This is a genomic window from Hyphomicrobium sp., assembly GCF_035548195.1.
Classification (GTDB): Bacteria; Pseudomonadota; Alphaproteobacteria; order Rhizobiales; family Hyphomicrobiaceae; genus Hyphomicrobium_B.
Genome location: NZ_DASZTY010000007.1, coordinates 114454 through 172124, shown reverse-complemented (window position 1 = coordinate 172124; position 57671 = coordinate 114454). Strand labels below are relative to the sequence as shown.

The following is a 57671-nucleotide window of genomic DNA, read 5'->3' as shown; positions in this document are numbered from 1 at the left end:
GCGAGCAGCCCTAGCGTCCCGCAATTGATCGTCGGCACGCCGTATTGCAGCCGCGCGTGCTTCGGCTTCCGTACCGGCGCGTGCCGCCGCTCCAGGTGCAGCCGGGGGGGCCGGTGGCTGCGCTGCCGGTGCAGGAGAAGGCGGCGGAGGAGCCGGCGATGCCATTTCACCCATAGGCGCGCCGCCCCCCGCGGGATCCTCCGCGGCCGGAGCGCCGGAACGCTCTGCTGGCGCGGCCGATTGCGGAGCCTCGGCCGTTTCGGGAGCGGCTCCGCCGGCGGGCTCCGACGACTGTTCTTGGCGGGATCGATCGGAGTCGGCAGAGGATTCGCGTTCGCGGGAAGACGACTCTCGGTGGCGCGAATGCTTGTGCGTTTCGCCTCCGCCGTTTCCTGCTCTATCTCCCGGCCGAGCGGTTTCGGGAGGCGTCGCTTCTGGCATAGCAGACGGTGCCGGAGCAGCCTCGCCTACTTCGGTTTGATCAGGGGCTTTGGCGAGCTTTGGCGCCTGGGTACACGCTGCCAGCCATCCACATGCAGCCACAACGGCTATCAGATACCGTCGGCGCGGCCGATGCTTAGCGAGCGAAAACATCGCATCCCCCTCCTGCTACGTCTCGTTCCCTGCCCTTGAAGAATGTTAGGGGCCTGGCTCGCCAGGAGCAACACAGTCCGTCCACTGTCGAACAGCCACAGTTGAGAGCGACGAATCCACGACTTGCGGCCGGGACCATTCCTGTCCATGGTCTAGCCTTTGAAAGATAAGGATAACCCGGCAAATCATGGCGACCGCCACGCTTCCCGCCCATCGCATTTCGGTTTCGGACTATGTCGCCGGGATCACAGCCGGAGATCGCGCTTTGCTCGCGCGCGCCATCACTCTTGTCGAAAGTACAAATCCGGATCATGGGCGGCTGGCGCAGCTCGTGTTGCAGGAGCTTCTTCCCAGAACAGGCAAGGCCGTGCGTCTCGGCATCACAGGCGTTCCGGGTGTCGGCAAATCGACGACGATCGATCAGTTTGGCATGAACCTGCTTGCGGAAGGCCATCTCGTGGCGGTGCTGGCGATCGATCCGACATCGAAGCGCTCGGGCGGATCGATCCTCGGTGACAAGACACGCATGAATGCGCTCGCGCAGGAGAAGAACGCCTTCATCCGGCCATCACCGTCATCGGGAACGCTCGGAGGTGTTACGCGGCGGACGCGCGAGACGATGGCGCTCGTTGAAGCGGCCGGGTTCGATGTAATCATCGTCGAAACGGTTGGCGTCGGGCAGTCCGAGGTTGCCGTCGCGGATATGGTCGATTTCTTTTTGGTGCTCTTGCTCGCGGGCGGCGGCGACGATCTTCAGGGCATCAAGAAGGGCATCATTGAGCTGGCTGACATGATCGCCATCAACAAGGCGGACGGCGATAACGTCAAACGCGCTGAACGCGCAGCCGCCGACTACAAGCATGCGCTACAGATATTTACACCACACGGCGCGACGTGGTTTCCCCCCGTGCTGACGATCTCGGGCCGAGACAATCGCGGTTTGAAAGAGCTTTGGGCGAAAGTGCTGGAGCATCGCGAGACGATGACGGCGACGGGCGAATTCCAGGCGCGGCGTCAATCGCAAGCCGTATCCTGGATGCGCGACATGCTTGAAGACCGGCTCATGGCGGCGTTGAGCGCCAATCCGAAGGTCGCGGCGGAATTACCGGGAATCGAGTCTGCCGTGCGCGAGGGTACATTGTTGCCGACATTAGCCGTTGAGCGACTGATCGGCATGATGGGCTTGGCTTCGAAGGCGGAGTAGCCGCCGTAGATCGGCGACACCATCCGTTTTCTGACGGCGAACGAGCGCTGGCCTCCTTTCCCCACTTCCGACCCCTGCCCGCTGGGGAGGGGAGCTGGCGCTGCAAAGTTTTTCGTCGGCCTGATGTAAACAACGCTGTCGTTCCGAGTTGCGCGAGAGGTGCTTGGCTCGCACGTGCAGCGGCCTATATTGGCATCATGCCGCTGTGGACCGATCCACGCCCGACTGTTTTGCTGACCGGCTTCGGACCGTTTCCGGGCGTCCCCAAAAATGTCTCGGGATCGCTCGTCAAATGGCTTGCTTTCCGAGCGCGCGTTGCGCTGCCTCACGTCCGGTTTGTCGCTGCCATCCTGCCGACGGAATGGATGCGTGCTCCGCGCGAACTTACGGCGCTTTATGACCGGCACGATCCTGTGCTGGCGTTGCACTTTGGCGTCGCGTCCGATATGCGCGGCTTTCGCATCGAGACCGAAGCGCGGAATGTTTGCCGCCCGTCGCCCGATGCTGCCGGCGCTCTACCACCGCTGGCGTTGATCTCTGAAGCGGACGCATTGAGCATTCCTGTCACGATCGACGCGAAATTCATTGCTCAGCATCTTAGTAGCCGAGGCTACTACGCCACACTGTCGGACGATGCAGGTGGCTATCTCTGCAATGCCATTCTTTATCGTTCGCTCGTCGAAGCGCGCCAACGCCGCCAACGGTGCAAAGTTGGTTTCATCCATATTTCCGCAGATGCGGCGTTGCTCGACGTGCTGGACTACGCAACCTCCGGTGCCTTTGAAATCCTAAAATTATCGCTCGAAATGCCGCGCCGCGCAGCGGCTTTAACCTCGGTTTAATGTCTCGCGCGCTGGCTCGATGCTTGCTTCTCAATCGAAGCAAACGTGGGAGCAAGTTGCATGCACGTCGATCGCCGATCTCTTATTGGCGCGGGTTTCGGCCTCGGGGCCGCCGCAACAGCCGCGCGCGCAGATACACCCATTGGCCGAACGATCAAAAGGCCCAACACGGCTGATTTTTCGCAGGAGCTTCGAGCCGACGATATCCGTGATCAGACGGTGGCACTGCAAGCGGCGATCGACGCAGCAGCGGAAAAAGGCGTCCCGCTTCTCCTGCCGCCGGGCAAATTCATCGTCAGCGATCTGCGTCTTCGCGCCGGAACATGTTTGCTCGGCGTGGGCGGGACGACAACACTTGTCTTCGCAGGAGGCGCCGCTTTCATAACGGCGGACAAGGTCGACGATCTTCTCCTCGATGGCTTGACGCTCGACGGCGCTTACAAAGCTTTCGATGCGGCGCGCGGCGACGGACTTTTGACGCTCTCGAATTCGAAGAACGTGCAGCTTTCCGGTCTTGCGATCCACAACAGCATTGGAACGGGTCTTTCGCTTGTTGAATGCGGCGGGCGCGTCGAAGGCATCGCAATTACCCACGTTCTAGACGCCGGACTGAAAAGCCTGGATTCTCTTGGGTTGGACATTAGAGACAACCACGTCACGGAATGCGGAAACAACGGCATCCTCGTCTGGCGCTCGAAAACAGGAGAAGACGGCAGTGTCGTCTCCGGCAACCGTATTTCAAAGATTCGCAATGCGGCGGGAGGAACGGGCCAGTACGGCAACGGCATCAACGTGTTTCGCGCAGGCAGCGTGCTTGTTTCCAACAATCGCATTTCAGATTGCGCCTATACAGCGGTGCGCGGCAATGCATCGTCGAATATTCAGATCGTCGGCAATAGCTGCGAGCGTCTCGGTGAAGTTGCGCTCTATGCGGAATTCGGATTTCAGGGTGCGCTTATCGCTAATAACGTGGTCGACACCGCTGCGAGCGGTATTTCCGTTACGAATTTCAACGACGGCGGACGGTTGGCGGTCGTTCAGGGCAATCTCATCCGCAATCTCTTCCGGCGCGAGCAGGAGCCGGAGGACAAGCGTGGCGAAGGCATCGGCGTCGAGGCGGACGCAATCGTCACCGGCAACACGATCGAGAATGCGCCGACGGTCGGCATCCAGATCGGCTGGGGCACGTACATGCGCGACGTGGCCGTGACGAGCAACGTCATTCGCAACGCGCGCGTCGGCATTTCAGTTACGAACGCGGCGGACGCGGGCAAATGCCTGATCTCAAACAATCTGATTTCGGCGGCGAAAGACGGCGCAATCCGACAAATGACGCTCGGCGTGATGACCGGGGCCGATCTCGCTCGTGCGCCGAGCGCGAGCGACCGCATCATTGTCACGGGCAATGTCTCGGTCTGAACCGGTCGCCGCGCTTTTCAGAATATTGAGAGATTTTCTGAGGAGCGCCGCGGCCCGGCCAAGGGGAAGACGGGGGGAGTCGGGACTTGGCCGGGCGGCAGCACATCTGGTGCGCACGGGGGGAAGTGACACCAGCTTGACGACTTATTTAAACCGAAGAAGATGAACTCATTCTGAACGTGATGTTAAATTGTCGCAACGTTTGCATTATGCTGACGGCGATTCTTTCTAATTCGCTATTTCCCCTCGGTATTTGAAGCACATCGCGCGAGTCGCGCATCGAATCATATTAGCGTCGGCAATTCGATGACTTGCGCATAGGACTTCACGATGCCGGCCTTCGCCGCGCCGCTTTCTCTGCCCTTTGCACCTTCTGCCGACGATGGACTGTCTCTCGCGCGCGCTAAGCTAGAGGATGTTTTCGGCTACAAGGGCTTTCGGCCGCTGCAAGGCGACATCATTGCGACATTGCTGCGCGGCGATGATTGCCTGGCATTGATGCCGACCGGCGGCGGCAAGTCGCTGTGCTATCAAATTCCATCGCTTGTTCGCGCCGGAACGGGAATTGTCGTCTCGCCGCTTATCGCTTTGATGCAGGATCAAGTGGACGCATTACGCGATCTCGGCGTGAAGGCAGCGTTTCTGAATTCGACACAAGATCGCGATACGCAAAACGCTATCGAACGCGAGTTCGCAGCGGGCGCCCTCGATTTGCTTTACGTTGCTCCAGAACGGTTAGTGCAAGAACGTACCCTCGGATTATTCGAGCGCCAGGATATTGCGCTTTTCGCCATCGACGAAGCGCATTGCGTCTCGCAGTGGGGGCATGATTTCCGGCCAGAGTATCGCCAGCTCAAGGTTCTGGCGCAGCGCTTCCCGCGCGTGCCGCGTATCGCCTTGACCGCGACGGCCGACGAGCGCACGCGGCAGGACATCGTTTCCGAGCTTTCGCTCGAAAATGCCGCGAGCTTCATCGCGAGCTTCGATCGGCCGAATATTCGCTACACCATTGCAGAGCTTGGCAGCGCCAGCGCCCGCGAACGGCTTTGGCAATTCATCGAGACGGAGCATCCGGGCGACGCCGGGATCGTCTACTGCTTGTCGCGCAAGTCGGTGGAAGAGACTGCCGCCTGGTTATGCTCGAAAGGGCGAAAGGCTTTGGCTTATCATGCGGGCCTCGAAGCCTCCTTGCGAGCGGCAGCACAGACGAAGTTCCTCACAGAAGAAGGTCTGATCATCGTCGCGACGATCGCGTTTGGCATGGGCATCGACAAACCGGATGTGCGCTTCGTGGCACATCTCAATCTGCCGAAGTCGATCGAGTCTTATTATCAAGAGACGGGACGGGCGGGCCGCGACGGTGAAGCGGCGAACGCGTGGCTCGCATATGGGCTGCAGGACATTGTGCAGCTTCGGCAATGGATCGGACAATCGGACGGTTCGGAAGCCTTTAAAATGGTGCAGCGTCAGAAGTTAGACGCGCTTATCGGACTTGCGGAAATGCCGGGCTGCCGTCGCCAAGCGCTGCTCGCCTATTTCGGTGAGATGCGCACGGAGCCCTGCGGAAATTGCGACAACTGCTTGAACCCGCCGCATACAGAGGACGGAACGGTGCTCGCGCAGAAAGCCTTGTCGGCCGTCTACCGCACCGGCCAGCGCTTTGGTGTGACGTATCTTGCTGATGTGTTGATCGGGAAGGCGGATGAGCGCGTGCTTCGCAATGCGCACGACAAGCTTTCTGTCTTCGGCATCGGCAAGGACGTACCGGTGACGACATGGAAGGGACTCTTTCGACAACTGACGGCGCAAGGCTACTTGACGGGCGATGACGAGGGCATGGGCTCGCTTATTCTGACAGACCGCGCGCGCCCGCTTCTGAGAGGCGAAGAACGCTTTCTGATGCGTGTGACGCGAACGGTCGGCAAATCCTCAAAGAAGCGCTCGACATCGCTGATGTCGAAAGTCGCCCGCGAAAATCAGCCGCTGTTCGATGCCCTCAAGGCGCTCCGATCGAAGTTGGCGTCGGCTGCGAAGCTGCCACCCTACGTCGTGGCGCAGGACCGCACGTTGATCGAGCTTGCCGAGAAGAAACCCGCAACGGAAAACGCCTTACACGACATCATGGGTCTCGGCGCCAGCAAGATTGCCCGGTACGGCGCATCATTCCTCGATCTCATCTCACAATTCAAAAAACACCCTGCGCTTAACAACCGTCTATCGGCAAGCGTGAATGCAACGCTTGCGGCGCATCTCAAGGGGCTCGACGCCGAGCAGATCGCCTCCGAGCGCGGGCTTGAGGCTTCTACGATTTACGGCCATCTCGCAGAAGCCATCGAGGCTGGGCTGATCTCAGCAGACGACGCGGTGCGCCTCGATCGGGCAGAGCGCGACGAAATCGAGGCGGCGTTCGATCGCTGCGAAACGCGCGATACCGGGAAACTTGGCCCGGCGTTCGCGGCGCTCGACGGCCGGTACGATTATGGGATTCTCAAGTGCCTGCTCGCGGACGCCGGCTGACGCTGAGGACGCGAGCGCTATTTGCTATTTGCCGGCTGCGGCACGGACTTTGCCAAATTCGCAGCTATCTGATCGCAAACGGATTGCAGCGCGGGGCTCCATGCCGCCACCTTCGAGGCAAACAGGTTCGCCTGCGATCTCAGAATAACACCGTCGTTGAGCACGCGTAGACCATTGGCGCGTAGGGTCTCGCCGCTCGTCGTAATATCGACGATCAATTCTGCGGTTCCTGCGGCCGGTGCGCCTTCGGTCGCTCCGGCGCTCTCAATGATGCGATAATCGCCGAAGCCTTTCGACGCGAAGAAGCGGCGGGTAAGATTCATGTATTTCGTCGCGACCCGTGGCCAACGGCCGTGCAGACGGCGAAACGGCATCGCGATTTCCTCGAGATCGGCAACAGTCGCGACGTCGATCCAACAATCGGGCACTGCTACAACAACATCGGCGAAGCCAAAGCCGAGCTTGTGCACGAATCCGATGCGCGTGTCGGCATCAGAGATGTTCTCGCGGATCAAGTCTTCGCCCGTGATGCCGAGGTGAATGCTGCCCGCTTTCAGAGCTTCCGCAATTTCCGATGACGAGACGTAGGCGACATCTACGTCCGGCAGCCCGTCAATTTCACCACGGTAGCCGCGTGCGTGTCCGACCTTGCGCACGACGAGACCTGTCCGAGCGAACATCTCTGTCGTTTGCTCCATCAAACGACCCTTTGAGGGAATCGCCAACGTCAGCTTGCTCACGACGATGCTCCCAGAGTTGCGGTCATCAGACGCTCGGTGTGAATGGCGGCGCCCACGGCCGGAACGTCGACGCTCGCACCAGCGGCGCGCATCAGGCCGTCGTAACGGCCGCCCGTCGCGATCGGGCTCTGCGGGCCCAGCGATTTTGCGCGCACCTCGAATACCAAGCCGGTGTAGTAGGCCATCGTGCGCCCGAATTCGGCGGCGAATGTCACGCGATCGAGGTCTATGCCCGCATTGGCCAGAAGCGCGATGCGGCGGTCATAGCTTTCGAGAGCCGCCGCCGATCCTGACGGTGCGCCGTTGATCAACTCGGCGATCTTGGCGCCAGCCGTGCGCGCGGGCGCCGTTATGCCGACATACCGGCCGATCAAGTCTGCCGCTGTCGAATCGAGCGGCTTTTCCTCGCGTCCCTCGGCAACGCCGATCAGATGCTCGGTGATATCCGAAAGTGTTCGCGTTCCGATCAGTTCGATCGCGTTTTCTTCGAGATAGGCGCCAATCGCTGCTTCGCTGGCGGCGAGATCGGAGCGCTTCAACGAAGACAGCAGAGTATCGGGGACCCGAAGACGCGTCGCATCGGTGTCGGACGCAAACGCCTTCAGAGAGTCACGAAAGGCCAGCGGCCGCAGAAATGCATCGTCAAGGCGCTTCTTCCATAGCGGCGAGAGTCCCGCCACATCGAGAATGCTCGAAAAGAGGCCGAGATCGCCGAGGCGCAGAGACCAATCCTTGAGCCCGGTTTTCTCGATAGCGCGGACGACCGTCGCGACGACTTCCGCCTCGGCGGCTTCTCGCTCGGTATCGCCGTAGCGCTCGATCCCCGCCTGATGAAACTCGCGCGGATGCGCGGCGTCGGCACCTTGCGGCTGAAAGCGGAAGGCTGCGCCGCTGTAGCAATAGCGCGCCGGCGTCCTAGGGTCCGCGTGACGCGCGAGGTGCAGACGGCACGTCGGAACCGTCAGATCGGGGCGCAGGCAAAGCTCGGCGCCGTCAAGATCCGTGAAGACATAGGTGCGCGCGCGCAAGCTTTCGCCGATGACGTCGAGGAAGACGTCGGCCGGTTGAAGGATCGTCGGTGCAACCGCCTCATAGCTGGCCTTGGTGAAGACCGACATGAGGGTTTGCGTCTGCTTTTCGAGCGCCCCGAAATCTCGCGTCGTTTCCGTGGTCATCGTCTAGCTCTCACTCGCCGATGGCCGGTCGTTGTATGGAGAGCGGCAAAGATCGCGGGCATCACACATGTGCGTTTCCCCCAGCCTGCCCCGCGGAGGAGGAAGGGCATAGATCGGAGAACCCTGGCTTTTTCTGAGAACTTCGCAGCCGGCATCGCAATCAATCCTGGTGCCGCGCGATGAGTTTTTTGACTTCGTCGACGAGATTTTTTTCGGATACGGAGAATTGCGCCGGGCGCGATTCCTTCCATTCCTTGTTGTCCTTGATCGCGGCGGCGGCTTTTGCGCCTTCGATCAAATCCTTGATCGTGACCTCGCCTTTGTCGCGCTCGTCGGACCCTTGGATGATAGCGCACGGTGCGTTGCGCTTGTCGGCGTATTTCATCTGCGCCTTCATGCCGGACGAACCGAGATACATCTCGGCGCGAATGCCGGCGTTGCGCAGGTCCTGCGTGATCTTCTGATAGCGGGCGACCTCGCCCTTATCCATGACGAGAACGACGACCGGGCCAAGCGCCTGGTTTTTCTTTTCGCCGATGAGAGACAGCGCCGCTTGCAGACGCGAGACGCCAATCGAGAAGCCGGTCGCGGGAACTTTGTCGCCGGTGAAGCGCGCGACGAGATCGTCGTAACGGCCGCCGCCGCCGACGGAACCGAAGCGCACAGGTTTGCCGTCGTCGCCCTTCACTTCGAACGTCAGTTCGGCTTCGAAGACCGGGCCGGTGTAATATTCGAGACCTCGGACTACGGTTTGGTCGATGCGGATGCGATCGTCATCATAGCCGGCAGAGCGGCAAAGCGTTTGGATTTGAAAAAGCTCTTCGACGCCCGTGCCAAACATCGCGTTCGAGCTTTTTTGAGCGTTTTCGAACAACGGCTTTTCGAGGAAGGCAATAACTTCCATCGCCTGTGCCGGTGTTAGCTCGGCCCCTTTTGTGAAATCGCCGCTCTCATCCTTGCGACCTTTGCCGAGAAGGTCCGAGACGCCCTGTAGGCCGAGGCGGTCGAGCTTGTCGACCGCCCGCAGAACCACCAGGCGTTTTGCACTATCGGAAACGTCGAGCCCTATACTTTCAAGCAAGCCGTCGAGTAGCTTTCGATTGCTGACCTTGATGACATAGTCGCCGCGTTTGACGCCCAGCGCTTCCAGCGTATCGGCGGCGAGCATGCACATCTCGGCGTCGGCGGCGACGCTTTCGGCTGCGACGGTATCGGCGTCGAACTGCATGAACTGACGGAAGCGGCCGGGGCCAGGCTTCTCATTGCGGTAGACGTTGCCGAACGCATAGCGCCGGAACGGCTTCGGCAGCGTCTGGAAATTCTGCGCGACATAGCGGGCGAGCGGCGCCGTCAGATCATAGCGCAGGCTCATCCACTGCTCGTCCTCGTCCTGGAACGAGAAGACGCCCGCGTTCGGACGATCCTGGTCGGGCAGGAATTTGCCGAGCGCGTCGGTGTACTCGATGGCTGGTGTCTCAAGCGCCTGAAAGCCGTAGCGCTCATAGACATCGCGAATTTTCGCGACCATCTCATTAAGGCCATGCAGTTCGGCGGCCTCGATGTCGCGAAAGCCTTTGGCGAGCCGCGCCACCGGTGCGGTTTGCGCCTGCGGCGCCGGACGCGCGCTGGTTTTGTCTTTGGACATGATGGCTATGGAGACCGTGAATGTAAAAGTTGCCGTAGCATCTTGATGCCCGGCTGGCGAGCCCGCCTTATATCGGATCGAGCGGAGCCGCGAAAGCCGGGTCTAAACCACGGCCTTACCGCGCAAAATGCGGCTTGAAGTGCTGGGAGGCAGAGCGTGTGTGACGGGTTCTGCGCAACCATCCCTTGAGCCGGTGAAACATGGCGCGCGGAACGACGGTGAGATCGCGGGCGACGATCAGGTCGTAAAGCGGCACGTGCTCGACGCCGAAGCTGCGAATGAAGGGATCGTCGCCGACACCCAGGTCGAAGCGGCGAACACCACGTTCAACGAAATGTTTCATTGCCTCGATAATGATGAGGCGGCCTGGCGACAGGTATCCCCACTCCCTGCGATCTGTCGACATGCGTAAGAGCGTGAATGTGCCATCGTGGACGATTCCGAACAGCGTGGCTACGATTTCTCCGCCAGCTTCCAGCGCGAAAAGCGACGCCAGACCTGCGTCCGAACCATCGAAGGCGAGGCGCTCATGGAAGGCACGATGCGCCGGTTCATCGAAAATGGATTCCCCATGGTGCGAATCGCGCTGCGCGGCCTGTTGTTCTTCCAAAATGGAATAAACGCGCGCAATTTCTTCAGGCATCGTGGCCCGGTAAAAGCGAGGCGATGGTTCTTTTTCCCAGAGGCGGTAGGAGCGTTCCACGTCTCTGCGATATTTCTTTCCGCGCGCGGCTAAGTATGCCTCGATGGTTTCTGGGACCGTCAATATGCTGTTCGGATGGCGCGAGAGTGTAATACCGCGCCGCGTCAGCAGCGGATTGAGCCGGCCACCGATTTCGACAGGCATGTGCTTGAGCCGGATCAAGTCGACGTCAGGCATTACATGGAGAATGGCTCGCCAAGCGCGCCGGATCGAGCGACGTTTCTCAAGCGGAACCTTACCTAGGATCGGGGCGCTATAACCGGCGACGCCGAAATCGGCGAAGCGGGCGACATTCAGCTTGCGTTCCTTTTGGATGATCAGTGGGAGGGCCAATGCGACCTCGCCGCTGTTTCTTTCCGTCACGACGACAAGGCGCGGCATCGCGTGATGCGACGAAGCCAGTTCCTCGTAAAGAACTGTCAGGTAATCGAGAGTCTGGAACCCCGTTGAAACGAGGTTGCCTTGGATTGCATCGAGCGCGGCGAGAGCTTCATCGGCGCCGTCGAATGTTTCAGCTATGAAACGCGGGCCGCGCGAATACGACTGCTCAGACCCACTTTCAGCGCCTGCAGCTGCAGCTGCTGCGCCGCTCGTCATATAAACCGTCGCCATACGCGTTACACTTCAAGGCGATAGTGATTTCGTCGTTCCCTCTGCTCATAGTGCCGCCGCCCGTGGATAATCGCATCTGAGCATTTAGGATCAAGCCTGAATCGATGGTGCGCCCGGCTTTTTGCTCCGTCGCGCAATCCGGCGCTCGACTGCAACGGCCGGTCGAGGGGGGACCGTCATCCGATGTTGCAGTGCTTCTAGATCGGCTCAGCCCGGCCCGCTGATAAGCGCGGCTGCAAACATAAAGAAGACCGTTTCATAAACTTGCTCGACGGCGCCGAGGACGTCGCCCGTGTAGCCGCCAATCTTTTTCCTCGCGAGCGCCGCCACAAGCGCCGCTGCCACAAATGCAAAAAGGGTTGCGATCGCGAATGTTTGTAGGTGTAGAACGATCAGGCCCGGCGTTAACCCTAATATGGCCGCCAGGGCGACCTCCCCCATCGTCAGCTCCGATCTCTTGTGGCTGATCTTTGTGTTTATGCCTGCGTGTGGAAGCATCGACATTGCCATTACCGCAGCGAGGCGTGCGCCCGCGTGACCGGCAATCAGAACCGAGGCAGCGGAGACCGGGTCCACGGCGACAAGTGCAGCGCCCTTCAACGCGAGCACGACGATCAGCCCCAAGGCGCCGTAGGTCCCGATGCGGCTGTCCTTCATGATTTCGAGGCGGCGCTCGCGCGTCTTGCCGCCGCCGAATGCATCGACCGTATCGGCGAGGCCATCTTCGTGCATGGCACCGCTTAGGCCGATCGCGACGGCGAGGCCGATGACCGTCGGCAAAGGTTCCGGAAAGAAGATCGCGGAAGCGACGAGTACTGTCCCCGCGATGAGCCCGATGACTGCGCCGATAAACGGCATGTATTTCGCTGATCGCGCCAGCCAATCCGGCGGCCAGTCATCAATGGAGCCAGCGGGCACTTGCGTCAGAAACTGTAGCGCAATTCGGAAGAGCCGCAATTCACGCGCGATCATACCGGGTGCTCGCCGGGTAGATCGGCCATCTCGCGCAACATCAACTCGGCAGCGCGGACGATCGGGATTGCAAGCGCGGCCCCGGTTCCCTCTCCAAGCCGCATATCGAGCGCCAGGAGCGGTTCTGCATTGAGATGCGCCAACACGGCTTTGTGCCCCGGCTCAGTCGATTGGTGCGCAAAGACGCAGCAGTCTCGCGTCGCTGAATTCAATGCTATTGCGGCAAGTGCAGCAACCGTCGAGATGAAGCCATCGACGACCACCATGCGACCGGTGTCTGCTGAGGCCGCCATTGCGCCGGCCATCATTGCAATCTCAAATCCACCGAACTGGCGGAGAGCTTCGAGGGCGCGGCCGTGAGGGTCGCTCGTTGCGATGGGTGCGCGGTCTAGCGCATCGTGCAGAATCTTGCGCTTATGATCGAGACCGCGTGCAGGCGCTCCCGCTCCAGGACCAACAAGAGCTGCCAAGTCGATGCCCGTCAGTATGTGCGCAATGAGCGCGGCGGCACTGGTATTTCCGATGCCGATCTCGCCGTAACCCACGATGCCGACGCCCTCGTCATTAAGCCGAGCTGCAATGGCGCGCCCAGCCTCAAGCGCAACCGTGCATTCGTCGGGCGTCATCGCCGGTTCTTGCAGCGAATTCCTGGTTCCGGCTGCGACGCGCCGCTCAATTAGCAGATCGTGCGGCGGCAAGGGTTCGATCATTCCGGCGTCGATAAGCTCAACCGTCGTTCCCGCTGCCTGGGCGAGAACATTGATTCCGGCGGTGCCAGCGAGGACGAACTTCGCGATTTCGCGTGTTACGACGGACGGGTAGGCTGTAACGCCCTCCGCGGTGATACCGTGATCGCCTGCGAAGACGAGGATTTTTGCCAGGCCGAGGTTCGGAGCAAGCGAGCCGGTGACGAGGCCGATTTGCAAGGCAAGATCTTCAAGCCGCCCGAGCGAGCCAATCGGCTTGGCCTTACCGCGAATACGGGAGCGAAGCTCATTTTCAAGGGCGGCACGCGATCCCGCCTTTTCTCCGATGCCGCTCATACGCCGATGTAGTCCTCGACATTGTGCTTCGGCTGCGGCACGTCAGTCGAATATCTTTCCAAGTTTTCAAGTCCGGGTGGCACCGGCCCGCCGTGCGCCCAATCGAGCAACTCGATCGTGTGCACGACCGGAACATCGAGCGCCAACTGAAGCTGCTGAATGCAACCGATGTTTCCGGCGGCGACGATGTCAGGCCGCAACGATTTGATGTTCGCGGCCTTTCGATCTCTCAAGGCTGTGGCGATCTCGGGCTGGAGAATATTGTAGACGCCCGCAGAGCCGCAGCAGAGATGGCTCTCCGGAATGTCCAGCACTGTAAACCCTGCTTTTTTTAAAAGCGATTTTGGCTGCGCCGTCACGCGCTGCCCATGTTGTAACGAGCATGCGGCATGGTAGGCGACCTTGAGGCTCGACCATCTTTTCGGCGCGCCGAAGTCGTGGCCGTCGAGAAATTCGGTGACGTCCTTGGCCATGGCGGCGATGTCCTTGGCGCGCTTTGCGTACTCGGTTTCGTGACGCAGAAGATGGCCGTAGTCCTTGACTGTGGTGCCGCATCCAGACGTGTTGATGATCACGGCATCGACGCCGCCCTTGGCGATCTCCTTGCTCCACGCTGCGACGTTGGCACGTGCGAATTTTACGGCTTCTTCCTCCCGGCCGATATGCTGACTCAAGGCGCCGCAACAGCCGGCGCCAGCCGAGACGACGACATCAATACCGCCGCGCGCAAAGAGCCGGATCGTCGCGTCGTTGATCTGGGGCCGCAGGACTTGCTGCGCACAGCCTGCGAGAAGGATGACGCGTCCGGTGCGTACGCCTTTGGGCGACGCCGTTCCGGGCCCGCGAAAGCGTCCCGATCCTGGTAAGTTGGCGGGCGCGAGATCGACCATTGCCGCCAGCTCAGGCATCTTGAGCGAGCGAAAGACACGCGATAGGCGGCGGCCGAGCGGTGCAGCGCCTATCGCCCAACGAAAGCGTTTTGGGTAGGGCACGATCTCAGCTAACGCACGCCGTATGAAGCGATCCTTGAGGCTGCGATTTCCTGTCTTCTCGATATGTCCGCGCGCAATCTCGACCAGATGCATGTAATCGACGCCTGATGGGCAGGTCGTCATGCAAGAGAGGCACGTTAGACAACGGTCGATGTGCTTGGAAACCTCGGGCTTTGCGTCGATGCCCTTTTCGAGCATGTCCTTGATAGCGTAGATGCGCCCGCGCGGACTATCGCGCTCGTCGCCCAGCACGACGTAAGTCGGACAGGTTGCGGTGCAGAAGCCGCAATGCACACAGCGCCGCAGAATGCGATCGGCGTGCGCAATCTCCGAGTTTTCGAGCTGTGCTTTCGAGAAGCTGGTCTGCATCGCGTTTGCTAATGAACTCTCTGGCTAGAGATCGGCGTACATGCGGCCACGATTCAAAAGTCGTTCCGGATCGAAGGCGGACTTTATACCGCGTGTCAATCGTTCGATTTCCGGTTTCAGCGGCTCGAAGACATCGACGCTGGCGCGGACTTCCGGCTGTGCACGGATCAACGTTGCATGTCCGCCGCGAACGGAGACGGCTCTCCGGACATCGGCGGCACCCGCGTCGGCCGTAGCCGGGACTTCGAGCCAGATCAATGCGCCGCCCCAATCGTAAAATGCCGTCGCGTCCATAAATTTTTGGATGGCGAAGACAATCTCTGCAGCTTTCGTCGGCAACGCCGAAATGCGCCAGAGACTTGTCTCGGTTGAGAACGGCATGACGGATAGCGTGCGAAACTCGCTCCACAAATTCCATGTCGCTTCGGCACCTATCTCTATCGGCGTGCCGTAGACTTTGAGGGCTTTCTTCAGCTTTTCCTTGCGCTCGTCCATAGCGGTCGAGAACGTTTCAAGTCTCAATAGCGTAAGGGACTGATCGGTACCCTTGAAGTCTGGATGATTAAGCCGCGCGGCGCAATTCTTGGGAAGATGCACGGCGCCTGAGACTTCGAGAGGCGTGCCCATGACTGTCGTCAGAGCTTCTATTGCCAGATCGTCGGGCAGCCCGGCATAGGCCAGCGTCAGCATTGTTTGCGGCAACGGTGCGACCTTGAACGTCACTTCAGTCATTACGGCAAGTGTGCCCCAGCTGCCGGTCAGGCCACGCGCGATATCGAGGCCCGTGACGTTCTTCATGACGCGGCCACCGGACTTGAAAAGTTCACCGCGGCCGTTGACGGCGCGGACGCCGAGAAGATTGTCTCGTGCACTTCCGGCCAACACGCGGCGTGAGCCTGAAAAGTTCGTCGCGAAGACACCGCCGATAGACAACGCGCCGCCGGGTGCACCCGTGACCGGGCCGAGATCAACCGGCTCGAAAGCGAGCATTTGCCCGCGCGCGGCGAGCGTCGCTTCGATCTCGTAGACCGGTGTGCCCGCCCGAGCCGACATCACGATTTCGGTCGGCTCGTAGAGCGTTACGCCCTTGAGGCCCGCCGTCGACAACACAAGATCGGATCGTGCGACGCGGCCGGCATTCCGCAACGCGCCATGTCCGACGACCTCGACGCGACGTTTCTGGCTCGCACACTTGGCGACCATCGTCTGCAGCTCCCACTCGGCCGCCGGACGCAAGAGTTCCGTCACGATTGCACCATACTGCTCAAGCGACCTCAGGCATGCTCGCAGCGTGACCTGCGCGCATATCTTCGGTCACGGCTAGCGGAAAAACTTTCGCGGGATTGAGACGCCATGTCGGATCGAACACTGTCTTGACACGCATTTGCACGGCAAGATCGGTCGGTGAGAATTGCGATGACATCAGTTCGCGTTTTTCGACGCCCACGCCGTGTTCGCCCGTCAGGCAGCCGCCTAGCTCGACGCAAAGCTTCAGAATAGCTTCACCCGCCAATTCGGCGCGATCCGCCTGACCGGGTTCGTTTGCATCGTAGAGGATGAGCGGGTGCAGGTTGCCGTCGCCAGCATGGAAAATGTTTGCGACTTTCAGATCGTGCTCCGCGCAAATCTGGCTGATCCGCGTCAGCGCGTGGGGGAGTTGTGCAAGCGGTATCGTACCGTCCATGCACAAATAGTCGGAGATGCGGCCGATGGCGCCGAACGCCGCCTTGCGTCCCGCCCAGATGCGCGAACTCTGCTCGGGGCTGGAGCTGATGACGACGGTCTTGGGATCATGCTTCGCCGCGATTTCCGCGACGCGACCGAGCAGGATGCCGATCTCGCTTTCAGATCCCTCGACTTCGACGATCAGCAAGGCTTCTACGTCCAGAGGATAGCCCGCACCGGCGAAGGCTTCACAGACCTCGATCGCCGCACGGTCCATGTATTCGATGGCGACCGGAATGATTCCTGCGGCGATGATCGCGGCGACGCAGCTTCCTGCCGCTTCCGGCGACCGGAACCCGATCATCATCGGCCGCGCACCCTCGGGGGAAGGCACGATTTTGACGGTCGCCTCGGTAATGACGCCAAGCTGGCCTTCGGAACCGATGACGAAGCTCAGCAGATCGTAGCCGTTACGCTCAAGCGTGCTGCCACCAATCTCCACGATGGTGCCATCGATCAACACCATCTTGACGCCGAGCACGTTGTGCGTGGTCACTCCGTATTTGAGGCAATGCGCACCGCCTGAATTCATTCCGAGATTGCCGGCGATGGTACAGGCGAGTTGGGATGACGGGTCGGGCGCATAGAAGAAGCCCTTTCCGGCGACCCGCGCGGTGATCTCCAGATTGGTTATGCCCGCTTCCACGCGCGCGAAGCGGTTGGCGTAATCGATCTCGATCACTCGATTCATTCTCGATATGCAGAGGACGATTGCATCCTCTGTCGGGAGCGCGCCGCCGCTGAGCGAGGTACCCGCGCCACGCGGAATGACCTTCACGTCGTTCTCGTGGCAATACTTCAGAATCTTGGAAACTTCTTCAGTCGTACGGGGCAGCACGACGATCATCGGTACGCGGCGATAGGCCGTGAACGCATCCGTCTCGTAAGCACGCCGACCATCCTCGTCGAGGATCAGAAGATCGGCGCCGACACGGCTTCGAAGACCTTCGATCAAAATTGGACGGCGACGCAGAACGCCGACATCAGGTTCAGGCAGCTCGATGTGCGGCATCGCCAGACGTCTCCTTAGCGACCACCTTGAATCGGCCTTGCGTCACGTTGGCCTCGCTTGATTGCCGGCAATGGCGGCACCGGTCACAGGGGGTTACAGCCGCGCAATTTCCAGCGGCACCAAATCGTTAAGCATTTTCGCACGCGGCGGCCTAACCGGCAATATCCGCCAAGTCTAGGTCTGGTCGTGCAGAAAAGCTTGCGTCCGGCTAGCGCCGCCCGCCGCCGAATCCGGGGCCGCGAGGTCTGCCAAATCCGGGCATTCCAAACGCGGGGGGGCCACGAAACTCCTGGCCGCGATGAATCTCGGAGCCTCCGTGCATATCGGGCAGTGCGCGCTCTTCCCGGTCCCGACGACGATTAAACCGATCCTGTGCAAAGCATCCACTAATGCACGCCTGCAAAGCAGCATCGCAGCGCGGCGAGAACAGCAGCTTCGCATTCATACGGCAGGTATTGTGTTGAGACCGGCAGCCTTCCGCGCAGGGATCGGCGAAGGCCCAGTGCGACGTCAGAAGCACGAGCGCCGTCAAGCTGGCGATAACCGCCAATCTCGTCGACCCCCCTGTTGCTTGAGACATCCTGCCGCCTCCTCGTCCCAGGCCACGGTCTGGATGGCGGGCCAAACGCAAATGACGGAGCCTAATAACGGATCCATGAACATCGGCTGAACCGGCAGAGCCCGACCGCTTTCGAAGCCGCGATACCGCAGCCGACAGTTAAAACGCAAACTCTTCGAAAATATGGTCAATATTTTCGCGCCAGCGCCCGTGGTAGCGCTGCAGCAGATCGTCGGCAACAGTGCGGCCCTCGCCCGCGATGCGTTCGAGCGGAGCGAGATATTTTGCTTCATCCTGGTTCTTGGAATTGAGCCGATTCCGATTCTTCAATCCGCGGCGCGAAATCCCCAGCGCCTCTCGCGCCAAGTTCCGGACGTCCGTCGCTCGGAACCGCGTTGCGAGCGCCCGTTTTGGAACCTCCGCCCGCAATTGCTCGCGTTCTTCTCTCGTCCATTCGCGGATCATCTGCCAGGCTTCGTCGAGCGCCGCATCATCATAAAGAATTCCGGCCCAGAATGCCGGAAGCGCCGTAACGGTACCCCAGCGGCCTCCGTCGGCACCGCGCATTTCGAGAAAGCGTTTGAGACGAACTTCGGGGAAGAGCGTGGTCAGATGATCGGACCAGTCGTCAATGGTCGGGACCTCGCCCTCGAAGCCCTTCAATCGGCCAGCCATAAAATCGCGGAAGGACGCGCCGGCGACATCAATGTACTCGCCATTGCGATAGACGAAATACATCGGCACATCGAGCGCATATTCGACGTAACGTTCGTAACCCATGCCCTCTTCGAACGCGAAGGGGAGCATACCTGTGCGTTGCCTGTCGGTGTCGCGCCAAATCTCGCTGCGCAACGACTGGAAACCGTTCGGCTGCCCTTCGGTGAAGGGCGACGACGCAAAGAGCGCGGTTGCGATCGGCTGCAGGGCGAGTGAGACGCGGAGTTTTTTGACCATATCGGCTTCTGAGCCGAAGTCGAGGTTCACCTGTACGGTCGCCGTCCGGTACATCATGTCGAGGCCGCGGCTGCCCACGGACGGCATGTAACGTGTCATGACCTTGTAGCGCTTCTTGGGCATCTGCGGGATTTCGTCGAGGCGCCATTTCGGCGAAAAACCGACCCCAAGAAATCCGATGGCCAGGTCCTCGCCGACGTCGAGAATCTGGCGCAGGTGTTCATCCATTTCATCTGCGGTCTCGTGCACCGTTTCGAGCGGGGCACCGGAAAGCTCGAACTGTCCGCCGGGTTCTAGGCTAATCGTTCCGCCCTTCTCGCCGTCGGGCCGCTTCAATGCAATGACATTGTCGTCTTCTCTGATCGGCATCCAGGCATAGCGGCTGATGAGTTCCTCCATCAGCGCGCGGATGCCGTCCGTCCCGCCATAAGGGACGGGTGTCAGCGACACCGTGCGGAAAACGAATTTCTCGTGCTCTGTGCCGATACGCCATTCAGCCTTCGGCTTTTCTCCAGCTGCGATCCATCTCACCAGATCGTCGCGAGATTCGATCCGTGCACTTTCCGCAGCTTGTTCTCGCGTCGACATGTCGGCGTGGTCCGGCTCATTCCTGCCCGGCGGGACATAGGGCCCGCGCGGCTGGAGCCTTATGACGGGGAGCGCTGCCGACGGCAAGGTGGCGTCGTTGCAGTATCAAGGTCGCCGCCAATCGCCTAAGGTGGCGTTGACGAGAGCAAGGACCGCGACAGCGGCGGTATCGGCGCGCATGATGCGGGGACCGAGCGACAAGGGGGTGACGAACGGCAGGGCCAGGAGCCGATCGCGTTCACTCTCCGAAAACCCGCCCTCCGGGCCAATCAGGACCGCTAGGGAGCCGGGAGCAATGCGATTCAGCGCCTCTATGGGATTGGTCTCGTGCTCGTGCTCGTCGCAATAGATTAGCCTTCGCGTCGCATCCCAATCCGCAAGTGTGGCGTCGAGCGAAACCGGCGGCGCGACGTCCGGCACGCGGAGAATGCCGCATTGCTCCGCCGCCTCTACGACGTTGGCGCGCATCCGCTCGCTATTGACCCGCTCGGCGATGGTCCGTTGCGTGATGACGGGCCGCAATCTCCGGACGCCCATCTCCGTCGCCTTCTGAACCATATAATCAAGCCGAGAGCGCTTGAGCGGTGCAAAGAGATAATCAATGTCGGGTCCCTGCTCCTGCGGCCGGGTCTGGCGCTCCAAGGCAAGCTTGGCGCTGCGCTTGCGCACTTCGACGAGGGACGCCTCCCATTCCCCGTCCCGGCCGTTGAAAACCAGAAGCCGGGCACCGGGACGCAGTCTCAAAACATTCGTCAGATAATGCGCCTGCTCGGGCTCAAGCTCGATCGTGGCGCCCGCCACGAACTCGTCCTTAACGAACAGACGCTCCGATGTCAGATCGCGGATTGCCATGTTCCCGTCATACCCGAGCTTGCGCTCCCGTAAAATGGCCGCGCCCCGACATGTTGCCTAGGACCGCGGGGGCGGATAGCGTCGCGCGAGCCGACGGAGAAGTACGATATCAATGGGAACTGAGGTTTCCTCACAGTCCGAGCCGCGCGTTGCCGATGCATCGCCATCGAATTGGGTCGATCGCTGGGCACCGATCGCATGGCGGCCCTACCTGCGACTGGGGCGTTTCGACCGCCCCATCGGCGCATGGCTGCTCTTATTTCCTTGCTGGTGGTCGCAATCGCTCGCTCAGGTTGCTTCGCGAGAGCCATTCCCCAATTTCCGCTACCTTCTGCTTTTTGCCGTCGGCGCCTTCGCCATGCGCGCCTCGGGCTGCGCATATAACGATTATATCGACCGGCACATCGACGCCCGCGTGCGGCGTACGGCAAGCCGCCCGATTCCTTCGGGTCAAGTAACGCCAGAAGCCGCATTGGCATTTACAGCCATCATGGCGTTGGTCGGCCTCGCCGTACTTCTCCAATTCAATTGGTTCACGATCTGGCTTTCTATCTCATCGCTCTTGATCGTCGCCATTTATCCATTTGCAAAGCGTGTGACGCCTTACCCTCAGTTGGTGCTTGGGCTCGCGTTCAACTGGGGCGCGCTTGTCGGCTGGACGGCGATCAAAGGCTCGCTCGATTGGCCGGCGGTTGCTCTTTACGCAGGATGCGTTCTGTGGACGGTGGGATACGACACGATTTATGCGCATCAGGACAAAGAAGACGACGCTCTTCTTGGCATCGGTTCGACGGCGCTGCACTTCGGAGATGACACGATTTCTTTCGTCGGCGCCGTCTACGGGCTCGCGGGAATCTTATGGCTTACCGCGGGTGCGCTTGCCGGAGCGCACCTTGTCTTCTTCCTGTCGGTGACACTTGTCTTTCTGCAGATGTCCTGGCAGGTCGCGACGCTCGACATCCGGGATCCAGCCAATTGCCTGCGGCGGTTCCGATCCAATCGCGACGTCGGGCTCGCGGTGTTCCTTGGCCTGATTGTGGATATGGGCCTATCCTGGTTCGCCGGTCTCAGCTAAAAAACGAGCAGTTCCTCCTCGCACGACAACGGCGCGAAAGACTATCTTCCGCGCCGCGCCGTTGTGCCTCACTGTCGTCTTTTTCGATGGCCGGATCACCGGCATTTTCCGAATTTTTAGCGCAAATTTGTTCCGATACGCTTAAGGCGCATCGTAAAAATTTGGCTTCGAAACGTTCCAAATCCGGATCCCGCGATTGACGCGCCGCGCCGGTTCGGCTTTTTCAGAATGAACGACACCGCTTCAGGACCGTTTTACGCGCATGACCCAGCACGCATCTACAGCCAAACCGCAACTTCTCCATCTCGTATTCGGGGGAGAGCTTAAGGATCTCGACGGGCATGAGTTCCGCGACCTCGAACACGTCGATTTCGTTGGTGTGTTTCCCGATTATCAGTCCGCGTACGCGGCATGGAAGAGCGCAGCGCAGCGTTCGGTGGATAATGCGATGATGCGGTATTTCATCGTGCACCTGCATCGGCTGCTCGAACCTAATGGCGCGAAGCCAAGCGAACAACCCGCGCCGACGCCATGAGCAGAGATCAACACTGCGGATTATTCATTCGCGATGCAGGAACCCGTCGACCAACCTGTTGGCCCAGCTTCGTGCTTTGAATGACTTGCTGATCTCTTCGGGATCGTAGAACGTTTCGACCCAATCCCAAAACTTGATCCCGGTCTTGGCTTGATCTTCGAGAAAGCGTTCGAAGACAGCGTCCAGCACTCCGGTATCGGCGCTACGGACGTGACCATAGCGCAGGGACAATTGGCCTTTCGCTTCGGCGATCGGCGTACCGTCGCGGACGTGCTGGACGATCACGCTCATAAGTCCCGCGCGATCGGCGCCCGACTTGCAGTGCACAAGAATGGGATATTCGACACGTCCCAAGAGATCCTTGATTGCGAGCAGGTTCGCGCGGCTCGGCGGAGCCCTCGACTTCAAGGCCAGATCGATCAGCGTTATCCCGTGGCGCGCGCAGGCTCGTTGTTCAAGCCATCGCGTTCCGAACGTCTGTTCGCCACGCAGGTTAACGATGGTTTTGATCCCGCGGCGGGCCAACCATCCTACCTGATGCGGCGCCGGTTGCGCCGAGCGCCAAACGTTCTCCGAAACCAGGTGGCGGTTATTATAGACAACGCGAGCAATTCCATAATCGATGAATAGCATCTCGGCGTAGCAAAGAACGGGCGCGAATCGTGTCTGTAGCCAGCTCGCGCCCGGTGACGCATGCACCGCGTCATGCAGCCATGCGCCGCTTTTGCGGCGCAGCCCACGCTTTGCTTGTTTCAGGAGACTCGCCATCAGAGCGCGGGAGAATGCCCGATTTTCAGCACGAAGGATATTCCTCCGATTAGGGTTCCACGTATTTGTTCGTTCACCGAACGGCCCCGGTCGATCTCGATTGAACTTGCTAGGTATTCGCTATAGCAACGACCCGCAAGAGCTTGAACGACACACAGTTTCAGCCTTGAAGAGTTCTCCTGCAGGTTTGAGAAGGCTGCCGCGCCGAATGGCCGAGACTAAGAAGACTCTTGTGCGACTCGGCGGCAGATCATTAGCGGGTCTTATTCGGCTCGTCGGACGCACGTCGAAAACGATCTACGAGCCGCCCGATCTGGTCGACAAGCTTGCCGAAATCCACCCCTGCGTGGTCGCCTGCTGGCATGGCCAGTTCATGATGGTTGCAGGCTTCCGGCCCGACAACGTCAAGGTCGCGGCAATGGTCGCGAAACATGGCGACGCGGAATTGGTCGGAGAGGCCATGCGCGCGCTCGACGTCGAGCTTATCCGCGGGGCCGGTGCCGGTTCGCGCCGCCGCGACCGGGGAGGCGCCTCCGCACTCAGGGCGTCGCTCGGCGCGTTAGCCGATGGCTATTCCGTCGTGATGACGGCCGATGTACCGCCAGGGCCTGCGCGTATCGCCGGCGCGGGAATTGTCGCAATCGGCCGTATGTCCGGACGGCCGATCGTCCCCGTAGCCGTGGCGTCTAAACATTTTGCCTCCTTCGATACGTGGAGCCGGTTGACGTTCAATCTCCCTTATTCGACGCTCGCATTCGTCGCAGGTGATCCCATTCATGTGCCCGCGCATGCCTCCAGCAACGTGCTCGAATCGAAAAGACTCGAGTTAGAAACGGCCCTCAATGCAGTGACCACAAAAGCTTACGAACTTGCCGGGGGCGACATCGAACGCGCGACGCCGCTCGAAGTGCTGGCGGCGGCATCTCCGCCGGATCCGGGCCTCGCGCTCAAAACATACCGCGCAGGCACATCCTTGCTGCGTCCTGCCGTGCCGCTTCTTCTCAATATGCGCGGCGGACACGGCAAGGAAGATCCGACACGACGCGGCGAACGGCTCGGATTTGCGGGCCGCCCGCGCCCGAGGGGACAGATTGTTTGGGTGCATGCCGCCAGTGTGGGCGAGACGAACGCAGTTCTGCCGATGATCGAACGCATTCTCGCGGCCAATCCCCTTTTGCATGTGCTGTTGACCACGGGCACGATTACATCGGCGGATATCGCCGCGCGCCGTCTCCCCGAGCGTGCATTTCATCAGTATGTTCCGCTCGATGTGCCACAATACGTCGCGCGATTTCTCGATCATTGGAAGCCTGCGATCGGCATCTTCACGGAATCGGACATTTGGCCGAACCTCATTCTCGCGAGCGCTGAACGGCATATTCCGCTCGTTCTGGTCAACGCCCGGATGTCGCCCCGAAGCATGAATCGCTGGCGCCGCTTCGCGAAGTTCGGACGTCCCCTCTTCTCCCGTTTCGCGGCCATCCTCGCGCAGAACGATAATATCGCGCGGGCGATCAAACGGCTCGGTGCGCCAAACATCATCACAGCGGGAAACATCAAGATCGATGCTCCCCCTCCTCCCGTCGATCCCGTTGCCGAGGCTGCGCTAAAGGCCGCAATCGGGACACGACCCGTCTTTCTGGCGTCGAGCACGCACCCAGGCGAAGATACTGTGATTGCGGCCGCGCATGCGCTGATGAAGAACGATGTCCCAGGACTGCTGACGATTATCGTCCCCCGCCATCCCGAGCGCGGCGGCGGACTGGCAGCTTCCCTTGGCGGTCTTGGGCTTAAAACGCAATTGCGCAGCCGCTCTGCGGATCCGGCGCCGGAGACGGAGATCTATATCGCCGACACGATCGGCGAGCTCGGCACTTTCTATGCCATCTCTCCTGTCGCGCTTATCGGCGGCTCGCTCGTCGAACATGGCGGACAGAATCCTATCGAAGCGGCCCGCCTCGGCGCGGCCGTTCTGACCGGCCCTTATACGCACAATTTCCGAGACGCCTACGCATCTCTTTTCCGCGAAGGCGGTGCTGTCGAGGTCCGCTCATCGGACGACATCGCGCGCGCGGTCACGACGTTACTCACCGATTCCCAAGCGGTGGATCGCATGCGCGTCGGAGCCGATCGCGCACTCAAGTCGTTGAGCGGTGCACTAGAAAAGACGATCGGTGCCATTCAGCCGCTTCTCGAAAAGCGGAGCACGTGAACCTTGCCGGGCCGCGAGCCAAAATGGTGGTACGGCGCGCAGCAACATTGGCAGGCGATACTTTTGTCTCCTGCCGGCAGGCTCGCCGGAACGATCGCCGCTGCCAGACTTGCGAAATCGCCGTCCTATCGCTCTCGATTGCCGGTCATTTGCATTGGGAATTTTACGGTCGGCGGATCGGGCAAGACTCCGCTGGCAATGCTCATCGCTAAGCTCGTCAGCGAAGAAGGATGGGCTCCGTGGTTTTTGTCGCGCGGCTACGGCGGGCGCATCGCGGGGCCGATCCGAGTCGATCCGAATGCACACAGCAGCGACGAGGTGGGCGACGAGCCGCTTCTGCTTGCGCGTCACGCGCCAATATTTGTATCGCGCGACCGATGCGCCGGGGCGAAAGCGATTGAGGCAGTGGCGCCGGATAACGGCGTTATCATTATGGACGACGGACTGCAAAATCCGTATCTCGCCAAAGATCTTGTCATTGCTGTCGTCTCGGGAGAACGGGGATTTGGCAATGGGCTCGTGATCCCGGCAGGACCGCTTCGGGCGCCGCTTCGGGCACAGATCGGTCTCGCGGACATCATCGTCGTGGCAAAGCAATCGTCGCGGGAAAACCTAGAGCTGTTCGACGTGCTTCGCGCACGTACCCAAGCACCTATCGTCTCGGCCACGACGCGTCCCGCAGGTAATGCTGCACATCTTCGAGGGCGGCGCGTCGTCGCCTACGCGGGCATTGCCAATCCGGATCGCTTTTTTTCGATGCTGGAGAATCTCGGTGCGTTCGTTATCGAGCGTCGCGCCTTTCCCGATCATCATACGTTTGCGGCTAGTGAAGCGCGCGCACTTACCGACATGGCGCGGCGCCTGAGCGCCGATCTCGTTACGACGGAGAAGGATCTGATGCGCTTGTCTGGTATGAAGGACGCTTGTGGAGACCTCAGGGACCACTCCATAGCACTCGGCATAGAAACCGCTATGGAAGGCAAAGACCTGGCGGTGCTCAAGAATAAAATTCGCGAAGCTGTCGCGCGCTACTGCCCGCGGTCCTCTGGCCGATCTCTCAGCTCAAGATAGCGTTGCAGCGAAATCTCGGCCGATGCGTAGGCTTCCTGCGCGTCGACGCTCCAATAACGAAGATCGGCGAGCGCGATCGGCTGGCCGGTCACAGCGCAACGCACGAATTCGCCGGGCGACAGAACTTCGAACTCACCGTCCAGGTAGCGGAGTTTCGCTTCGTTACGGATGCCAAAGAATTTCTCGATGCGGTTCATTTTGTTCCGAGACGCGGTTTCGCCAGCCTGTTCCTGAACGCGCATCCCGGAGCGCGGTCATCCCATTTCGGCGTTCACATTTTCTATAGTCTAGCCGAGGCCGATTAAAAAAGTGAGCCCTGCCCACCCCTTGACGGGCTTTTTTGACGCGGCCTGATGGCGGGTGCCTCATCCGCACCTGTTGCCTCAGTCGAGCGGCGGCCGTTTGCGGTAACGCCAATTCTACCATCGGCAAACTGAACGCTCAACGCGGCGCCGGGCGAAACGGTTCGCGCCTGGCGGACCATTGCGCCCCTCTCGTCTCGAACAAGCGCGAATCCTCGTGACAGAACACTTGCGTACCCCAAGGACTGCAGTAGCGCTGTCTTACCGTCGAGGTCCCTCCTGCGGACCGCCACGCGGTTGAGCAAGGCTTGGCCGGCCCGCCGGTCCAGAACCTGCAGCCGCTCCCGGCATCGGGAATGTTTCTGAAGGATGGGCGACGGGCTCAGCCGACCGCCAACGCGCGCCAAACGCATTCCATGCGCCCGCGTATTCGCAAGCAACGCACGCGACAATCGCCGGTCGATGCCGTCGAACCGCTGGCGCGGCAACGCGATCAAATCCTGGAGCTTGGGCAATCCGCGCGCCGATGCTTTCAGATGCGTGCGCACGTCCGCTAGCACGCGGCGAACCGCCGTCCGCTTCCGGAGCATGAGCTTTTCGACCTGTTCGATCAGCTCGGAGTATTTCGGCACCGCCCACTCGGCGGCCTTCGTGGGCGTCGGCGCGCGGGCATCGGCTACGAGATCGATCAGCGTCCAATCGGTTTCGTGACCGACGGCAGAGATCAGGGGAATTTCGCTCTCGGCAACGGCCCTGACGACGACTTCCTCGTTGAAGCCCCACAGATCTTCCAGGCTGCCGCCGCCGCGCGCGACAATCAGCACGTCCGGGCGCGGGATTTTTCCGCCGAGTTCAAGCTGATTGAAGCCGCGAATGGCCGCCGCAATTTCGGCAGCGCTGCCGTCGCCTTGTACCCGCACCGGCCAGAGCAAGACACACGCGGGAAAGCGTTCGTTGAAGCCGTGTAACATATCGCGAATGACGGCTCCTGTCGGCGACGTGACAATGCCGACCACCTTGGGCAGAAACGGACGCGGCTTCTTTCGTTCCTCATCGAACAAACCCTCGGCGGCGAACTTGCGTTTGCGCTCTTCAAGCAGCGCCATGAGCGCGCCAGCGCCGGCAGGCTCGATCTGTTCAATGACGATTTGATATTTCGACGAGCCAGGGAATGTCGTGATCTTGCCCTGGGCAATGACCTCCATGCCCTCCTCCGGTTTGAAGCGCAGACGTCCGAACGCGCCTTTCCAGATGACGGCCTCTATTTTTGCCTTGTCGTCTTTCAGGGCGAAATAACAGTGGCCGGAGGCGTGCGGGCCGCGATAACCGGAAACCTCGCCGCGCAGGCGGACGTAACCGAATCCGTCCTCAAGAGCGCGCTTGATGGCGCCCGAAAGCTCGGAAACGGAAAATTCCGGTGCGTTTGCGCCCGGACGCGATTGGCTAGCGGGAGTTGTCGAAGTCAATTGTCTGCCGTCTTGTCTGTTTCAGGTTCGATGCTACACCAGGGCCCGCATTGCAACAGGGCGACTTGATGAACGTCTTATTAATCGGTGGCGGTGGCCGTGAACACGCGATTGCATGGGCTTTGAGCGCAAGTCCCCTGTTGAGCAAACTCTATTGCGCTCCCGGAAATGCCGGAATAGCCGAGGTTGCGGAGTGTATCGCTCTCGATCTCAATGACCACCAGGCCGTGATCCGCTTCTGCCAGGAAATGGATATCGCGCTGGTCATGATCGGGCCGGAAGCCCCTCTCGTCGCGGGTCTCGGAGATGCGCTCGGCGAATCGGGCATCCGATATTTCGGCCCAACGAAGGCCGCGGCGCGGCTCGAAGGCTCGAAGGGTTTTACCAAGGACCTTTGCCGCGACGCAAATATTCCGACGGCTGCCTACGGCCGTTTCAGCGATCGAGACGCGGCAAAGTCTTACCTTGCTTCCCAGGGGCTGCCTATCGTGATCAAGGCGGACGGTCTTGCTGCAGGAAAGGGCGTCGTGATCGCAACCACGCGCGCTGAAGCCGAGGCCGCTGTCGATGCGTGCTTTTCAGGTACGTTCGGCGCTGCGGGCAGCGAGGTCGTGATCGAGGAGTTCCTCGATGGTGAGGAAGCGAGCTTCTTCGCGCTTTGCGATGGCACGACGGCGCTGGCGCTCGCATCGGCACAGGATCATAAGCGCGTCGGAGACGGCGATACGGGTCTGAACACCGGCGGCATGGGCGCCTATTCTCCGGCTCCAATCATGACGCCGGAAATGACGGACTGCGTCATGCGCGATATCATAATGCCGACGATCCGAACCATGGCGGCGCGCGGAACGCCATTCAGAGGCGTTTTGTTTGCCGGGCTCATGATCACGGCTTCCGGGCCGAAGCTGATCGAATACAATGTCCGGTTCGGCGATCCGGAAACGCAGGTGCTAATGATGCGGCTCAAGTCGGATCTTCTCGCGGCGCTGCTCGCCACAGCAGACGGCGTGCTTTCGAATTTCGATCTCCGCTGGAGCGACGATGCGGCGCTGACCGTCGTCATGGCCGCCAACGGCTATCCGGGTCCACCGCTCAAAGGCACGGAGATCAAAGGCGTTGAGGCCGCCAAGCTCGTGCCTAATGTGGAGATCTTCCACGCGGGAACGCGCCGCGACGGCGTGCGCCTTCTGGCGGACGGCGGGCGCGTGCTAAACGTCACGGGGCGTGGACGAACCATTGCCGAGGCTCGCGATGCCGCCTATGCCGCGCTTGCAAAAATCGACTGGCCGGGTGGTTTCTATCGCAAGGACATCGGCTGGCGCGCTTTGAAGAACCGTGAGTTGTAGCAAGAAGACTTCTTTGGAGCGGACGTTGGATTGCATGCGCCCATGACCGCCCGATCATCCGCGACTCTCCCGATTCACGGGAAACATCCCGTTCGCACGCCGACGATCGGTTTGGCGCTCGGGGGCGGCGGAGCGCGCGGTCTCGCCCATATCGCGATGCTCGAAGCGTTCGACGAAATGGGAATCAAGCCGTCGATCATCGCTGGGACGTCGATTGGCGCTGTCTACGGCGCGGCCTACGCATCCGGCGTCTCTGGGAAAGATCTGCGCGAACATACTCAGTTCATCCTGGCACAGCGCTTCGGGCTGATCCGAGATCTCTTCATCGCGAGGGCCCAGCCCTTTCAGAAACTGCTGGGCGTCGTCGGCATCCGGAGCGCGATTCTCGATCCAGCGACCGTCCTCGATGTCATTTTGCCCAAAGAGGTCAAAACCGATTTTGGTGCGTGCGACATTCCTCTCAAGGTCGTGGCCTCCGATTTCTACGATCAGGAACCGAAAATTTTCACGGATGGCGCGTTACGTACGGCTGTCGCGGCAAGCATGGCGCTTCCCGCAATCTTCCAGCCGGTCATCGTTGACGGACACGCGTTAATTGATGGGGGTTTAACGAATCCGCTGCCCTTCGATCTGTTGATGGGTAAGGCCGACATCGTCGTTGCCATCGATGTTTCGGGCATTCCCGTGCCCAATCCGCGCCGCCCCGTTCCAACCGCATTCGAGGCGCTTTTCTCCAGTGCATTCCTTTTCGAACGCACGATCGTCAAAGAGAAGCTGAAATGGGCCAAGCCCGACATCCTGATCAGTGCAGGCACGAGCCGTTTTCAAGTTCTCGATTTTCTGAAGTGTGATGAAATTCTACAAGCTGCACTGCCCGCAAAGGAAAAACTGAAGCAACAGCTTGGGCGGGTGCTCTCGGTCGAGACGCTGCCGCAGATCGAAGGAGCGGAAGTAGAGCAGAAACAGCCGGAAGCGCAGAGGCGAAAGCAAGCGGGATTGCTTTCGCGGGCTCGCAAAAATTCGAGACGCGAGTAAACGCTTATTCTCCTCGACGCGTGGCGAAGAAAGATTTGAGAATGGTTGCGGCTTCGGCTTCCGAAAGACCTGGGTAGACGTCTGGTGCGTGATGGCAGGTCGGCTGGTTGAAGACCCGGGCACCGTGCTCGACGCCGCCGCCTTTTGGATCACTGGCGCCATAATAGAGACGACGGATTCTTGCGAACGAAATCGCGGCCGCGCACATCGGACAGGGTTCAAGCGTGACGTAGAGATCGCAATCGACGAGACGCTCGTCGCCTACCGCTTCGCAGGCGGCGCGGATTGCCAACATTTCAGCGTGTGCGGTCGGGTCGCAGAGTTCGCGCGTGCGATTTCCGGAGGCGGCCAAGACCTTCCCTGACGGCGATACAATGACCGCGCCGACCGGAACCTCGCCGCGCGCTCCCGCGTCTCCGGCCTCGCTGAGCGCAAGGGACATATGGCTTCGCGGGCCGGTCGATGTCATAAGCTCGCGTCCTTCTTGCAAACAGAATCCAATATGGCCAAGCCATCCAACACGTCCATAGCCGACTCTCGCGACGGTCCGATGCGCATCGCCAAGGCGATGGCACGCGCCGGCCTCTGCTCGCGCCGGGAAGCCGAACGCTGGATTGCCGACGGACGCGTCAGCGTCAATGGCAAGTTGCTGAAAACGCCTGCGTTCGAGGTCGGCACGCACGATAAGGTTATCGTGGACGGCAAACCGTTGCCGAGTGCCGGGCCGCCGCAGCTCTGGCGCTACCATAAGCCGAAGGGAGTCGTTACGACCCACTCGGACCCCCAGGGGCGCCCGACCGTCTTTGAAAAGCTGCCGCCGGAGATGCCGCGCGTCATTTCCGTGGGCCGGCTCGATTTTAATACCGAGGGGTTGCTATTGCTGACCAACGATGGCGCGCTTGCACGTCATCTGGAGCTTCCGGCGAACGGCTGGGTGCGCCGCTATCGGGTACGTGCGAAGGGGCGCGTCACGCCTGCCGACCTTGAGAAGCTCAAAGACGGCGTGGAGATCGACGGCGTTCGCTACGGTCCGATCGAAGCGTCGGTCGACAGTATGCAGGGCGCCAATTCGTGGCTATCGATCTCGATCCGCGAAGGTAAAAATCGGGAAGTGCGCAACGTGCTCGCGCATCTCGGCCTAACGGTGAACCGGCTGATCCGCGTGTCGTTCGGCCCGTTTCAGCTTCTCGATTTGCAGCCGGGCGCCGTCGAAGCGGTGCGCCGGCGCGTGCTCGTCGCGCAGCTTGGTCCGAAGGCTGCCGAATCCCTCGGGCTATCGGAAAGTGCCGTCGAACGCAGGGAACGGCATGCACGTGGCAAAGCTGCGAGTGAGCGCGGCCGCACATGAGAGTCGTTGCAGGACGGTTTCGCGGCCGCGCACTGGTAACGCCCGGGGACATGAGCATCCGGCCGACGTCTGACCGTGTGCGCGAGAGCGTGTTCAATATCCTTGCGCATGGCGTCGGCGGTTTTGCCCTCGAACGGGAACGCGTTATCGATCTTTTTGCCGGAACAGGCGCGCTCGGCATCGAAGCCGTATCGCGCGGCGCCGCGTATTGTCTGTTTGTCGAGGACGCGGCTGAGGCCCGCGCGCTCATCCGGCGAAATGTCGAGGCACTTGGGCTAACCGGCGAAACACGCATATTCCGCCGCGATGCGACCGATCTTGGCCCAGCTGGAAACATGGAGCCTTACGGCCTGGCGTTTCTCGATCCGCCGTACGGCAAGGGATTGGGTGAACAAGCACTTGCGGTTCTTGCGGAGGGTGCGTGGTTAAAGCCCGGAGCCGTTTGCGTTTTTGAAGAGCGCGCGGGAACGACTGTCTCGATACCGCCGCGCTTCGGGATGCTTGATGCGCGAACCTGGGGTGACACGGAAGTACGCTTCCTGCGTTTCGAATAGGTCGCTATCGGCCTGATGCCGAACGCCGATATCATGGTTAAATTTTTCTTGACGTTCGCAGGCCTTGCAAACGTACTGTTTCCACTGCGGCCGCAGACCACTTGCGAATTTTACAACGTGCTCGGATCATATGGTCATGGTCTGGCTGCCGAGCGAGATATGGAGTGAGCGACGCCTAGACGGGCTTGCGCCCGCGGCCGCGGGTGATGCCGCATTTCGCATTTTCTGCACTCCTTCGATCTCAGAGCGGCGGGCATCCAATCATCGTCAGCTGACGGAGCGTGCGCGATACCATTTGCGCAATGCGCGCTGGCAGCGCGTGGAAACGCCGGTAGGCGAAATCCAAGCGTATATCTTCGAGCCGGAACGGCAAATCGCGCGCGGCCTCGTCCTCATTGTTCACGGGTGGACCGGCGAATCCTCCTTCATGACGGCGATCGCCGAAGCCATCCGGAGAAACGGTTTCCGCGTCGGGCTGTTCGATTTGCCCGCGCACGGTCTGAGCAGCGGCCGCTCGACCAACCTTATCGATTGCGCACGGGCCACCGTTTCGGTTGCCGAGCAACTCGGTTCGATTCACGCGCTCGTGACGCATTCTTTCGGGGGCTTGATTTCGCTTGTCGCGGCGGAAGGTCATTCCCCGATGCCTGGACGGTTGGCGGCCGAGCATATCGTGCTGATCGCCAGCCCCAATCGTTTGACCGACGTAACGGATCATTTCTCGCGACATTGGAAACTCTCGGATCCCGGGCGTAAAGCGTTTGAACATCGCCTGGAGCGAGTCGGTGGACGAACGCTCGATTGCTTCACCGCAGTCAGACTTCTGCCGGCAAGCGGCATGCGCGGCCTCGTCGTTCACGCGCCCGACGACATCGACGTTCCGTTTCGGTGTGCGGAAGAGATCGTTGCGGGTGTTCCGGGGATGAAGCTGCATACCTTCGACGGCCTCGGCCATCGCAACATTCTGTTCGCGCCGCAAGTCGCGCGCACCGTGACCTCCTATCTGAAAAGCACGGTGCAACAGACTGAAGAGCACCGTGCACCTCAGTCCTTCATTGAAAATGCACCGTCGGCGAGCGTGCATGCGTAGGCCCTAACGTCCCGAGGCCATTTCGCCGTCAATGCCTCGAAGCGGGATCGATCCTTGCCGAAAAGGGCGCGACACGCTTCTTCGAAGCCCGGAAAATTTCCTGCCATCGCGGACATGAAACGGTATGTCCGTTCCTGAGATTCGCGTATTTTATCGGAGCCTGCATTCGCGCGTCGCGCTTCATCGACGAGCTTGCGGAGCGTTACCGATGCGCCCCCGGGTTGCGTGGCCAGCCAATCCCAATGACGGGGCAGCAGGGTTATCTCCCGGGCAACGACACCAAGCTTCGGACGCCCGGGAGCGCGAGGCTCCTCCTTGCTAAGCGACGGGGCGGAGATGCGGTGCTCTTCGGTCTCTCTGAGATCAAAATCGACCTGAGCGCCGGTTGCGTCGTCAAAGATCAAGATCGTTGCCTGAGGCTGCTTCGAGAGGCGCGCTCTGATCTCTCCAATCACCTTTGCCCGTGAGCCTGAAACGAGCTGCTCGTTGCGCTCAAAGGCAGTGAACTGTGGCTGCGATCCCATTTTGCCGCGTCCTCAAATTGATTGGACGCATATTTACCCGGGTAAAATTAGAAAGACAATATACCCGGGTAAAATTATTTAGCTTCTGCGAACTGCGCGTCAGCCGCGTGTCCCCAGAGGCCGTAGTAGAGGATGTATAGATAGCCGGGCGCGGCGAGCGTCAGATACGCGAGCTGGAAGTCGATGTGCTGCTTTAGGAGGCCGAAGGCGTAAGGCATCAGCGCGCCGCCAACGACGCCCATGATGAGCAGTGCCGACCCGGTTTCCGTGTGACGGCCAAGATCACGAATCGCCAACGGAAAGATAGCGGGCCACATCATTGCGTTGGCGAAGCCGAGACTGGCGATGAAGGCCACTGACGTATATCCGCGCGTCAGATAGGCGGCGACGCTCAAGACAATCCCCAGCACCGCCGAAATGGCAAGATAGTTCTGCTGGGAGACGAAACGCGGAATGATCAGCAGCCCGACGACATAGCCGATGAGCATCGCAAACAGCGTATAGGACGTGAACAGACGCGTGGCACCGAGCGGTAGTCCAAAGCTTGCGCCGTAGATTCCTATGGCGTCGCCTGCCAGCACTTCGAGCCCGACGTAGAGGAAAAGACAAAGCACGCCGAGCCAGAGATGCCGATGGCGAAAGACGCCCATAGCATCGGTCGAGACGTCACGCACGCTTTCGACACGGATATCCGGCAGGCGGGAGCGCGCAATCCAGAGGGCCAACAGCGCGAGTAAAGCGGCCATGATCATGTACGGCCCATGTACTTGTGCGGCGAAGGTATTCAGCAGCGTTTCGCGGGCTTCGGGAGTGGCCGCAGCTTTCACCCGCGCATCAAAATGATCGAGGCCGCTGAGGACGAGTACCCCAAAAATAAGGGGCGCCAAAAAGCCTGCGAACTTGTTGCAAATGCCCATGACTGCGATGCGCCTGGCCGCGCTATCGCTTGGTCCCAAGATGCAGACATAGGGATTGGAGGCCGTCTGCAAGAGCGATAACCCGGCACCAATGATAAACAAGCCGGCGAGCGTTCCCGGATATTGCCGCGCCGTTGTGAAGTGGCCGAAGACGAAAGCTCCGAACGCCATGACGAGCAATCCCAACGCCATGCCCTTTTTCATGCCGGTCCGGCGCAGGACGATCGACGATGGAAGCGCGAGAAAAAAATAGGAGAGATAGAACGCCATCGGCATAAGAAACGCGTTCACGTCATCGAAATGGAACGCCAGCTTGACGAAGGTTATCAGCGGTCCGTTGAGCCATGTCACAAAGCCAAAAATGAAAAACAGCACGCCGATCGTAAGAATCGCGTTCTGCTGGCGATCGGCGATTTCAGCTGGCGCGGGACGTAGCGTCATGCGGCGAGGCACCTCTTTCCGTCGTCAGGCGAAGCCAGACTGGTTGCGAGGGCGAATATGAAGCTGCGCCACGCTGGCCGCGCAGCGACACGGGCACAGGGCCTGGGCACCTGCGGATTTCCCATGAAAATCAGTGGAATTGTCGCCGCTCCCCTTTTCGCGCACCGCACATGCCACAGCGTTTACGGCGGCTGCGACATCCTTGCACCTCTGCTGAGCTATAATCGCGTAGAACGTGTGGCCGGACGGCTTTGATTTTTCAGTCTTCCCGTACTATGTCGATCATATGAAAAGGTGACTTGACGAAAGTATACTTTTTCGCGCAACTACATGCTGTTTTGCCCTTCTAGGGTGTCCGATGCCGGGGCCTTGAACCCCGATTGATTGGAGCCAAAAGTGATCGTCTGCTCGTGCGCCGTTATATCCGATACTGATATCGAGTTCGCCGTCTCGGAAATCATGAGCGCGGAGCCAGGGCTTTTGCCGACGCCGGGCGTCGTCTTTCGTCACCTCAACAAGAAGATGAATTGCTGCCGCTGTGCACCGGTTACGGTGTCCGCGATCTATGCTGCGATGGACCGGCTGGCACAAACCACCCGAGTTTGCCCGTTTGCCCTGGCCGAGGCCCGGGCCAAGCTTATCCGCATCGAGGAACGCCGCGAGCGTCGCCAGCGTCGCCTCGACGATGCTTATGCCAACCGCCGCTTGTCTTCGGCGCGCGCTGTAGCATAGGTCTGAAAATCCGACGAATTCCACAGGCCGCGACACTGTTGGCGGCGCTGGCTTTTTTTGTTCCAATCATATAGCTGTCTAGTTTAGAATGTTTCTGGTTTAGGCTAGAGACAGCAATACACATTGGTTGGAGCGGCGCCATGAAGGGTAACAAAGACGTTATCACTCGTCTCAATGAGGCTTTGAAGCTCGAACTTGGCGCCATCAACCAATATTGGTTGCATTATCGCATGCTCGACAACTGGGGATTTAAGAAACTCGCCAAAAAGGAGCGCAAAGAATCCATCGAGGAGATGAACCACGCCGACAAGCTCGTCGACCGGATTATCTTTTTGGATGGGCTGCCCAACCTGCAGCACGTTGCACCGCTAATGATCGGTGAGAACATCAAAGAAGTCCTGGAGTGCGATTTGAAGGGCGAGCACATCGCCCGCGATCACTACAAGAAGTCACGCGAGATTTGCCGCGACGTCGGCGACTACGTGACGATGGATCTGTTCGAAGAGCTGCTGAAGGACGAAGAGGGTCACATTGACTTCCTCGAAACGCAACTCGATCTTCTGAATAAGATCGGCGTCGAAAACTACGGCCAGCTCAACGCGGAAAGCGCCAACGGCGACGACGACTGATTTTGTAGGCGCTTGCGCCCGCGCTCTCCGGAGCCGGCCGTAAGCGCTTACCTTCTGCCGAAAAGACGTTCGATGTCCGAGAGTTTGAGCGCGACGTACGTTGGACGGCCGTGATTGCATTGGCCCGAGTAAGGTGTCGCCTCCATCTGGCGCAATAACGCGTTCATTTCCTCGACCGTGAGGCGACGCCCCGAACGCACGCTGCCGTGACAGGCCATGCGCGACGCGACGCTTTCCAGACGATCCTTAAGAGCGCGCGCCGTACCGTCGGCGTGAAGCTCGGTGGCGAGATCTTTCACCAATCCGTCGATGTCGGTGTCGCCCAGCAATGCGGGCGTTTCGCGGACAGCGACCGCACCCTCACCGAAGCTTTCGAGGACAAGTCCCAACTCGGCGAGTTCACTCGCGCGGCTGCACAGCAGCTCCGCATCATCGGAATCGAGCGTGACGATAACCGGAATGAGCAAGCCTTGCGTTGCGACGCCGCCGTTGGCGAGTGCGGACTTGAGCTTTTCATAAACCAGCCGTTCGTGCGCAGCATGTTGATCCACGATGACAAGCCCATCGCGGGTCTGTGCGACGATGTAATTCTCATGCACTTGCGCGCGAACGGCGCCGAGAGGCATATCTATTGCCTGCTCGGGTTTTGTTGCGTCTGGCATACGCATGTCGGCGCTCGGCGTATCGATTGCGGCGAAGGGCGTTTGCGCTCGCTCTGAAAGACCGGCGGGCTGAAGCCACGTTTGAGTAGGCGCGGCGGGTGAAGTAGTGGCATTCGGAAGAATACCCGGCGCGAAGGTTTCTATGGTCAGCACACCGCCTTGCGCCGACGCGCGGTGACCTGCGGCTTCCAACGCCTGGCGCATCGCACCGACCATCAGGCCGCGCACGCGGCCGGCGTCGCGAAACCGCACCTCGGCTTTGGCAGGATGCACGTTCACATCGACATCAGACGGCGCCACGTCGAGAAAGAGCGCCAATAGCGGTGAACGCCCGCGCGGTATCAAATCGCCGTAGGCGGCGCGAATGGCTCCGATCAGCAGCTTATCCTTCACGGATCGTCCGTTGACGAACAGAAACTGCTGCATGTTGTCGGGCCGATGCAGTGTCGGCAGTCCGATAAAGCCGAAGATGCGCATTGGCGCCGACGCGCCGCTGCCGCCGCCTGACACCTCAAGCGCATCCGCCATGAATTCGCGCCCCATAATGGCGCCGACGCGTTCTAGCCATGCAGCCGAGGTCCGCTCGCCACGCGGATAGGTGACGGGGCGCTTGTCCCCGGTTTGCAGCGTGAAGCCGATTTCCGGATGCGCCATCGCGAGGCGGCGCACGACATCTGTGACGGCCATCTGCTCGGAGCGTTCGGACTTCAGGAATTTCAGCCGCGCCGGTGTCGCGGAGAAGAGATCGCGGACTTCGATGATGGTGCCGGAATTAACAGCGGCGGGACGCGGGGCCTGCTTGGCGCCGCGCACGACGGCAATCGCAAAGCCGTGATCTGCGTTCCGTGTGCGCGATCTGATTTCGAGTTGTGCGATCGAGCCGATTGAAGGAAGCGCTTCGCCGCGAAAACCGAGCGAGCGAATATCGAATAGGTCTTCTTCGTCGAGCTTCGACGTCGCATGTCGTTCGACTGCGAGCGCGAGGTCTTCCGGGCCCATGCCGCAGCCATCGTCCGTCACACGGATCAGCGACAGGCCGCCATCCGTGATGACGATTTCGATCTGCCTCGCGCCTGCATCGATCGCGTTCTCGACAAGCTCTTTGACGACGCTCGCCGGACGCTCGATCACCTCGCCTGCCGCGATGCGGTTGACCGTTTCGGGGCTGAGCTGGCGGATCGCCACGGCGATCATCTCCTCGTTCAAAGAGCGCTTCAAGCGCCTTTGGCGAGGCGCTCCTTGGTCAACACTTTCGCGAGCTCGACTGCGGGCTGATCGAACGGATCGAGGTTCAGCAGGCGGCCTGCGAGAATCGTCTCGATCATAAAGTGCATCAGCAGCGCGCCGAGCGCTTTTTCGTCAAGTTTTGCAAGGTCTATTGTCCGCACGGGGCGGCCGGCGCGAGCCAAAGCCTCGGGCAGCGCATGAGCTTGCGCTGACACGATGTCGCCGATGGTGTGGCCGCCGAGCATGTCGGCGCCCGCCAGCTTCGCGAGGTCGGGATCAACCTTCGGACCGACGCCTTCGCTCGCGACGCGGAGAATGGTCAAATAGTGCTCGCGCGGACCATCCATGAAAAGCTGCAATTGGCTATGCTGGTCGAGCGGACCCAGCGCGCCGATCGGCGTGGTGCCTTCTCCGCCTTTGCCAAGGCTTTCCGCCCAAAGTTGCACGAACCAAGCCGCGAGTCGCCCGAGACGATCCGCGTACGGCATCATGACCAACGTCTTGATGCCTTTTTCCTTCGACAGAGCAACAGCCATTGCTGCGCCGACAGCGGGTGCAAGATCTTCCGGTTTGCCCGCGGCCAGCAATGCATCGACGACCGATTTTGCGCCGGACCGGATCGCGCGCGCATCGAGGCCGCGCGCAATCGCAGGCATCAAGCCGACGTTCGTCAGACAGGAAAAACGTCCGCCGATGCCAGTATGATGCTCAAGCATCGGAATGTTGAACTTCGCAAACAGCGTGCGGAGCCCGTTTGCTTTACCGGGCTTGTCGGGCTCGGTGATGCCGAGGAAAAGTTTTGGAATTTGCGCTTCGAGGCCCGCGGCTTTGACGGCGGAAATCGTTGCGATTGCTTGCGCGAGAGTCTCGGCGGTCCCCCCCGACTTGGACGTCACGATGAAGCGCGCCTTTGAGAGATCGAGCGTCTTCAAGACGCCTTCGAGCGTCTCGCCATCCAGATTATCGTAGAACCGCGTGCGCGGCCGCGATTTCTGACCTTCGGTCGCAACGCCAGGAATTTTCCATCCGGCAATCTGCGCAAGAGTTTGACCGCCTAGGCTCGAACCGCCGGTTCCGAAGAAGACGAGCGTATTTGCGCCGCCACTCAAACGCGCGAGCGCTGCTTCGGCGGCTTCGATGTCGGCCGTCTCTTCTGGAATGCGCAGTAGCGCCAGCTTGTTGCTGCGATAATCGTCTTTGAGCGCATCGAGATGAGGGGCGATGCGGGCAAGCCAAGATTCATACGTGGTTTGCGACAGGCCGTGGTCGCCTATCGCACTGTCGAGACATCCGTCGATGTTTTGCTGAAACTTGCTTCCGTCGTGCTGCCCGTCTTGCATGGCGCTACAAACGCTCCTGGCTGAAACGGGTTCCCGCGTACCCGATTTCAGCCCTACGGCCAAGAGCACCTATGGCCCCACCAAATCCTCTGGCGGGGCCTTTGTGATTAACCGCGCGTCGGCGCCGTGACCGGACGCAACGCCGCCGGAATGACGGACTTCATTCCCGCAGGTTTGCCGACAACAGTGACAATCAAGTTTTCCGGCTTCAACAGTCGCGCAGCAACACGCTTTGCATCTGCGAGCGTGATGGCTTCAATCTTCTTGTTGCGCGTCTCGACATAATCGGGACCAAATCCCTCCTGCATCAAACCCAGCAGCTGCGAGGCGATCTTGGAATTGGTGTCGAAGCGCAGGGCATAGGAGCCGGTGAGATAAGATTTTGCAGCGTCGAGATCGGCTTGGGTCGGTCCATTCTCGGCCATCTTTTTCATCTCCTTGCGGATGATGTCCAAGCTTTCGGCCATCGACGCGTTCTTGGTCGCGACGCTGCCGACCAGGATCGAGGTATAGCGATCGGGTTGGATGTACGTGTAGACGGAGTAGGCAAGGCCGCGTTTCTCGCGTACCTCCTCCATCAACTTCGCCGAAAATCCGCCGCCGCCTAAGATGTGATTAACCACGAACGCGGTCATGAAATCCGGGTCCATGCGCGGCATCGCGCCGAGGCCGAAGACAGCGACCGATTGCGGAACGCCCATCTCAATGACGCGCTGGCTGCCGCCAAGCACTGGCTCCACTTTCGGAACAGGAAACAAATCGGCTTTGGCGGGGAGAGCGCCGAAAACATTGTCGATGAGCTTGCCAAGCTCGTCGGGTGTGATGTCGCCGACAGCCACGACCTTCAAATTATCGCGGGCGAAAATCCGCTTGTGATAGTCGAGAAGATCATCGCGCGTGATCTTCGAGACGGTATCCACCGTGCCGGCAGACGGACGCGCGTAGGGATGTCCCGCGAACGCTTGCGCATACCATCCCCGCATTGCGACCTTGCCGGGGTCTTTGGCGGCATAAACAAGATTGGCGATGAGCTGCTTCCGGATTCGCTCGATGGCATCCTGGTCGAAGCGCGGGTGCTGCACCGAAAGCTTCAGAAGCTCGACGGCTTTGTCGCGATTGGCGGTCAGCGTTTCGAACGACCCGTAAAGCGAATCCTTCGTATCGTCGTAACTCATGCGCATGGCGAGGTCTTCCATGCGTTCCTGATAGTCTTCAGACTTAAGGTCGCCTGCGCCTTCATCCATCATTGCAGTGATGAAATTGGCGACGCCGGCCTTTCCTTTCGGGTCCTGGCTGTTGCCACCGTCGAAGGCATACTTCAACGAGATCAGCGGAACGCTGTGCTCCTCGACGAGCCACGCTTTGATTCCGCCTGGAGACTGGATTTGTTTTATGTTCATAGCTTCTGCCGGACGGCTCAACGAAGAAAGCGAAAGGGACGTCAATATCACCAGCGCCGCGGCAACATTGAAACGGGCCACGGCACGAGCGACCGTAGCAATCCCGCGAGGGAGGCTCAGCATCAAAATCACCTCAGTACGCCATTTGGGGATGGGGATGGCAGATCATCGGCTTGCGCGACGCCGCTTTCATCGGGAACGAGATAGCCCGTCACTGAAGCGCGCATGTTGAGATATTTTCCAGCAGCCTTCTTGACCTCATCCGCCGTGACCTTCGAAATGGCGTCAGGCCAACCTTCGATCTCGGCAACGGTGCGGCCGACCGCCATGTTCCATCCGTAGCGGCGTGCGAGCGTCGCCTGATTATCGCTTTCGTACACGTAATCGGCGAGGTAGCTGCGCTTGGCGCGCGCGAGTTCGGCATCCGTCACGCCGTTCTTCACGATGTCGGCGAGAACGTCGTCGATCGCGGCTTCGACTTTGGGCAATGGAACGCCGTCTGCGGCGACCGCGTAGAGCGAGATCGTGCCGCCGTCGAGACCGGAGCCTGAATAATCTCCGCCTGCGCTTGATGCGAGCTTCGATTCAACGACGAGCTTTTTGTAGATGCGGCTTGTGGTGCCCGAGCCCGCGATCTTCATCAGCAGATCGAGCGCTTCGGCTTCGCCCGGCTTAGCCGTGACGTAGCTTGGTGCGAGGTAGTAGCGCTGCATCGAGAAATTACCGGCGCGCGGATCCTTCAACTCGAGACGGCGGGCCGCGATAGGCGGCGGTTCGCTCGGGCGTTTGCGAACCGAGCTGACTTCCGGGTTCGCCGGGATCTTCCCATAGGTCGCTTCGGCAAGCTTTTTCACTTCGTCGGGAGTCACATCGCCGGAGACGACGAGAATGGCATTGTTTGGCGCGTAATAGTGCTTGTAGAAATTCAGCGCATCCTGACGTGTGAGCTGTGCCATCTCGTGATACCAGCCGATGACGGGCGTGCCATAGGGATCGTTGAGATAGAGCGCGGCATTCATCTGCTCGTCGAGCAGCGCCGACGGATTGTTGTCGATGCGCGAGCGTCGCTCTTCGAGAATGACGTCGCGCTCGGTCAGCACTTCCTTTTCGTCGAGCCGGAGGTGGACCATACGGTCGGCCTCCATTTCCATCATTTTGCCAAGACGGTCTTTCGCGACGCGCTGGAAGTAAGCGGTCGTGTCGTGCCCCGTAAAGGCATTGTCCTGGCCGCCAAGGCGGCTCACGATTTTCGAAAACTCGCCGACCGGAATCTTGTCGGTCGATTTGAACATTAAATGCTCAAGGAAATGCGCGATTCCGGATTTGCCGCGCACTTCATCGGCGGACCCCACCTTGTACCAAACCATATGCGTTACGACGGGCGCGCGATGATCGGGTATGACCACGACGTCCATGCCATTCTCGAGCTTGAACTCGGAGGCTCTGGTTGCCGAGTCGGTGGCGTAAGCGTCGGGAGTCAGTGCAAGCATGGAAAGGGCCAATAGGGTTAAGAATGTGAATTTGGTGGACGTCACAAGACGCATATGGTCGGTCCTCGAACGGTAGGCGACGACAGGCGAGCTGCCTACCCTCTAAAATGATACCGAAGCCCTCAGATGCGAGGACAACGTTTCGCAAACGGTGCCCGACATCCAAAGCGCCTGCGGCCGCGAAGCGGCACAATGAGCGCGAGATGGGGTTCAAAAGTCAAATGACAAGCCGTTCATCTCGCGCGCGTAAGATGCGAGTCGATCAAGAGTTTTCGACAAAACAGAAAAAATTACTGATGATGAGCCCGAACGGCCTACTGCGTTTGCGTATCGTCGTCTTGATCTTGATCATTCTTGCCGGTCATCCATTTTTTAACGCCGGTCAGGATGGACGGATGACATGAGCCGAGCGGCCCGCTTGCGGCGTCGGCGGTCGAATCGCCGCGTGCAATGGCGTCCTCGTAGTGCACCTTGCAGTATGCGTCCTGCTGCTTCTGAAGCTCGGCTTGTGAAACGTGCTTATTTCGGTCCGGATCCTGGATTTCCGCCAATGATGGCTGACCGGCACGGCCGCTTCCTGGTTGCGGGAGTGCTCCTGTTTCGGGCGGCATGACAAGAGGCTGACGGACGGCGACTTTCGGCTCCCCGGCAGGTGCGGCACTCCCGCTGCCTACACCGACCAAGTCAAAAATTTTGCCGTTCAGCTGGACGCCGTCGTAGCCGCAGCCGGAAACCGCGAGCACAGACGCGCCGAATGACGCGAATAATGATGCTTTCGCGAACGATTTCAAAGGCATACATTTCCCCGTGCCCTAAAGGCAAGTCGCCCCTCAGCGCGCAAATAAGCCGACGTTTACGGCGCTAATGCGACTCGCTGAAGAAGGACTCATACAACAGCGCTGCTACGCCGACAACGATCGCCACATCGGCGATGTTGAAGACATACCAGTGGAACCCGAACGCATGCAGCGAAAAGAAGTCGGCGACGCCCCCGAGGCGCAGACGGTCGATAGCATTGCCGATAGCGCCCCCGATAATCAGTGCAAGGCCGATCGCCATAAGCATGCCCGCGCCGGACCGGTTGAGCCATAGCCAAAGGCATAAGCTCGCGAACGCTGCAAACCCGGCGAGCATATATTGGCCGAGAAGGCTTTCCTGATTGAACAACGAATAGCTGATGCCGATGTTCTTCACGTAGACAAGATCGAGAAACGGAAAGACTTCGACGCGGCCTTTGTTGCCGATGTCGAAAACGGACAGCATCCACCATTTGTGGAGTTGATCGGCCGCGACGGTCGCGACGATCACGGCCAGCGCGAGTGGCGCGTATCGGCTCCAAATAAAGCCTTTCGAGCTCGCGGTGTCCATCACGCCGTTGCCCGCGCGTCGATTTCGCGAACAGCGGCGGCATCACGCGCGGAAAGATCAGGATAGGCCGGATCGGAGCCGACGTCTTTGGTGATGCGCCAGGAACGTGCGCACTTTCGGCCTTCCGCGCGTTTGACGACAACGCCGACACCGGGCTCATTCGGGAGCGTGAAGGCGCCTCCTGGGACTGTTTTGTCCGAGATCGAAATATCGGACGTGATGCACACCTCGGCCATGTCGATGCCTTCGAGGCCCGACATCAGATCGGCGTCGGTGACGTACACGTCCGGCGCTGCTTCGAGCGAGGAGCCGATCTTCTTTTCCGCTCGCGCGATTTCAAGCGCGCCCGTCACGACGCTGCGCACCTCTTTCACGCGATCCCATTTGGCGGCGAGATTGTCGTCGCGCCATTCGCGCGGAATCTTCGAGAACGGCAACAGGTGAACGCTCTCGCTTTCCTCGGAGCGATATTGCAGCCACGCTTCCTCGGCCGTGAAGGACAGGATCGGTGCCAGCCAACGGATCAGGCAATCGCACAACCGATCGACGACAGTCAGCGCAGCCCTGCGCTTCAGGCTGGACGGCGGCTCGCAATAAAGGGTGTCTTTGCGAATGTCGAAATAGAACGCGGAAAGCTCTGTATTCATGAATTGCGCCAGCAGGCCGACGATCTTGCGATAGTCGTAATGCTCATACGCTTTGCGGATATCGTGATCGAGTTCAGCGAGGCGGTGAAGCATCAAGCGTTCGAGTTCGAACGGCTTCATGTCCTTAAACGCGACCGCATCCTCCGGTTTGAAATGCGCGAGCGCGCCGAGCATCCAGCGCAGCGTATTCCTGAGCTTTCGGTACGTTTCCGAGAACGTCTTCAGGATTTCCTGGCCGATGCGAAGATCGTCGGAATAATCGGACGCCGCCACCCAGAGGCGGAGGATATCGGCGCCCGACTTCGCCATCACGTCTTGCGGCGCGACGACGTTGCCCAAGGACTTCGACATTTTCTGCCCCTTCTCGTCGAGAACGAATCCGTGGGTGAGTACGATGTCGTAGGGTGCTTCGCCGCGCGTTCCACAGCTTTCGAGCAGAGACGAATGGAACCAGCCGCGATGCTGATCGGAGCCTTCGAGGTACATGACGCGGTCCTGGCCGCCGTCGCGCTTGCGGCGTAAGCCCTTGAAGCCTGGAAATGCCACCGGATCTTCAAGCGTAAAGGCGTGCGTCGAGCCCGAATCGAACCAGACATCGAGCACGTCTTTGACCTGCTCCCATTTCGGCAGGTCCTTGTCCGGTATGAGCCCCTTGAGGAAGCGATCCTTAGCGCCTTCCTCGAACCAGACGTCGGCCCCTTGTTCGGCGAAGGCTTTTTCGATGCGCGTGGCGAGCTTGTCCGACTTGTCGAAGCTGGGGCCGGGAATGACTTCGTCCGTTTCGATATTGCGAAAGACGGTGATCGGCACGCCCCAGGCGCGCTGGCGCGAGACGACCCAATCGGGCCGGTTCTCGATCATGCCGATAATGCGGTTCTCGCCTGCAGCAGGCACCCAGGCGACGCGCTTGATCTCTTCGAGCGCGAGGTGGCGGAGCGTTGGTGCGTTATGCCCTCTTTTGTCGGCGCTTGGCGGCTCTCCTTCCGGGAACCGGCCGCCAAGCGCGGAAAGTGGTTTATCCATCGAGATGAACCACTGTGGTGTGTTGCGGAAGATCACCGGCTTCTTTGAGCGCCACGAGTGCGGATACTGATGCTTCAGGCGTCCGCGCGCGATGATGTTGCCCGCTTCTGCCAGGGCTTTGATAACGGCGTCGTTGGCATCGCCCTTGTCGCCGTTCTCTTTTAGCACGCGCTTTCCTTCAAAGCCCGGCGCGGCCTTGGTCAGCACGCCATCGGCGTCCACAGTGAACGGAATATCGGTATCGATGCTGCGCTCGCGCAGCTTCTTTTGGTTGGCGATCCAGATATTGTAGTCGTCGGCGCCGTGGCCGGGCGCGGTATGCACGAAGCCCGTTCCTGTATCATCGGTCACGTGATCGCCATCGAGCAAAGGAACGTCGAACGTGTAGCCGAGATCGTGCAGCGGGTGCTCGCAAACGAGATGGCGAAGCTCAAATGCGTTCACACTCCAGCGCTTTTCATAAGCTTCGACTTTTGCGGCTTTCATCACATCGGCGGCGAGTTTATCGGCCAGGATGTATCGATCGCCGTTTTTGGCCCAATTGCCTTCGGGCGCGGCCGTGACCTCGTAGAGGCCATACGCGATCTTCGATGAAAAACTGATCGCGCGATTGCCGGGGATGGTCCACGGCGTTGTCGTCCAGATGACAACCGACGCGCCGAGCAGATTTTCAGGTGTCAGCTCCGGATGCAGCTCCGGCGGAATATCTTCTTCGGCGGGTTCCTCATTCACCGGCAGCGGCTTCACCGGAAACTTCACCCAGATCATGTCGGACTGGTGGTCTTGGTATTCGACCTCGGCTTCGGCGAGTGCGGTCTTTTCAACGACGGACCACATGACCGGCTTTGACCCGCGATAGAGCTGGCCAGTCGCGGCGAACTTCATCAGCTCGCGCGCGATGATGCTTTCGGCGCGGAAGTCCATCGTCAAATAAGGATGACCCCAATCGCCGATGACACCGAGGCGCTGAAACTCGTCGCGCTGAATGTCGACCCAGCGCGCCGCGAATTTTCGACATTCGTCGCGGAATGCATTTATTGCGACGGGATCGAGGAAGTTCGGTTTCTCCTTGCCCTTGGCGCGATATTGCTCCTCGATTTTCCATTCGATCGGCAGGCCGTGACAATCCCATCCCGGTACATAATCGGAATCGTGGCCAAGCATTTGCTGCGATTTGACGACGAGGTCCTTCAGGATCTTGTTTAGCGCGTGGCCGATGTGAATGTTGCCGTTGGCGTAGGGCGGACCGTCATGCAGCGTGAATTTCACGCGGCCTTTGGATTCTGCGCGCAGCTTTTTGTAGAGGCCGATCTCGTTCCAGCGTTTCAGGAGCTTCGGTTCAAGCTCGGGCAAGCCCGCCCGCATCGGAAATTCGGTTTGCGGCAGGAATAGCGTTTTGCTCCAGTCGCGGCCCTCCGCGGGAGCTTGGGTTTCCGCACCGGCGCTTGGTTTGCGGGACTTTACGTCTTTCGACATCAGGCTTTCTTTCTCGAAAATCAGCGGGCGTTCTAGCAAGGCGGCCCGTATTAGCAAAGAGCGGCGCGCTGTTCCCCCTCCCCGTCCTCGCGGAAAGAGGGAACGCTATCGTTTCGCAAGAATCTCGCGGGCTTTGGCGATGTCGCTGTCCATCTGCGCGACGAGTTCGTCGACGGACCGAAAACGGCGATCGCCGCGAATGAAGTCAATGAACTCGACCTCGATTTCGCGGCCGTAAATATCACCCGAGAAATCGAACAGGAACACCTCAAGGATCGGCATGCCATCGTCGAAGGTGGGGCGCGTACCCAAATACGCAGCGCCGTCGAATATACGGCCGTCAATGTCAACTCGGACGGCATAAATGCCGTGGCCGAGGGTCGTTCCTTTCGGCATGGCCAGATTTGCCGTCGGGAAACCCATGCCGGTCCCGCGCCGGGCGCCCCCGACCACCCTACCCGCGACCCGCCACGGATCGCCGAGCATGTGAGCTGCTCCTTTGACGTCGCCTTGCGCGAGATGCAGCCGAATGCTGGACGATGAGAAAGCTTCGCCGTCCTCGGCGACGGGCGGCATGACCGTGACGCCAAATCCAAGCTCTTCGCCTGCCCTAACCATCAGCTCCGGATTGCCGCCGCGTTTGTGACCGAAATAAAAGTCGTAGCCGATGACAACGTGCGTGACGCCCAAACCGGCGACCAAAACCCGCTCGATGAAAGCTTCCCCGGTTAACGCGGCAAGCTCGGCGTTGAACGGTTCGACGAAAACAAGCCCGACGCCGAGTTTTTCGAAGAGAACGAGCTTTCGCTCCAGCGGCGTCAGGCGAAATTGCCGCTCGTGGGGCTGGAAGAACTCACGAGGATGCGGCTCGAAAACCATGACAGCCGAGGGAACGCGCTTGGCACGTGCATGGGCTCTGGCTTCCGCGATTAATGCACGGTGTCCGCGATGCACGCCATCAAAGTTACCGATCGCGACGGCCGAGCCGCGGTGTTCGGGCAAAACATGCTTATGGCCATGGATGACGTGCATGCAGCGCGTCCGTTCGATCCGTATTCATCGTTTGGAGAACCGTCCGCGCTATCTTGCTGTTATTTCGGACGGGAGGGAACCATCAGGATTGCTTCTCCGGTCAGCACCGGCTTGCCCGCGACTGTGCACACGCAGTCGAAGCGGGCGCGCTTCTTGTCGGGAATGAGTTCGACGAGTCGGACCAGAGATTCGACGCGGTCGTCAATCTTGACCGGCCCTTTGAAGAATAGCGACTGAGACACATAGATTGCGCCGGGTCCCGGCAGCTTCATCCCGAACAGGGCCGAGATATAACCAGCCGAAAGAATGCCGTGCGCGATGCGCTCCTTGAAGATCGTTTTGGCGGCGTACTCGGAATCAAGGTGCAACGGGTTGTAATCACCTGACAGCGCAGCATAGGCGACAATATCCGCCTCGCTAACGATACGCGACATCGAGGCTTCCTGGCCGACCTCTAAGTCTTCAAAATATTTGGTTCGACCGGCTGTCGCGAGCATCCAATCATCCTCATGGTGTTTCAAGCTCAAGCGGCGTCGAGCCTGTTTCCATGACACTAACCCGCCATAATCGTTGGCCGCAACCGCAGCACGGCCATTCCGGCTGCGGCCTTGTCGCAGTCCCGCCTACGGACGTCGGCCTTGCGTCCCCTGCGGCGAAAGCGCTATAAAGGCTTTATTCCCTTAATTTTACTTTTGTAGTGGCTTTTGCGCAGGCGCGTGAAAGACCGAAAGAGGACACCCATGAGCGACCGCCGCCCCCTGATGCCGAAAGCCACTGCCGTCTGGCTGGTGGAAAATACGGCTCTGGCCTTCGATCAGATCGCGGAATTTTGCGGTTTGCATCCGCTTGAGGTCAAAGGAATCGCCGACGGTGAAGTTGCACAGGGCATCAAAGGCATGGACCCTGTTACAAACGGGCAGCTGACGCGCGAAGAGATCGCGCGCGCCGAAAAGGATTCCTCGCACAAGCTACAGCTCGCCGAGAGCAAGGTTCAGTTGCCGCCGATGCCCCAGACTCGCAAGGGGCCTCGCTATACGCCCGTTTCGCGGCGTCACGATCGGCCGAACGCCGTGCTTTGGCTTTTGCGCAACCATCCCGAGCTGAGGGACAGTCAGATCATGCGTCTCGTCGGCACCACAAAGCCGACCATCGCCCAAATTCGCGACCGAACGCATTGGAATTCGGCGCAGCTGACGCCGCAAGACCCGGTGACGCTGGGCCTCTGCTCACAAATCGATCTGGACGCTGAGGTCAAGAAGGCCGCGAAGCGCGCCGAGCGCGAACGCAAGGAGGCCGGTCTCGATCAGGAGAAGGCAGGCACGCTTCTGCCCGCCTCCGAGACAACGGCACCTTCGACTGCCACAGCGCAGATTCTGGCTCCGAAGGCCGATGAGACGCCCGAGGAGACGCCTGAACAAGAACAGGCGCGAGTTTTCGCCAAGCTCAAGGGTATGAAGGCGAAAGAAGAAGAGCAGGAAGACGAGGGCGACAAGCTGGCTACGACCGAAAACGAGGATCCCGCGCAGCCTGAATAGCGCGTTGGGTTATCCTTCTACCCTCACCTGGCGCGCCGCAGCGAGTGCATCCTCAATGTTCGCAGCGTAGCGCACCAACGGTGCTTTCAGACCTGCGTTTATTAGCGTCCGGCGGATACTCTTTCTTGCCGACGTGAAATAGACGGCCGTGCCCGCCCGGTCGAGTTTATGCGCGAACCCTTCAAGGGTGCGCGCAGCGGTACTATCCACCAGAGGAACGTCGGCAAAATCCAGGATGAACGTCTTCGGATAAACCCCGATGCGGTCAAGCACGGTGCTGACCGACGCCGTCGCGCCGAAGAAAAATGCGCCCGAGATCCGGTAAATCATCACGTCGTTGTCAGGTGGCGGAAGAGCGGCATTCACTAGCGTACTATCGAGACCGTCCGCGGTATCGTCGGCGATCAGCGGACGTCCCGTTTCAATCGCGACGGCCTCCGCCATCCGATGCAGAAACAGGAAAGCACCGAGTGTAACGCCCACGGCTATGGCCGTCGTCAAATCGACGAATATCGTCAGGAGAAAAGTTGCGAGAAGCACTGCGGCATCGCCCCAGGACCCGCGCAGAAGGCTCGCGAACTCATTCTTCTCAGCCATGTTCCAGGCCACAACCGTGAGGACACCACCAAGACTGGCCAGCGGGATATAGGCCGCAAGCGGCGCAGCAACGAGCATGAACAACAACACAAATGCTGCGTGAAGGATGCCGGAGATAGGCCCCCGTGCTCCCGAGCGAATGTTCGTTGCCGTGCGGGCGATCGTGCCGGTTACGCACATGCCGCCAAATAGAACTGCGGTGAAGTTTCCCACGCCTTGGGCCACAAGCTCGCAATTCGATCGATGCTTACGGCCCGACATTCCGTCCGCGACGACCGCCGATAGCAGACTTTCGATGGCGCCCAGGAGCGCGATCGAGATTGCATCCGGAAAGGCGTCGCGCAATTTCGCCAGCGATAACTCGGGGAGATGCGGCGCGGGCAGCATGCGCGGCACCTCACCAAACCTTGAGCCGATCGTTGCTACGTCGAGATGCAAAAGCCCGGTCAGTATTGCCGCTGCGGTTACGGCAATCAGCATCCCGGGCCATTTTGGCTTGATCCGCCGAACGCCGACGATCAGGCCGATCGACAGCAGAGAAATAAACACCGTTGCCGGTCTGATCGATGGAAGATTCGCGAGGATGACTTCGGTTTTGGCGATCAGAGCGGCCGGCTCGTGGAGGATGTCGAGCCCCAGAAGATCTTTCACCTGACTGGCAAAAATGATGACGGCGATGCCTGCGGTAAATCCGACCGTCACCGGATATGGAATATATTTGATATAGGTTCCGAGCCGCAGGAAGCCGGCCGCGATCATGATGAGTCCGGCCATCGCCGTTGCGAGAACCAATCCATCGTAGCCCTTACGTTCGACGATCGACGCGATCAGAACGATAAAGGCGCCCGCGGGCCCCCCGATTTGGTAACGGCTGCCGCCCAGCGCCGAGATCAGAAAACCGCCGACCACGGCGGTAAATAAGCCCTTCTCCGGGGAAAGTCCGGAACCTATCGCGATCGCCATCGATAGCGGGAGGGCCACGATTGCGACGGTGAGGCCGGAAATAAAATCGGCGCGAAAATCGGCAAGCGTATAGCCCTCGCGCAATACGGTTACGAGCTTAGGGGTAAAAAGCTCTGCAAGGGTTGGGGCAGAGCGCTTCGGGCGTACCGTCACAGACGTATCCATGAACCTTCTTCCGAAAAGCGGCGGATCGTCGATGTTGACGCCTCGCCGCTTATCTTGATTTGTCAATCCGGGGTATTCGCGCCGCCTCGCTTTTTGCGCGACTGCGCCGGCGGCGACATCGACGTTTGTGCGGGCACGCATTCCTTGAAGCGAACGCCGCGACCCTGTCCCTGGCTCGGCGTATTCTCGCCGATGAGTTCGATGCCAGCCGCATCGAAAGCGCCGACCACCTTCATCAGCGTATCGACGACACCACGCACGTTGCCGGCACTTGCCTCCATGCGTTGGATCGTTGGCAGCGAAACGCCAGCGCGGGTGGCGAGCGTTTGCTGATCGATCCCTAACAGAGCCCTGGCGGCCCGCATCTGAGCGGCTGTTATCATTTTTGACTTCGCAGGAAGTGGTGCACCCTCAAACCTAAATTATGATGTTTTTTACATCAATATAGACTTTTGTAGCATGATAATTCCGAGATCTTGCGGCGAAGCCGCCGGTGGCCCGAGGAAGCTATGTTTTCCGGCAACTGCGGCTGGTCCTCACCAGCCAATCGGACGTGCGGACGAGAATCCGGCGTTGCTGCGATGAAAGGCATTCGGTAGCGTCATCCCGATTTGAATCCGCACGCCGGGGAACGGAGATCGGGGCAGCTACCGTGTCGAATGCTTTTGAACAAAACCTAGAGAAGAACCCCGCGAACTATCAGCCGCTAACGCCTTTATCCTTCCTGGCGCGGACGGCGGTGGCCGCGCCTGAGCATACGGCAATCATTCACGGCAACGCGCGAATTTCATATTCGGAATTTTACGCTCGCTGCAGGCGGCTTGCGAGCGCACTGTCGGCACGCGGCATCGGGCCGGGTGATACCGTGTCGGTCATGCTGCCGAACACGCCAGCGATGCTTGAGGCGCATTTCGGCGTCGCCATGACGGGTGCCGTCCTGCACACGATCAATACGCGGCTCGATGCGGCGATCATCGCGTTTCAGCTCGATCATGCCAGCACGAAATTTTTGATCACCGACCGCGAGTTTTCCGTGACCATGAAGGCGGCACTGGACCTCGCGAAGGTGAAGCCTATCGTCGTCGATCATGATGACCGCGAATTTCCGCAAACGGGAGAGTCCCTATCGGCGGAAGACTACGAGACGTTCGTCATGGCGGGCGATCCCGATTTCGATTGGCGATGGCCGGAAGACGAGTGGGAAGCGATCTCCCTCAATTATACGTCGGGGACGACTGGCAATCCGAAGGGCGTCGTCTATCATCACCGCGGCGCGGCGCTGATGTGCTATGCGAACACCATATCGACTGGCATGACGCGGTTTCCGGTTTATCTCTGGACGCTGCCGATGTTTCACTGCAACGGGTGGTGTTTCCCGTGGTCGGTGACGCTCGCACAGGGGACACACGTCTGTCTTCGCTGGGTCCGCGCCAAAGCGATGTATGACGCCATCGCCGAGCACAAGGTTACGCATCTTTCCGGCGCGCCAATCGTGATGGCGACGCTCCTGAACGCCGGCCCAGATGAAAAACGTCCGATTTCGCACGTCGTCGCGTTCAATCATGCCGCTGCACCGCCGCCTGCCGCCGTAATCGCGGCCATGACGGACGCTGGGTTCGAGCTGACGCATCTTTACGGACTGACGGAAACGTATGGTCCGGCAACGATCAACGAGTGGGACCCAGCGTGGAACGCTCTTCCGGCCCCGGAGCGGAGCGCGAAGCGCATTCGCCAAGGCATCCGCTACGTCGCATTAGAAGGGCTGACCGTGATGGAGCCCGAGACGATGACGCAGGTTCCCGCTGACGGCGAGACGCTCGGCGAAGTTATGTTCCGCGGCAATATCGTGATGAAGGGCTATCTGAAAAACCCGAAAGCCACCGAAGACGCCTTTGCAGGAGGCTGGTTCCATTCCGGCGATCTCGGCGTGTTGCATCCCGATGGATACATCCAACTCAAGGATCGGTCGAAGGACATCATCATTTCGGGCGGCGAAAACATTTCGTCGATCGAGGTCGAAGAAGTTCTCTATAAGCATCCGAGCGTGGCGTTTTGCGCTGTCGTTGCGAAGCCGGACGAGAAATGGGGAGAGACGCCGTGTGCGTTCATCGAGCTTCGCGCGGGCACGTCGGCGACCGCGGATGAAATTCTTGAATGGTGCCGACAAGGGCTCGCACGCTACAAGGTTCCGCGTCACGTCGTCTTCGCAGAGGTGCCGAAGACATCGACCGGCAAAATCCAGAAATACAAGCTGCGGGAAATGGCGAAAGACGCGTAGGCGAAGCGAAGCAGTAAGCCCTTAGCCCGCACCTGGAACTTTGTGGGGAACGTAGAAGGTTTCCAGGGGCTTTAGAGGGTACGCCCTTCGTTTCAGCCTGCTTTTCCCGCTTATGTTCCCATCTTGGCTTCACATCGTCTCTCTCCTGTCTTTAGCCGTTGCTGCGGGTTGCGCGTTAGCGATCGCGGCAGACGTGTTCCCGCATCCTCAGCGTATGGCGATCATGAATATCGTATGGCCTGTTACGGCTTTGTTCGGCGGCGTTGTAATTCTCTGGGCTTATTTCCGCTACGGCCGCCTCGCGACGCTGGCGGCTGCGAAACATGCCGACGAGGAGGGAGAGGACATGCCCGGCAAGATCGAAACGCCGTTTCCTGTCATTGTCGGAAAGGGCGCCTTACATTGCGGGGCAGGATGCATGATCGGTGACATCATCGCCGAAGGGCTTGCCTTCTTCGTTCCCGCGATCGCGATCATATTCGGATATCAGACGATCTTCAGCGAGAAGATGTATGCGGTGTGGGTGCTCGACTTTATTTTTGCTTTTGGCCTAGGCATCGTCTTTCAGTATTTCGCAATCGTGCCGATGCGCGGGCTCGGCGTCCGCGAGGGCATATACGAGGCGCTCAAAGCCGACACGCTATCGCTCATCTGCTGGCAGATCGGCATGTACGGCGCGATGTTTGTGGCGCAGACCATCTTCAAGGCGCACTTCGGGCGCGTGAGCGAAGCCGACATGCCGGAATTCTGGTTTGCAATGCAGCTTGCGATGATCGCCGGATTCGTCACGAGCTATCCCGTAAACTGGTGGCTCATCAGGTCCGGCATTAAGGAGAAAATGTAAAGCACATCGCTTCTGGCGCAGGCGATTGCGTGGCGTTTTCCCTTTAGTCCGTGCGCGACGCTACTTGACGAACACCTTTTTCTGGCATTCGAGCCAATGCGCGATCACGTTCCGGTCGTGGAACTGAATCGCCCCGCAATTCTGGCAGATAATCATCAGAACATTGACGGGCGCCGTCGAGGATGGATCGGCACGCTGACAGGTCAACGTGTGGACATCGACGTCGCATTGGGAGCGAAAGCGCCCGCATACCGGGCAGCCTGTTATGTGCTTGCCAAAGAGAAAGCGATCGACCTCAGCTTTCGAAATTGGACGGCTACAGGTTTCCGTTGTCATCAGATTCACCGTGAGCAACCTGTTGTTCAGTAAACGTATGATGCGAGTCGCCAGCTGACAAGAATTTCGGTGACTTAGAACGAAAGAATTGATCACCTCAGACAGTTAGATGTTGCTCCGCTTAATTTTGTGCGGCGCGAATATTGCGCCGCAAATAGCGGGGCATCTTTCATCTGTAGGCCTCTTATTTTGCCCTATCGCGATGCCGGCTGCACCGCCGGAGACTTGACGGATGTTATAACATCCGATAATAGATCACTTTTTCGGAGATAAAGCGAATGGATGCGGACCTCACGGCACACTTGCAGACCACCGCGGCGAAGGACGAACGACTTCCCGTTACTGTTCTATCGGGATTCCTCGGCGCCGGAAAAACGACGCTGCTCAACCACGTCCTGAATAATCGGGCGGGCTTGAAGGTCGCCGTCATCGTCAACGACATGAGCGAGGTCAATATCGATGCCGATCTTGTCGCCAAAGGCGGGGCAAATCTTTCGCGTATGGATGAAACCCTCGTTGAGATGTCGAACGGTTGCATCTGCTGCACGCTTCGCGACGATCTGCTGAAGGAAGTCCGCCGGCTCGCGACGGAGCGCCGCTTCGACTATCTGCTGATTGAATCGACCGGCATTGCCGAACCGCTTCCGGTTGCCGCGACTTTCGAATTCCGCGACCAGGATGGTAAAAGCCTGTCCGATGTTGCGCGGCTCGATACGATGGTGACTGTGGTCGACGCCGCAAATCTGCTCAAGGATTATTCATCGCAGGATTTTTTGAAGGATCGCGGCGAGGCGGCGGGCGATGGCGACGAGCGGCCTCTTGTCGGACTCCTCGTCGAGCAAATTGAATTTGCCGATGTCGTCGTTCTCAATAAAGTCGATATTGCTTCTCCGAATGATGTGGCTGCAGCGCGCGCGATCGTTCGCGCCCTCAATGCGGATGCCCGGATCATCGAAACCAGCCACGCGCATGTTTCGCCGCGAGACATTCTCGATACAGGACTTTTCGATTTCGATGCCGCGCATCGGCATCCGACCTGGTACAAAGAGTTGAACGGCTTTAAGGACCACTCGCCGGAAACGGAAGAATACGGCATATCGAGCTTCGTCTATCACGCGCGGGGGCCTTTCGAGCCTGAAAAGCTGCACGCCTTTTTCAACAAGACCTGGCCGGGCGTCGTGCGCGCAAAAGGTTTTTTCTGGCTGGCTACGCGGCCGCAATGGGTCGGTGAACTGAGCCAAGCCGGTCCTCTCGTCCGCCACGAGGCGATCGGATATTGGTGGGCGGCCGTGCCGAAAAAAAATTGGCCGGACGATGATCGCCTTGTCGATCGCATCAACCAAAGCTGGCACAAGACATGGGGCGACCGGCGGCAGGAAATTGTCTTCATCGGCAGCGCCGACATGGAAAAAACGCGTATCGTTGCCGAACTCGATGCCTGTTTGCTGGAGCTGCCATCGAGCGGCGTACTCGATCCACGGGCATGGAAAAAGCTTCCCGATCCATTTCCCGAATGGCGGCGAGACGCCGCGTAAGGGAATATCGACAAGCAGGTGCCCGCTAATTGAGCATGCGATCTAGCGTTGATCGCAGGTTTCTGCTCGCTGTGTTCAATTGTAACAATTGAACACTATGACGGGGAGGCGCTATGACAAGTGGATCGGCGCCTCCACCATTCATACGGTTATCTGAAGGATCACCTCCATGGTCTTTAATCGGCTCGTCCCTGCCGCGATTTTGCTTGCTGCTTTATCGATCCCGCCCATGACATCTGCCCATGCAGAGGCGGACGCGGAAAGCCTCATCAACGCCCTGAATGCTGTGTTCGGCAAGCATGATGGTCTACGCGCGGCGCATACGCACGGTTTCTGCGTTAAAGGTAGTTTCACACCTTCCGCCGAGGCAACGAGCCTGACGAAGGCTCCGCACTTCAATTCGAAAACGCCGGTGGGCGTAATCGGCCGCTTTTCGATGGGCGGCGGCGCTCCTGATGCGCCTAACACGCAAAAGGATAACGTGCGCGGCATGGCCTTGCATTTCGATCTCGGCAAGGGCGATACGACGGATCTGGTGATGGTTTCCGCACCGGTCTTTAACGCGCGCGATCCTGACCAGTTTCTTGCACTGCTGACCGCCGTCGCGAGTAAAGATAAGAATAAAATAGCCGCGTTCTTCAAAGACAATCCGAATACGACACGACAAGCCGCCTGGTTGAACGCCCGCCCCGTTCCTGCCAGCTTTGCAACGGTCAACTATTGGGGCATCCACGCATTCACGTTCACAAACGCAGAAGGGAAAAAGCAGATCTTCAAGTACAAAGCTTTGCCGGTCGGCGGCGAAGTCGGGCTCTCGGACGAGGAAGCAAAAGCAAAAGACCCGGACTTCTACCGCCCGGAGCTTAAAGAGCGTTTGGCGAAGGGTCCGGCCAAATTCACGCTGACAGCCATTCTCGGCGAGCCCGGAGATCCGCTCGATGATCCGACGGCCTTCTGGCCCGAGGACAAACGCAAGTCCGTAAACCTCGGCACCATTTCGATCACAGGTCTTGAGGATGACAAGACTTGCGATGCCGGCATTTTCGATCCGACGAACGTCGTCGATGGCATCGAAGGGCCGGAGAACGACAAAATTTTTCCCATGCGGTCGGCCGCCTACGGGGTCTCGTTCGCACGGCGGCAGAAGTAACGGGAGTCGTTATGCGCGCGATGTCATCCACGGGCACGTTC

The 57671-nt window shown here is 59.7% G+C and carries 50 protein-coding genes (1 of these 50 running past the window's edge); 21 read left to right on the top strand and 29 right to left on the bottom strand.

The window, feature by feature from the left end:
• A protein-coding gene (locus VHB22_RS01985) for an alpha/beta hydrolase (RefSeq protein ID WP_325455272.1) crosses the window boundary here: on the bottom strand, positions 1-174 show its 5' end (the start). It extends 1089 nt beyond the left edge of the window; the window shows 174 of its 1263 coding nt (coding positions 1-174); the start codon lies at positions 172-174; its stop codon lies beyond the left edge, outside the window.
• Between the two features lie 607 nt (positions 175-781).
• Here VHB22_RS01985 and meaB point away from each other — a divergent pair.
• The 4 genes from meaB (at position 782) to recQ (ending at position 6576) form a co-directional block, all read left to right on the top strand.
• Positions 782-1798 carry a methylmalonyl Co-A mutase-associated GTPase MeaB gene (gene meaB, locus VHB22_RS01980; RefSeq protein WP_325455271.1) on the top strand — a complete coding sequence of 339 codons (1017 nt, stop codon included), beginning with the start codon at positions 782-784 and terminating at the stop codon, positions 1796-1798.
• Between the two features lie 197 nt (positions 1799-1995).
• On the top strand, positions 1996-2640 hold the full coding sequence (locus VHB22_RS01975; protein WP_325455270.1) for a pyroglutamyl-peptidase I: 645 nt from the start codon (positions 1996-1998) through the stop codon (positions 2638-2640).
• Between the two features lie 60 nt (positions 2641-2700).
• Positions 2701-4059, top strand: coding sequence for a TIGR03808 family TAT-translocated repetitive protein (locus VHB22_RS01970; RefSeq protein WP_325455269.1), 1359 nt, complete (start codon positions 2701-2703; stop codon positions 4057-4059).
• 330 nt (positions 4060-4389) lie between these two features.
• Entirely contained in the window at positions 4390-6576 is a 2187-nt protein-coding gene (gene recQ / locus VHB22_RS01965; RefSeq protein WP_325455268.1) for a DNA helicase RecQ, read from the top strand.
• A 17-nt stretch (positions 6577-6593) separates the two neighbouring features.
• Here the strand turns inward: recQ and hisG are convergent, their stop codons facing one another.
• The 11 genes from hisG to VHB22_RS01910 all read right to left on the bottom strand — a co-directional run bounded on the left by hisG (position 6594) and on the right by VHB22_RS01910 (position 20517).
• On the bottom strand, positions 6594-7316 hold the full coding sequence (hisG, locus tag VHB22_RS01960) for an ATP phosphoribosyltransferase (protein WP_325455267.1): 723 nt from the start codon (positions 7314-7316) through the stop codon (positions 6594-6596).
• Positions 7313-8491 carry an ATP phosphoribosyltransferase regulatory subunit gene (locus VHB22_RS01955; RefSeq protein ID WP_325455266.1) on the bottom strand — a complete coding sequence of 393 codons (1179 nt, stop codon included), beginning with the start codon at positions 8489-8491 and terminating at the stop codon, positions 7313-7315. Before VHB22_RS01955 ends, hisG begins: the two co-directional genes overlap by 4 nt.
• Before the next feature lie 160 nt (positions 8492-8651).
• The gene (gene hisS / locus VHB22_RS01950) at positions 8652-10136 is read right to left on the bottom strand and encodes a histidine--tRNA ligase (RefSeq protein ID WP_325455265.1); all 1485 of its coding nucleotides are present in this window, start codon (positions 10134-10136) and stop codon (positions 8652-8654) included.
• Positions 10137-10251: 115 nt separating this feature from the next.
• On the bottom strand, positions 10252-11451 hold the full coding sequence (locus VHB22_RS01945; RefSeq protein ID WP_325455264.1) for a GNAT family N-acetyltransferase: 1200 nt from the start codon (positions 11449-11451) through the stop codon (positions 10252-10254).
• Between the two features lie 207 nt (positions 11452-11658).
• A complete protein-coding gene (gene cobS / locus VHB22_RS01940) occupies positions 11659-12423 on the bottom strand; it encodes an adenosylcobinamide-GDP ribazoletransferase (RefSeq protein WP_325455263.1) in 765 nt (254 codons plus the stop codon).
• The gene (gene cobT, locus VHB22_RS01935; RefSeq protein WP_325455262.1) at positions 12420-13466 is read right to left on the bottom strand and encodes a nicotinate-nucleotide--dimethylbenzimidazole phosphoribosyltransferase; all 1047 of its coding nucleotides are present in this window, start codon (positions 13464-13466) and stop codon (positions 12420-12422) included. Before cobT ends, cobS begins: the two co-directional genes overlap by 4 nt.
• Entirely contained in the window at positions 13463-14827 is a 1365-nt protein-coding gene (gene glcF, locus VHB22_RS01930) for a glycolate oxidase subunit GlcF (RefSeq protein WP_325455261.1), read from the bottom strand. The genes cobT and glcF overlap by 4 nt, the downstream gene beginning before the upstream one ends.
• 24 nt (positions 14828-14851) lie before the next feature.
• Positions 14852-16075: an FAD-binding protein gene (locus VHB22_RS01925; RefSeq protein WP_325455260.1), complete on the bottom strand. Its 1224-nt coding sequence runs from the start codon at positions 16073-16075 to the stop codon at positions 14852-14854.
• Positions 16076-16091: 16 nt separating this feature from the next.
• Positions 16092-17564, bottom strand: a complete 1473-nt coding sequence (locus VHB22_RS01920; protein ID WP_325455259.1) for an FAD-binding oxidoreductase — start codon at positions 17562-17564, stop codon at positions 16092-16094.
• Between the two features lie 718 nt (positions 17565-18282).
• Entirely contained in the window at positions 18283-19665 is a 1383-nt protein-coding gene (locus VHB22_RS01915; RefSeq protein ID WP_325455258.1) for a glutamate--cysteine ligase, read from the bottom strand.
• Between the two features lie 105 nt (positions 19666-19770).
• Positions 19771-20517, bottom strand: coding sequence for a 16S rRNA (uracil(1498)-N(3))-methyltransferase (locus VHB22_RS01910; RefSeq protein WP_325455257.1), 747 nt, complete (start codon positions 20515-20517; stop codon positions 19771-19773).
• Between the two features lie 112 nt (positions 20518-20629).
• Here VHB22_RS01910 and ubiA point away from each other — a divergent pair, with 112 nt between their 5' ends.
• Complete coding sequence (gene ubiA / locus VHB22_RS01905; protein WP_325455256.1) at positions 20630-21592, top strand: 4-hydroxybenzoate octaprenyltransferase; 963 nt, start codon at positions 20630-20632, stop codon at positions 21590-21592.
• A 262-nt stretch (positions 21593-21854) separates the two neighbouring features.
• Positions 21855-22127: a DUF4170 domain-containing protein gene (locus tag VHB22_RS01900; RefSeq protein WP_325455255.1), complete on the top strand. Its 273-nt coding sequence runs from the start codon at positions 21855-21857 to the stop codon at positions 22125-22127.
• 24 nt (positions 22128-22151) lie between these two features.
• Here the strand turns inward: VHB22_RS01900 and VHB22_RS01895 are convergent, their stop codons facing one another.
• Positions 22152-22895 (bottom strand): fused DSP-PTPase phosphatase/NAD kinase-like protein, encoded by a 744-nt coding sequence (locus tag VHB22_RS01895; RefSeq protein ID WP_325455254.1) that lies wholly within the window; start codon positions 22893-22895, stop codon positions 22152-22154.
• 208 nt (positions 22896-23103) lie between these two features.
• Here VHB22_RS01895 and VHB22_RS01890 point away from each other — a divergent pair, with 208 nt between their 5' ends.
• Both VHB22_RS01890 and lpxK read left to right on the top strand, forming a co-directional pair.
• Complete coding sequence (locus VHB22_RS01890) at positions 23104-25107, top strand: glycosyltransferase N-terminal domain-containing protein (protein WP_325455253.1); 2004 nt, start codon at positions 23104-23106, stop codon at positions 25105-25107.
• Between the two features lie 3 nt (positions 25108-25110).
• Positions 25111-26178 carry a tetraacyldisaccharide 4'-kinase gene (gene lpxK, locus VHB22_RS01885; protein WP_325455252.1) on the top strand — a complete coding sequence of 356 codons (1068 nt, stop codon included), beginning with the start codon at positions 25111-25113 and terminating at the stop codon, positions 26176-26178.
• On the opposite strand, the gene VHB22_RS01880 is transcribed toward lpxK, so the two are convergent.
• Complete coding sequence (locus VHB22_RS01880) at positions 26136-26375, bottom strand: DUF2093 domain-containing protein (RefSeq protein ID WP_325455354.1); 240 nt, start codon at positions 26373-26375, stop codon at positions 26136-26138. The two genes, lpxK and VHB22_RS01880, sit on opposite strands and share 43 nt — an antisense overlap.
• 104 nt (positions 26376-26479) lie before the next feature.
• Entirely contained in the window at positions 26480-27946 is a 1467-nt protein-coding gene (xseA, locus tag VHB22_RS01875) for an exodeoxyribonuclease VII large subunit (RefSeq protein WP_325455251.1), read from the bottom strand.
• A 68-nt stretch (positions 27947-28014) separates the two neighbouring features.
• Here xseA and purD point away from each other — a divergent pair, with 68 nt between their 5' ends.
• Positions 28015-29292 (top strand): phosphoribosylamine--glycine ligase, encoded by a 1278-nt coding sequence (gene purD / locus VHB22_RS01870; RefSeq protein ID WP_325455250.1) that lies wholly within the window; start codon positions 28015-28017, stop codon positions 29290-29292.
• A gap of 42 nt (positions 29293-29334) precedes the next feature.
• The gene (locus VHB22_RS01865; RefSeq protein ID WP_325455249.1) at positions 29335-30327 is read left to right on the top strand and encodes a patatin-like phospholipase family protein; all 993 of its coding nucleotides are present in this window, start codon (positions 29335-29337) and stop codon (positions 30325-30327) included.
• Between the two features lie 4 nt (positions 30328-30331).
• Here VHB22_RS01865 and VHB22_RS01860 read toward each other — a convergent pair whose 3' ends face one another.
• Positions 30332-30796 carry a nucleoside deaminase gene (locus VHB22_RS01860; RefSeq protein ID WP_325455248.1) on the bottom strand — a complete coding sequence of 155 codons (465 nt, stop codon included), beginning with the start codon at positions 30794-30796 and terminating at the stop codon, positions 30332-30334.
• 33 nt (positions 30797-30829) lie between these two features.
• Between VHB22_RS01860 and VHB22_RS01855 the strand changes: the two genes are divergently transcribed.
• From VHB22_RS01855 to VHB22_RS01845, 3 genes are all read left to right on the top strand, one after another.
• Positions 30830-31675 (top strand): pseudouridine synthase, encoded by an 846-nt coding sequence (locus VHB22_RS01855; protein ID WP_414652693.1) that lies wholly within the window; start codon positions 30830-30832, stop codon positions 31673-31675.
• Positions 31672-32229 carry a 16S rRNA (guanine(966)-N(2))-methyltransferase RsmD gene (gene rsmD, locus VHB22_RS01850; protein ID WP_325455247.1) on the top strand — a complete coding sequence of 186 codons (558 nt, stop codon included), beginning with the start codon at positions 31672-31674 and terminating at the stop codon, positions 32227-32229. The genes VHB22_RS01855 and rsmD overlap by 4 nt, the downstream gene beginning before the upstream one ends.
• Positions 32230-32365: 136 nt before the next feature.
• Positions 32366-33319: an alpha/beta fold hydrolase gene (locus tag VHB22_RS01845; RefSeq protein ID WP_325455246.1), complete on the top strand. Its 954-nt coding sequence runs from the start codon at positions 32366-32368 to the stop codon at positions 33317-33319.
• Here VHB22_RS01845 and VHB22_RS01840 read toward each other — a convergent pair.
• Both VHB22_RS01840 and VHB22_RS01835 read right to left on the bottom strand, forming a co-directional pair.
• Complete coding sequence (locus VHB22_RS01840; RefSeq protein WP_325455245.1) at positions 33274-33843, bottom strand: DUF2239 family protein; 570 nt, start codon at positions 33841-33843, stop codon at positions 33274-33276. The genes VHB22_RS01845 and VHB22_RS01840 overlap by 46 nt on opposite strands.
• A gap of 74 nt (positions 33844-33917) precedes the next feature.
• Complete coding sequence (locus VHB22_RS01835; protein WP_325455244.1) at positions 33918-35201, bottom strand: sugar MFS transporter; 1284 nt, start codon at positions 35199-35201, stop codon at positions 33918-33920.
• A gap of 396 nt (positions 35202-35597) precedes the next feature.
• On the opposite strand from VHB22_RS01835, the gene VHB22_RS01830 reads away from it, so the two are divergent.
• Both VHB22_RS01830 and bfr read left to right on the top strand, forming a co-directional pair.
• Complete coding sequence (locus VHB22_RS01830) at positions 35598-35933, top strand: hypothetical protein (RefSeq protein ID WP_325455243.1); 336 nt, start codon at positions 35598-35600, stop codon at positions 35931-35933.
• Between the two features lie 140 nt (positions 35934-36073).
• On the top strand, positions 36074-36562 hold the full coding sequence (gene bfr, locus VHB22_RS01825; RefSeq protein ID WP_325455242.1) for a bacterioferritin: 489 nt from the start codon (positions 36074-36076) through the stop codon (positions 36560-36562).
• Positions 36563-36609: 47 nt separating this feature from the next.
• Here bfr and mutL read toward each other — a convergent pair whose 3' ends face one another.
• The 9 genes from mutL to VHB22_RS01780 all read right to left on the bottom strand — a co-directional run bounded on the left by mutL (position 36610) and on the right by VHB22_RS01780 (position 48724).
• On the bottom strand, positions 36610-38409 hold the full coding sequence (gene mutL / locus VHB22_RS01820) for a DNA mismatch repair endonuclease MutL (protein WP_325455241.1): 1800 nt from the start codon (positions 38407-38409) through the stop codon (positions 36610-36612).
• A gap of 29 nt (positions 38410-38438) precedes the next feature.
• Positions 38439-39791 (bottom strand): glucose-6-phosphate isomerase, encoded by a 1353-nt coding sequence (locus VHB22_RS01815; protein ID WP_325455240.1) that lies wholly within the window; start codon positions 39789-39791, stop codon positions 38439-38441.
• 107 nt (positions 39792-39898) lie between these two features.
• The gene (locus VHB22_RS01810; protein WP_325455239.1) at positions 39899-41314 is read right to left on the bottom strand and encodes a pitrilysin family protein; all 1416 of its coding nucleotides are present in this window, start codon (positions 41312-41314) and stop codon (positions 39899-39901) included.
• A gap of 5 nt (positions 41315-41319) precedes the next feature.
• Entirely contained in the window at positions 41320-42681 is a 1362-nt protein-coding gene (locus VHB22_RS01805) for a M16 family metallopeptidase (protein ID WP_414652692.1), read from the bottom strand.
• 314 nt (positions 42682-42995) lie between these two features.
• Complete coding sequence (locus VHB22_RS01800) at positions 42996-43478, bottom strand: hypothetical protein (protein ID WP_325455237.1); 483 nt, start codon at positions 43476-43478, stop codon at positions 42996-42998.
• Between the two features lie 64 nt (positions 43479-43542).
• A complete protein-coding gene (lspA, locus tag VHB22_RS01795) occupies positions 43543-44049 on the bottom strand; it encodes a signal peptidase II (protein ID WP_325455236.1) in 507 nt (168 codons plus the stop codon).
• Positions 44049-47195: an isoleucine--tRNA ligase gene (gene ileS / locus VHB22_RS01790; protein WP_325455235.1), complete on the bottom strand. Its 3147-nt coding sequence runs from the start codon at positions 47193-47195 to the stop codon at positions 44049-44051. Before ileS ends, lspA begins: the two co-directional genes overlap by 1 nt.
• A 105-nt stretch (positions 47196-47300) precedes the next feature.
• Positions 47301-48227, bottom strand: a complete 927-nt coding sequence (locus VHB22_RS01785) for a bifunctional riboflavin kinase/FAD synthetase (RefSeq protein WP_325455234.1) — start codon at positions 48225-48227, stop codon at positions 47301-47303.
• A 59-nt stretch (positions 48228-48286) separates the two neighbouring features.
• On the bottom strand, positions 48287-48724 hold the full coding sequence (locus VHB22_RS01780) for a MaoC family dehydratase (protein WP_325455233.1): 438 nt from the start codon (positions 48722-48724) through the stop codon (positions 48287-48289).
• A gap of 243 nt (positions 48725-48967) precedes the next feature.
• Here VHB22_RS01780 and VHB22_RS01775 point away from each other — a divergent pair, with 243 nt between their 5' ends.
• Entirely contained in the window at positions 48968-49762 is a 795-nt protein-coding gene (locus tag VHB22_RS01775; RefSeq protein ID WP_325455232.1) for a DUF1013 domain-containing protein, read from the top strand.
• Positions 49763-49771: 9 nt separating this feature from the next.
• On the opposite strand, the gene VHB22_RS01770 is transcribed toward VHB22_RS01775, so the two are convergent.
• Positions 49772-51487 (bottom strand): SulP family inorganic anion transporter, encoded by a 1716-nt coding sequence (locus VHB22_RS01770; protein ID WP_325455231.1) that lies wholly within the window; start codon positions 51485-51487, stop codon positions 49772-49774.
• Positions 51488-51549: 62 nt separating this feature from the next.
• Entirely contained in the window at positions 51550-51870 is a 321-nt protein-coding gene (locus VHB22_RS01765; RefSeq protein WP_325455230.1) for a helix-turn-helix transcriptional regulator, read from the bottom strand.
• A 269-nt stretch (positions 51871-52139) separates the two neighbouring features.
• Between VHB22_RS01765 and VHB22_RS01760 the strand changes: the two genes are divergently transcribed.
• The 5 genes from VHB22_RS01760 (at position 52140) to VHB22_RS01740 (ending at position 57630) form a co-directional block, all read left to right on the top strand.
• Positions 52140-53765 (top strand): acyl-CoA synthetase, encoded by a 1626-nt coding sequence (locus VHB22_RS01760; RefSeq protein WP_325455229.1) that lies wholly within the window; start codon positions 52140-52142, stop codon positions 53763-53765.
• Positions 53766-53877: 112 nt separating this feature from the next.
• The gene (locus tag VHB22_RS01755; protein ID WP_325455228.1) at positions 53878-54609 is read left to right on the top strand and encodes a DUF4396 domain-containing protein; all 732 of its coding nucleotides are present in this window, start codon (positions 53878-53880) and stop codon (positions 54607-54609) included.
• Between the two features lie 96 nt (positions 54610-54705).
• On the top strand, positions 54706-54978 hold the full coding sequence (locus tag VHB22_RS01750) for a hypothetical protein (protein ID WP_325455227.1): 273 nt from the start codon (positions 54706-54708) through the stop codon (positions 54976-54978).
• A 245-nt stretch (positions 54979-55223) separates the two neighbouring features.
• The gene (zigA, locus tag VHB22_RS01745) at positions 55224-56480 is read left to right on the top strand and encodes a zinc metallochaperone GTPase ZigA (RefSeq protein WP_325455226.1); all 1257 of its coding nucleotides are present in this window, start codon (positions 55224-55226) and stop codon (positions 56478-56480) included.
• A gap of 229 nt (positions 56481-56709) precedes the next feature.
• Positions 56710-57630 (top strand): catalase family peroxidase, encoded by a 921-nt coding sequence (locus VHB22_RS01740; protein ID WP_325455225.1) that lies wholly within the window; start codon positions 56710-56712, stop codon positions 57628-57630.
• Positions 57631-57671: the final 41 nt, after the last annotated feature.

Excerpts from the sequence above, each read along its gene's own strand:
- VHB22_RS01785 (WP_325455234.1), bottom strand. The coding sequence starts at position 48,227 with ATGCACGTCATCCATGGCCATAAGCATGTTTTGCCCGAACACCGCGGC.
- VHB22_RS01750 (WP_325455227.1), top strand. The coding sequence starts at position 54,706 with ATGCGCGATCACGTTCCGGTCGTGGAACTGAATCGCCCCGCAATTCTG.
- hisS (WP_325455265.1), bottom strand. The coding sequence starts at position 10,136 with ATGTCCAAAGACAAAACCAGCGCGCGTCCGGCGCCGCAGGCGCAAACC.
- VHB22_RS01765 (WP_325455230.1), bottom strand. The coding sequence starts at position 51,870 with ATGATAACAGCCGCTCAGATGCGGGCCGCCAGGGCTCTGTTAGGGATC.
- VHB22_RS01900 (WP_325455255.1), top strand. The coding sequence starts at position 21,855 with ATGACCCAGCACGCATCTACAGCCAAACCGCAACTTCTCCATCTCGTA.
- VHB22_RS01955 (WP_325455266.1), bottom strand. The coding sequence starts at position 8,491 with ATGACCACGGAAACGACGCGAGATTTCGGGGCGCTCGAAAAGCAGACG.
- VHB22_RS01845 (WP_325455246.1), top strand. The coding sequence starts at position 32,366 with ATGGTCTGGCTGCCGAGCGAGATATGGAGTGAGCGACGCCTAGACGGG.
- VHB22_RS01860 (WP_325455248.1), bottom strand. The coding sequence starts at position 30,796 with ATGACATCGACCGGCCCGCGAAGCCATATGTCCCTTGCGCTCAGCGAG.
- glcF (WP_325455261.1), bottom strand. The coding sequence starts at position 14,827 with ATGCAGACCAGCTTCTCGAAAGCACAGCTCGAAAACTCGGAGATTGCG.
- VHB22_RS01945 (WP_325455264.1), bottom strand. The coding sequence starts at position 11,451 with ATGGCGACGGTTTATATGACGAGCGGCGCAGCAGCTGCAGCTGCAGGC.
- VHB22_RS01880 (WP_325455354.1), bottom strand. The coding sequence starts at position 26,375 with ATGAACCGCATCGAGAAATTCTTTGGCATCCGTAACGAAGCGAAACTC.
- VHB22_RS01815 (WP_325455240.1), bottom strand. The coding sequence starts at position 39,791 with ATGCAAGACGGGCAGCACGACGGAAGCAAGTTTCAGCAAAACATCGAC.
- recQ (WP_325455268.1), top strand. The coding sequence starts at position 4,390 with ATGCCGGCCTTCGCCGCGCCGCTTTCTCTGCCCTTTGCACCTTCTGCC.
- VHB22_RS01840 (WP_325455245.1), bottom strand. The coding sequence starts at position 33,843 with ATGGGATCGCAGCCACAGTTCACTGCCTTTGAGCGCAACGAGCAGCTC.
- VHB22_RS01855 (WP_414652693.1), top strand. The coding sequence starts at position 30,830 with ATGGCCAAGCCATCCAACACGTCCATAGCCGACTCTCGCGACGGTCCG.
- VHB22_RS01895 (WP_325455254.1), bottom strand. The coding sequence starts at position 22,895 with ATGGCGAGTCTCCTGAAACAAGCAAAGCGTGGGCTGCGCCGCAAAAGC.
- VHB22_RS01770 (WP_325455231.1), bottom strand. The coding sequence starts at position 51,487 with ATGGATACGTCTGTGACGGTACGCCCGAAGCGCTCTGCCCCAACCCTT.
- VHB22_RS01975 (WP_325455270.1), top strand. The coding sequence starts at position 1,996 with ATGCCGCTGTGGACCGATCCACGCCCGACTGTTTTGCTGACCGGCTTC.
- VHB22_RS01755 (WP_325455228.1), top strand. The coding sequence starts at position 53,878 with ATGTTCCCATCTTGGCTTCACATCGTCTCTCTCCTGTCTTTAGCCGTT.
- VHB22_RS01740 (WP_325455225.1), top strand. The coding sequence starts at position 56,710 with ATGACATCTGCCCATGCAGAGGCGGACGCGGAAAGCCTCATCAACGCC.
- VHB22_RS01810 (WP_325455239.1), bottom strand. The coding sequence starts at position 41,314 with ATGCTGAGCCTCCCTCGCGGGATTGCTACGGTCGCTCGTGCCGTGGCC.
- purD (WP_325455250.1), top strand. The coding sequence starts at position 28,015 with ATGAACGTCTTATTAATCGGTGGCGGTGGCCGTGAACACGCGATTGCA.
- VHB22_RS01915 (WP_325455258.1), bottom strand. The coding sequence starts at position 19,665 with ATGTCGACGCGAGAACAAGCTGCGGAAAGTGCACGGATCGAATCTCGC.
- cobS (WP_325455263.1), bottom strand. The coding sequence starts at position 12,423 with ATGATCGCGCGTGAATTGCGGCTCTTCCGAATTGCGCTACAGTTTCTG.
- ubiA (WP_325455256.1), top strand. The coding sequence starts at position 20,630 with ATGGGAACTGAGGTTTCCTCACAGTCCGAGCCGCGCGTTGCCGATGCA.
- ileS (WP_325455235.1), bottom strand. The coding sequence starts at position 47,195 with ATGTCGAAAGACGTAAAGTCCCGCAAACCAAGCGCCGGTGCGGAAACC.
- VHB22_RS01835 (WP_325455244.1), bottom strand. The coding sequence starts at position 35,201 with ATGACGCTACGTCCCGCGCCAGCTGAAATCGCCGATCGCCAGCAGAAC.
- rsmD (WP_325455247.1), top strand. The coding sequence starts at position 31,672 with ATGAGAGTCGTTGCAGGACGGTTTCGCGGCCGCGCACTGGTAACGCCC.
- VHB22_RS01890 (WP_325455253.1), top strand. The coding sequence starts at position 23,104 with ATGGCCGAGACTAAGAAGACTCTTGTGCGACTCGGCGGCAGATCATTA.
- bfr (WP_325455242.1), top strand. The coding sequence starts at position 36,074 with ATGAAGGGTAACAAAGACGTTATCACTCGTCTCAATGAGGCTTTGAAG.
- cobT (WP_325455262.1), bottom strand. The coding sequence starts at position 13,466 with ATGAGCGGCATCGGAGAAAAGGCGGGATCGCGTGCCGCCCTTGAAAAT.
- VHB22_RS01800 (WP_325455237.1), bottom strand. The coding sequence starts at position 43,478 with ATGCCTTTGAAATCGTTCGCGAAAGCATCATTATTCGCGTCATTCGGC.
- VHB22_RS01805 (WP_414652692.1), bottom strand. The coding sequence starts at position 42,681 with ATGCTTGCACTGACTCCCGACGCTTACGCCACCGACTCGGCAACCAGA.
- VHB22_RS01970 (WP_325455269.1), top strand. The coding sequence starts at position 2,701 with ATGCACGTCGATCGCCGATCTCTTATTGGCGCGGGTTTCGGCCTCGGG.
- VHB22_RS01865 (WP_325455249.1), top strand. The coding sequence starts at position 29,335 with ATGACCGCCCGATCATCCGCGACTCTCCCGATTCACGGGAAACATCCC.
- VHB22_RS01780 (WP_325455233.1), bottom strand. The coding sequence starts at position 48,724 with ATGCTCGCGACAGCCGGTCGAACCAAATATTTTGAAGACTTAGAGGTC.
- lspA (WP_325455236.1), bottom strand. The coding sequence starts at position 44,049 with ATGGACACCGCGAGCTCGAAAGGCTTTATTTGGAGCCGATACGCGCCA.
- VHB22_RS01920 (WP_325455259.1), bottom strand. The coding sequence starts at position 17,564 with ATGCCGCACATCGAGCTGCCTGAACCTGATGTCGGCGTTCTGCGTCGC.
- meaB (WP_325455271.1), top strand. The coding sequence starts at position 782 with ATGGCGACCGCCACGCTTCCCGCCCATCGCATTTCGGTTTCGGACTAT.
- zigA (WP_325455226.1), top strand. The coding sequence starts at position 55,224 with ATGGATGCGGACCTCACGGCACACTTGCAGACCACCGCGGCGAAGGAC.
- VHB22_RS01775 (WP_325455232.1), top strand. The coding sequence starts at position 48,968 with ATGAGCGACCGCCGCCCCCTGATGCCGAAAGCCACTGCCGTCTGGCTG.
- VHB22_RS01910 (WP_325455257.1), bottom strand. The coding sequence starts at position 20,517 with ATGGCAATCCGCGATCTGACATCGGAGCGTCTGTTCGTTAAGGACGAG.